Genomic DNA, 57,671 nt, shown 5'->3' with positions numbered 1-57,671 from the left:
GGTGAAGGATCTGGTAAAGGTGGAACCGCTACCAGAGGTCACAAAGGTGCCAAGTCACGTTCTGGTTATTCTAAAAAGATTGGTTTTGAAGGTGGGCAGATGCCTCTTCAAAGACGTGTTCCAAAATTTGGATTCACAAACAGAAACCGTACAGTATACCAGGGTATCAACCTTGATACTCTTCAGTCTCTAGTAGACGAAGGGAAGATCAAAGATACAGTGGATATGGACGTGTTAGTTGAAAACGGTCTTGCTGGAAGAAACGAGCTTGTTAAGATATTAGGTAGAGGTGAATTAAAGGCAAAGTTGAAAATATCTGTTCATAAATTTACGGCCTCAGCGAAAGAAGCTATCGAAGCTGCCGGAGGTGAAGTTGTTACTTTATAATAGATAATCAAATGAAATTCATCAATACGATCAAGAATATTTGGAAAATCGAGGAGCTAAAAAACAGAATTTTAGTAACCCTCGGTTTGCTTTTGGTATATCGATTCGGGGCACAAGTTGTGCTTCCCGGAATCGATGCAGCCCAACTTTCGAATCTGGCCAACCAGACCGACAGTGGGTTATTAGGACTTCTTAATGCTTTTACAGGGGGCGCTTTTTCTAACGCCTCTGTTTTTGCATTAGGTATTATGCCTTATATCTCCGCTTCGATCGTGGTACAGTTGATGGGAATCGCGATTCCTTATCTTCAGAAACTTCAGAAAGAAGGTGAAAGCGGGCGTAAGAAGATCAATCAGATCACTCGTTGGCTTACCATTGCGATTACCCTTGTACAGGGACCTGGTTATATCTATAACCTGTTTGCGACATTACCGGGAGAAGCATTCATGCTTGGAGACAACATCACATTCGTTGTTTCATCGGTGATCATCCTTACTACGGGTACAATTTTCGCAATGTGGCTAGGTGAGAAGATCACAGATAAAGGTATTGGTAACGGTATTTCATTATTGATTATGGTTGGTATTATCGCCACCCTGCCGCAAGCCTTTATTCAGGAATTCGCTTCAAGAGTATTTGAATCGAACGGTGGTTTGGTAATGATACTGATAGAATTAGTTATCTGGTTTGCCATTATCATGGCTTCAGTGATGCTAGTTATGGCGGTGCGTCAAATTCCGGTGCAATATGCCAGAAGATCTGCTTCAGGTGGATATGAAAAGAATGTTTTCGGATCAAGACAGTACATTCCGTTAAAACTGAATGCGTCTGGGGTAATGCCTATCATTTTTGCTCAGGCAATTATGTTCATTCCTGTAGCTTTAGCTGGTCTTTCAGACTCAGATACGGCACAGGGGGTAACCGCAGCATTTCAGAATATTTTCGGATTTTGGTATAATCTCGTGTTCGCATTATTGATCATTATATTTACATATTTCTATACTGCGATCACAGTTCCAACAAATAAAATGGCTGACGATCTTAAGAGAAGCGGTGGTTTTATTCCTGGGATTCGTCCGGGAACTGAAACCTCTGAATATCTGGATCGCATTATGTCTCAGATAACCCTTCCAGGATCTATATTCCTGGCGCTTATTGCAGTGTTCCCTGCAATAGTTGTTCAACTGTTGGGTGTACAACAGAACTGGGCGTTATTCTTCGGAGGTACCTCGCTTTTAATTATGGTTGGAGTTGCGATAGATACTATGCAACAGGTAAATTCTTACTTGCTGAATAGACACTATGACGGATTAATGAAAACAGGTAAAAACAGAAAAGCAGTAGCTTAATTATGGCAAAACAACCACCAATTGAACAGGACGGGACAATTATTGAAGCATTATCTAATGCGATGTTCCGTGTAGAATTGGAGAATGGTCACGTCGTGACTGCCCATATCTCCGGGAAAATGCGAATGCACTATATCAAGTTGCTTCCTGGTGATAAGGTAAAACTGGAAATGAGTCCTTACGATTTAACTAAGGCTCGAATAACTTACAGATACTAAAAAGTAATTTTCAGCCTTTTATAAATTTTTTATACTTTTGCAGTCTGAAAAATTTATGAGGGCTAAAATTTCATCGAATGAGGTAAGGCTCTGCCGGTGAATCAAAAAGAGATAAAGATGAAAGTTAGAGCATCAATAAAAAAGAGAAGTGCCGACTGCAAAATCGTACGCAGAAAAGGGCGCCTTTACGTGATTAACAAAAAGAATCCTAGATTTAAACAAAGACAAGGCTAATTATGGCAAGAATTGCAGGGGTAGATATACCTAAACAAAAGCGAGGAGTTATAGCATTGACCTATATCTTCGGAATTGGCAAAAGCAGGGCTCAGGAGATACTTGCACAGGCTAAAGTAGATGAGAGTAAGAAAGTCTCAGATTGGAATGATGATGAGATCGGTAAGATTCGTGAGGCCGTAGGTCAGTATACAATCGAAGGAGAATTACGTACTGAGGTTCAAATGAGTATTAAGCGTCTAATGGATATTGGATGCTACAGAGGTATCCGCCACAGAGCTGGATTGCCTTTAAGAGGTCAAAGAACCAAAAACAACTCCAGAACCAGAAAAGGAAGAAGAAAAACAGTTGCTAACAAGAAAAAAGCAACTAAATAGTAAGTAGTATGGCAAAGAAGACAAATCAAAAGGCCGGGAAAACTCAGAAGAAACGTAAAGTAATCGTTGAATCAAACGGTGAAGCTCACGTAACTGCTTCTTTCAACAACATCATTATTTCTCTTACCAACAAAAAGGGAGATGTTGTAGCATGGTCATCTGCAGGGAAGATGGGCTTTAGAGGATCTAAGAAAAATACTCCTTACGCTGCACAGCTTGCTGCTGAAGATGCTTCGAAAGTAGCTCACGAAGCTGGACTGCGTAAAGTTAAAGTATACGTAAAAGGTCCTGGAAACGGTAGAGAATCTGCGATCAGATCTATCCATAACAATGGGATAGAAGTGACCGAGATCATCGATGTAACCCCGCTTCCACACAACGGTTGTCGTCCACCAAAGAGACGTAGAGTTTAATTAATTTTAATAATAGGAGAGGATTTAGATTATCGAAGGACTTATGCCTTAATTCATAATCCCTTTCTAAAACAATAATAGTAATGGCAAGATATACTGGTCCAAAAACTAAAATAGCCCGTAAATTCGGTGAAGCTATTTTTGGAGACGACAAATCTTTCGAAAAAAGAAATTATCCTCCAGGACAGCACGGGAATAACCGTCGTCGTGGAAAAAAATCTGAATATGCTATCCAGTTAATGGAGAAGCAAAAAGCCAAGTATACCTATGGTATTCTTGAGCGTCAGTTCCGCAACATGTTCGAAAAAGCAACCCGCGCGCAGGGAATTACCGGTGAGGTGCTTCTTCAACTTTGTGAGTCCCGTTTAGATAACGTAGTGTACCGTATGGGAATTGCTCCATCTAGAAGAGCAGCCCGTCAGTTAGTTGGTCACCGTCACATCACTGTAAACGGAGAACTAGTAAACATACCTTCTTACCACCTGAAAGCCGGAGATGTTGTAGGAGTAAGAGAAAAATCTAAATCACTTGCTGTGATTCAGGAATCATTATCAAACAACAGCAGTGTTTACGAATGGATTTCATGGAACTCAGAGAAGAAAGAAGGAACTTTCGTATCTGTACCTGGAAGAGTTCAGATTCCTGAAAACATTAATGAGCAATTTATAGTCGAATTATATTCGAAATAATAATTCACACAGAAGTCGAAATATGGCAATACTAAATTTTCAGAAGCCCGATAAAGTTATAATGATTGATTCAACCGATTTCGAAGGGAAATTTGAATTTCGCCCTTTGGAACCTGGATATGGATTAACCGTTGGTAACGCTTTAAGACGAGTGCTTTTATCTTCTTTGGAAGGTTTCGCGATCACTTCAGTTAGAATTGAAGGTGTAGATCACGAATTCTCTACCATCGCAGGAGTAGTGGAAGACGTAACCGAGATAATCCTTAACCTGAAACAGATCAGATTTAAAAGGCAGATCGATGAGATCGATAACGAATCGGTTACCATTTCAGTTTCCGGAGAAGAGCAATTAACTGCCGGTCACTTCCAGAAATTCATCTCAGGATTCCAGATCCTTAATCCAGACCAGGTAATCTGTCATATGGATAAAAAGGTAAGCCTGAATATGGAAGTAACTATCGAAAAAGGTAGAGGTTACGTTCCGGCCGAAGAAAACAAAAAAGCCAATGCTCCACTTGGTACGATCTTCACAGATTCTATCTACACTCCTATAAAGAATGTAAAGTATAGCATCGAGAACTACCGTGTTGAGCAGAAGACTGACTATGAAAAACTGGTATTCGAAATTATTAGTGACGGTTCTATACATCCTAAGGATGCCTTGACCGAAGCAGCAAAGACCCTTATCCACCACTTTATGTTATTCTCTGATGAGAGAATCACTCTTGAGGCAGATGAGATCGCTCAAACAGAGACTTATGATGAAGAATCTCTTCACATGAGACAATTGCTTAAGACCAAACTGGTAGATCTTGATCTTTCAGTTAGAGCTCTTAACTGTTTGAAAGCTGCTGAAGTTGATACTTTAGGTGACCTTGTTTCTTACAATAAGAATGATTTGATGAAGTTCAGAAACTTCGGTAAAAAATCACTTACCGAGCTTGAAGAGCTTGTAAGCAACAAAGGTTTAAACTTCGGTATGGACCTGTCTAAATATAAACTAGATAAAGACTAAGCTCGCGGGGAATTAATTTTCCCTGCTTTTAGTTAAATTATATAATCCCGTCATAATTTGCTCCTCAAAGTGGGTCGTAGCAAGATGATGAAACAAAAAATGTCATGAGACACGGAAAAAAAGGAAATCATTTAGGTAGAAAGACTGCACACCGCAGGGCTATGCTTGCAAACATGGCTTGTTCCCTAATTGAGCATAAACGTATCAACACTACAGTTGCCAAGGCTAAAGCTCTTAAAGTATTTGTAGAGCCTCTAGTAACTAAGTCTAAAGAAGATACTACTCACAACAGAAGGATTGTGTTTAGTAAACTTAGAAGCAAAGAAGCTGTTAGTGAGCTTTTCAGAGATGTTGCTCCTAAAGTAGGAGATCGTCCAGGTGGTTATACCAGAGTTATTAAACTAGGTAGCCGTCTTGGAGATGCTGCTGAAATGGCGATGATCGAGCTTGTAGATTACAATGAAACTTATGGTGTAGATAAGCCTAAGAAGAAAAAATCTACGCGTCGTGCCGGTAAGAAGAAATCTGAAGATACTGCTTCTACTGCACCAGCTACAGAAACTAAAAAAGAAGCGCCAAAGGCTGAAGAGCCAAAGGCAGAAAAAAAGGATGATAAAAAAGAAGAATAGAAATGATTCTCTTTATAATCTAAATTTTAAAAGGATAAGCTTTAATAGTTTATCCTTTTTTTATACCCTATTGATAATTATTTTTACAGCCACAGTAAACACACAACACGACTATGAAATATCAGGCTAAAAGAAAAGCGATTATTTTACTGGAAGACGGAACTATCTTCTACGGCAAGGCGGTCGGCAATAAGGAAGGTAGTGCAACCGGCGAAGTATGTTTCAACACCGGGATGACCGGCTACCAGGAGATCTTTACAGACCCTTCCTACTTTGGACAGCTTATGGTCACCACCAATGCTCATATTGGTAATTACGGAACCAATGAAAATGAAAATGAGTCTGATAGCGCCAAGATCGCCGGGCTTATTTGTAAGAACTTCAGTTATACCTATTCCAGGCCTGCAGCCGATAAGTCCCTGGAAGACTTCCTGGAAGAAAATAAGATCTTCGCGATCTCAGATGTGGATACTCGTGCCCTGGTTACCTACATACGTGAAAATGGAGCCATGAACGCGATCATCTCTACAGATGTAGACAATATCGATGGTCTAAAGGAGGAACTGAAAAAGGTGCCAGATATGAACGGGTTAGAGTTAGCCTCTAAAGTTTCCACCAAAGAGCCATATTTCTATGGAAATGAAAATGCAACCTATAAGATCGCTGCTTTAGACGTGGGAATTAAAACTAATATTCTTAGAAATCTGGCTGAAAGGGACGCTTATATTAAGGTGTATCCTTACGATGCTACCTATGAGGATATGAAAGAATGGAATCCAGACGGATATTTCCTTTCAAATGGTCCTGGAGATCCACAGCCGCTGGATAGCGCCATTGAGGTAACCAAGACCATTATTGAGAACGATCATCCGTTGTTTGGTATTTGCCTTGGTCACCAGATCATAGCTATTGCTAACGGGATCAAAACCTATAAGATGCACCATGGTCACAGGGGGATCAACCATCCTGTAAAGAATATGATCACCGGGAAAGGCGAGATTACATCCCAGAACCACGGATTCTCTGTAGACAAGGAAGAAACCGAAGCTCACCCTGATGTAGAAGTAACCCACATTTGTTTGAATGATGGGACCGTTGGTGGACTTGCCATGAAGAACAAGAATACGTTCTCTGTGCAATACCACCCTGAAGCCAGCCCTGGGCCGCACGATGCCAGCTATCTTTTTGATAAGTTCATCGACAGGATCAAATCTGTAAAAGCATAAAACAAGTTATATAAGAATTAAAAGGTCGGGTGGTATTCCCGACCTTTTTTTATTCACGCTTGGCTGTAAAATAAATTTGAATACCATAGAATATCTATTTATGTTTACTGCTTTTTAACTTAACCTACCAGCTTTGAGGAAATTTTCAATTTTTATTGCCATACTGTTCTGCTCTTTTGCTCACGCCCAACTTGAATTTGAGAAAGGATATTTTATTAATAACTCCGGGGAAACAACTGAATGTCTGATCAAGAATATGGACTGGAATCTTAATCCAGATGAATTTGAGTATAAAATCTCTGGGAATAGCCAAGTTGAAACCGCAAAGGCTTCTGATGTCAGGGAATTTAAAGTAGGCGATTTCTATTATGTAGGCGATTATGCCAAAATCGAAATCTCCTCTACTAAGTCCGGTAATCTAGACCAGAAAAGAAGCCCTGATTTCGAAGAAAAAAATGTCTTTTTAAGATTGCTTGTGAATGGAGAAATAGATCTGTTAGAATATAAAACCAGTTCTAAATCGGTGTTCTTTTACCGGAAAGGCGATGATGAAATTGAACCGCTTATCTATAAAAAATATCTTGTTAACCGGAAAATTTTAGAAAATCAGAGGTTCCGTCAACAAATAAGCAACGAATTGACCTGTGAAAATTTAAATTTTCAGATTCAAAACATTTATTACACCAGGTCAGATTTAATGAGCTATTTCACCAAACTTAATAATTGCATTAATTCTACTACTCCATTCTATGTGGTTGAAACAGGGAAGCCTGAATTTTATTTCTCGCCTGTGGTTGGGCTTGGCTATGCAAGCCTTAATGTTGATAGAGGGCTGAATGCGGCGGGGACCGAATTAAACGGTCTTGAATATGGTTTAGGAGCCAATTTAGAATATAATTTCAGCTTTAATAATTATAAATGGTCTGCTGTGGGAGAATTGTTCTACAGATCATTTAGTGATGAGAAATTCGTAGATGCTAGAAATTATGATGCAGATCTAAGGGTGAATTATAATTCAGTAAATTTTTTCCTGGGAGTGAAGCACTATCTTTTTTTGAATACGAATATGAATTTATTCTTACAGGCTGGACCTGTAATAGATATGCCAGTTAATTCTGAAATATTATTCGCTAATACTAACCGGGCGATGGATCCTGTATTGGAAGATTTGGACATTACCTTAGGTTTCAGGTTTGGTGTGGGGCTTGATTTCTCTAAAAAATTCCATGTAGGTATGAATTACGAAAGCCGGGCAGTTAATGGTGAAAGGTTTGTTGAGGGTGGTTATGATTTGGATTGGAAAAGTTCTTACAACAGTCTGAATTTGAAGTTAGGTTATAAGATTTTTTAATTATTTCCTTTTTAATCTGTCGAGTAATATCTTATCATTTTAACTCCCTTAACGGTTAAATATAAAAAAAGGTTGCTCACCCTTATAGTTTTGTGTAGTTTATGAAGAAATTTAAATCCTAAATCTAAGATGAAGAAAGCTTTAATGTTATTCCTGTTCTTCGCAGGTTTTGCTGCTCAATCCCAAACTACCCGGAACCAGTTTTCCCTTAATTTCCTCATACCTTCTGCCGAGTACGAATGGGCGGTTTCAAATAATTCTACTATAGATGCCATGGCCGGGCTGGGTTTTGGATATCATGATGCTTATTACCTGGACGAACCTGAATATGGGGTATTTCCTCAATTCGAAGTGCAGTACCGTTATTATTATAATTTTGAAAAGCGGCTGGATAAAGGCAAGAAGGTATCTGAAAACTCTGCCAATTATATCGCAGCCGTGGGAGTTTTAGGGATTGGAGATCCTGTTTTTGGTGATATGGAATTAGAGGATGATTATACTGGTTTCCTTGGGCCTGCCTGGGGTTTACAAAGGGTTTACAACAGCAATTTTAAACTGAACCTGAACCTTGGAGCCGGTTTGGGATTTAATGATTCCGGAGACACTTATTTCTCCCCGCTAATAGATATTCAGCTTGGATTTAAATTGGGAAAGGAGTAAGTGAAGCGCCTCTCGCTAATATTAATTATCCTTTTCAGTGCTTTTCATGCCAACGCTCAATGGGCTCCTAAAGTGTATGCCGGGGCAAAGGCTTTCTATGATAAGGGTTTTGAAGGCAATACATTTGGCGGATTCGAGGCCGGGGCTGAGCTGCTGCGGTTTAAATTTCTTGCACCGGAGATCGGAATAAGTTACTTTTCCGGGCAACCTAATATAAGGGAATTTCCTGATCTGGGATCATTACCACCTGAGGGACGGGCAAAATTCGATGGCAGGTTCAATTCTTTCAATTTCTCCCTTGGCCCAAAATTTATTTTCGGTAACCAGGAAGCCGCACTGGTTTTTTTACCGGAATTTAATCTGGGAAGAATGAAAGTGTCTGAAAGGTATTTTCTGCGCGATAATACCAGATATGAACTGCGGGAGGAAGCAGGTACTTCAGATAATATTTCTTTTTGGAATTTTTCTGCTGGTGTCGAGGGTGATTTCTTCGGCCTGGACCGTATTAAATTCAGCCTTTTGCTTACCTATACAACACTGGATTCAAAGAAGGCCTTTGAAGATCTTCAATTCCCCGATTCCTCGGAAAAATACGCTGGGGGGAGTGAGGGTGGATTGGGAATTAACTTTCGGGCCTATTTTGACATTTTCAAAAATTAGGGAAATCTCCCATTTGATTTTTTCGAAAACGTTTGAGCTTGATTATTAGTTATAAATGCCTTAAAACTGTGATGTACACTCGTATTTTAAGAGCTGTATTTGTATCTTGCAGATTGTTCAACTAACTAATAAAATATAGAAAATGAGCGCAATTTTAGATATTCACGCAAGACAGATATTCGATTCAAGAGGAAATCCAACTGTAGAAGTTGATGTATATACCGAAAATGGAATTATGGGCCGTGCTGCCGTTCCTTCTGGAGCTTCTACCGGGGAGCATGAAGCAGTAGAACTTCGCGACGGTGGAGATGATTTTATGGGGAAAGGAGTAGCAAAAGCCGTGGAGAACGTTAACGGCGAAATCGCCCAGAAGCTTCTAGGATTTTCCGTTTTTGAACAAAACCTGATCGATCAGACTATGAGAGATCTTGACGGAACTCCGAATAAATCTAAACTTGGGGCTAATGCTATCCTGGGAGTTTCTCTTGCTGTGGCTAAAGCAGCGGCTAATGAACTGAATATGCCTCTTTACAGATATGTGGGTGGGGTGAGCGCAAATACGCTTCCGGTGCCTATGATGAATATCATCAACGGGGGTTCTCACAGTGATGCGCCAATTGCCTTTCAGGAATTCATGATCATGCCGGTAATGGCAGAGAGCTTTTCTCACGCTCTTAAAATGGGAACCGAGATCTTCCATAACCTAAAAAAGGTACTTCACGACAGGGGTCTTAGTACAGCCGTAGGAGATGAAGGTGGTTTTGCTCCAACTCTGGATGGAACCGAAGATGCTTTGGATACTATTCTTAAGGCGATCGAAAAAGCAGGTTATAAGCCTGGAAAAGATGTGATGATCGCTCTTGACTGCGCTGCAGCTGAATTCTTCGTGGACGGAAAATACGATTACACCAAATTTGAAGGTGATAAAGGAAAAGTAAGAACAAGCGAAGAGCAGGCTGAATACCTGGCGGAGCTTGCTTCAAAATATCCAATCATCTCCATAGAGGACGGAATGGACGAAAATGACTGGGAAGGCTGGAAAGCGGTAACCGATAAGATCGGTGATAAGGTACAGCTGGTTGGAGACGACCTTTTTGTAACCAACGTGGAGCGTCTTGGCAGAGGAATAAAGGAAAATATTGCAAATTCGATCCTGATCAAAGTAAACCAGATAGGAACTTTAACCGAGACTATCGCAGCCGTAAACATGGCTCATAACGCCGGTTATACTTCAGTGATGTCTCACCGTTCTGGAGAAACTGAAGATAATACCATTGCAGATCTTGCCGTAGCTCTTAATACCGGACAAATCAAGACCGGTTCTGCTTCCCGTAGTGATCGTATGGCTAAATACAACCAATTGCTAAGAATAGAGGAAGAATTAGGCGATGTAGCTTTTTATCCTCAGGATAAAGCATTCAAAATAAAATAAGATTTTAGAATATTATTTGAAAAGCCTCTTCGAAAGAAGGGGCTTTTTTATTTTAAGTTCCTTAATTTAACAATGATTTAAAAGTCCGGGCTGTGAGAACTATGGCCTAATTACTAATTTCAGGAAAACCAAAATAACCAATTGAAAAATAATTTTCTTTTCGTCGCCGCAGAGAATGATGGTATCCCCCGCTGCAAAGCTGGAGGAATGGGAGATGTCGTGAGAGATGTTCCCAGGCAGATCGCTTCAAGGGGTGACCGCGTCAGCATCATTACCCCCGCTTATTCAAGACTGCATACTTCTGGAGCTGAAAAAGTAAGCGATATAGATTTTATTTTTCGGGGTGTCCCGCATCGGGGCGAGATTTATGAGGTGACCGGTAAACAGGAGATCACCGGTATCAAACATTATGTGCTGCATCATCCAGACATTAAAGCAGGGGATATCGCCCATATTTATTTTAACGATCCAGACCAGCCTTTTTACACAGATGCGAATGTTTTTTCATTGTTCTGTACAGCTGTTGCCGCAGCGGTGAGAGAAGGCGTTTTTGGTAAGCTGAATATCATTCACCTGCATGACTGGCATACCAGTATGTTGTTATTCCTTCGGAAATTTAATCCGGGGTTTAAGGTGCTTAAGGATATCAGGATGGTTTATTCCATTCATAACCTGGCCATCCAGGGGATAAGGCCATTTGAAAATAACTATTCTTCAGTAAAGGCATTTTTTCCTGAAATAGAATTTGACCATGAACAGTTGTACGATCGCCGTTATCCAGATTGTATCAATCTCATGGCTGTGGGGATTAGGCTGGCCGATGCCGTGCATACCGTCTCTCCTTCATATAAGGAAGATATTCAGAAGCCAAGTAATCCACCGCATTTTATAGGAGGGGAGGGACTTGAAGAAGATCTGAAAAAAGCAAATAAGGAAAAACGGCTCTTCGGAATTTTAAACGGAGCCAACTATTCAAATATTAATACTGTAGAAAGCGGGATCTTATTCCGCCAGTGCGTGAGAAGATTATTCAGGTGGCTGCAGGAAGAAAAAAAGGATTATAAAGCACATTACCTGGCCCATACCGGGGAGAAGATCACCAGGTGGCAGGAACACAATCCAGATTTTATCTGCACCAGTGTAGCCAGGCTTACCGAACAAAAATTCTTTTTCTTTAAAGAAGATCCAGGCCTGCTTCCCGGCTTGATGAAAAAACTCACCGAGGTAAATGGCGTTTATATTCTTCTGGGGACAGGTGCACCAGAATATGAAGAGATCTTCCGTGAGGCCAGTTACCACCATAAGAATTTCATTTTCATCAATGCCCAGTCTGAAAGTATTATAGACATGCTTTACCAGGAATCTAATCTATACCTCATGCCAAGCCAGTTCGAGCCCTGCGGAATTAGCCAGATGCTGGCGATGAGAAATGGCCAGCCATGCCTTGTTCATCATACCGGCGGATTGATAGATACGGTGGACAATATGAAAACCGGTTTCAGCTTTGATGGTAAAAATGTAAAGGAAAAAACGGCAAATTTTGTCAAAATCTTTTCAGAAGCTGTAGACCTGTATTTTAAGGATAGAAAAGCCTGGGATGAGATTTGTGCAAACGCCAGGGCCAAGAGGTTTACCTGGGAAAAATCTGTGGAAACTTATTATGCGGAACTTTACCAGCTTGCAGTGAAGGCTAAGGAAAAAGTCTGATAAAAGCAGGTCACAATTTGCCAGATTAATGCCTATCCCAGCATAATTTCTTACTATTAAAGGCGATTATTTTTTTCATATTCAGGGCTATCTTATTAAAAGAAGACCAATATTTTGATGTGAGAAAGTTAAAATTTGCGAAAACTGAAGAAAATCGGGGTATTTCTGAAATTTCAATAGTCTGCTTAAAATTATTTTAACACTAAATTTCGTAATTTAGCAATCCTTAAAAATTAATCTAAAAGAACTAAAAATAATATGTCTAAAACAGCGACACTCGAATTTGACGGAAAGAAATATGAGTTTCCCGTTACCGTGGGAACCGAAGATGAAATAGGGATAGATATTAAAAAGCTTCGTGGAGAAGCCGGACTTATCACTTTAGACCCTGGATACAAGAATACTGGAAGCTGCGAGAGTGCCATCACGTTTTTGGACGGTGAGAAAGGTGTTTTAAGATATCGCGGATATGCTATCGAGGATCTTGCCGAAAAAGCAGATTTCCTGGAGGTAGCTTACCTTTTGATCTTTGGGGAACTGCCAAACAAGCAACAGCTGGAAAAATTCACCAACGATATTAAGGAGCAGTCTCACGTAGATGAGGAGATGAAGAAGATCCTGGACGGTTTTCCAAAATCTGCTCATCCAATGGGAGTGCTTTCTTCACTTACCAGTGCCCTAATCGCATTTAACCCATCTTCGGTAGATGTTCAGTCTGAAGAAGATATGTACAAGGCGATCGTAAAGATACTTGGGAAATTCCCGGTACTTGCAGCATGGACCTTAAGAAAGAAGAACAGCCTTCCGCTTAATTACGGAGATGAGGACCTTGGATATGTAGAGAACCTGCATAAGATGATGTTCGAGAAGCCAAACAAGACTTACAACGTAGACAAGGCTGTGATCGATGCTTTGGATAAACTATTAATCCTTCACGCAGATCATGAGCAGAACTGTTCTACCTCTACGGTTAGAATGGTAGGTTCTTCTCATGCCGGGCTTTTTGCTTCACTATCAGCAGGTATTTCTGCACTTTGGGGACCACTTCATGGTGGTGCTAATCAGGCAGTGATCGAAATGCTAGAAAGAATCAAAGAAGATGGTGGTGATACTCACAAGTTCATGCAGAAAGCCAAGGATAAGGAAGATCCTTTCCGTTTGATGGGTTTTGGACACCGTGTATACAAGAATTTCGACCCACGTGCTAAGATCATCAAGAAATCTGCAGATGAAGTATTAGGTCAGTTAGGAGTAGAAGATCCTGTACTTGATATCGCTAAAGGTCTCGAAAAAGAAGCCCTGGAGGATGATTACTTCGTAAAAAGAAAACTATATCCAAACGTAGATTTCTATTCTGGAATCATTTACCGTGCTTTAGGTATTCCTGTTGAAATGTTCACCGTAATGTTTGCTTTAGGAAGACTTCCGGGATGGATCGCTCAGTGGAGAGAAATGAGATTGAGAAAAGAACCAATCGGTCGTCCACGCCAGATATATATTGGAGAAAATCACAGAGAATTCAAGCCGCTAGGTAGTAGGTAATCTTTGTATTATAATAAATTAAAAAAGCCCTGTTTAATCACAGGGCTTTTTTTTGTTTTGAAAATTTAATGTACTGTTCAATTTAGTTCCTTTTTCAAAGGCGTATGCAAGCTCGTGAAACTTTGTTCCACATAATTTGAATCTTCCCGTATCACGCTAAGTAATAATTTATAATTCTGATAATCCCCGGGTATGGTAATTCTAATGAACGGGCCTTTTCCTAATTTTTTTAGTGCAAGGTCATTTCCGTACTCATCGGTTTTAATTAAGCTCCATTCAAATTGGATCCCATCGTAATCGACGTCTTTGCTGAAACTCCAGTTATTGTTATAGTAAATCAAGGCGTGAAAGGTTTCCTTGTTTCCTTCCAGAAGAGGTATTGCCGGTTTGAGGATCCTGAAGGCATTTTCATTTTTTATATCTTCATCATCGAACTTTTTAAAGACCTGTTTTTTTCTGCCTTCAAAATCCAGGAGTCCGTTAAAACTAAGGCCGTTACTATACCTTTCATCCTGCCAGTTTTCTAAGATGAAACTATTTTTCTCAATTCCCTGCTTACTATAATCTATTGGAGGAATAGAACTTACGAAGGTTTGAAGGTCATTTTCTTCAGCGAATTGCCTGATTTGTTTTAAAGTTGAAAGATCATGGTTCGTGATTTCCAGTCCATAATAGTCTGGAGATAAGGTTTTTTCAATTTCCCCGATCAGGCTGTTCGTATCTTTATTTAATTCTACATTCAGGATCAACGGGGTATTTTCATTTATCCTTCGTATTTCTGTAAAAACTTCGGTGAACCAGGCCAGAAGTTTTTTGCATTTCTGAAAAAGCAGAGGTTTTAAAAAATCAGATTCAGTTAAGAAACTGAATGAAAATCCAGTAATATTGGGTTGTTCATTTAACTCTGATATCTTTTCAAGGATCTCCTGCTTAGTTTCTTCCATTTTTGCTGAATCCTCAAGTTGATCAGCCAGGTAAAACCTGCTGAAATCGTAGATCAAGCCGATATCCTCTTGTTCAGAATATTTCAGGATATTATGGTCATATACATTCCCTCCAGGATATAGTATAGTGTTGATTCCGTTTTCCTGCATTAATCGGAAATCCCTGAGCAGGTTTTTTCGGCTTAAAACATGATAGTTGTCTTTCCATCTGATACCTTTCCGGTAGCGGACTCCCTTAATAGGTTTTTTGAAACTAATGGCAGGTGAGCTTCTGAAGCTGCTAAGACTATCTTTTTCCTTAATAGGTTCTATGGCCGATTTCTCTGGCTGGAATAAAGAGATAGAATCTGTGGTCCAGTCGATATATTTATCCAGGTAGATCTTTCCGGCGGGGATATTGTTGTCATAAGCACTGTTGAAAAATACTACGGCTGAAATTTCAGAAAAACCTTTCCGTAATGTGTACGATGCCTCCTTTAACCATTCAGACTGGTCCACTTCAGGGTATTTGATGGATCCAAATTCAGCTAACATGACCGGTTTGCTGGTAAACCAGTATAACTTATCATGAAAAGGTTGATAAAGTTGCCTGAAGGGAATATTCTTTCCTCTCTGGTTCAATATTCCGTAGTTTAAAAGGGTTATACCTACCCAGTCCACGTAATCATCTCCTGGGTAAAACTTATGCATGTCTTCAGATTTCCAAGGATTCCAGACAAATATTGTTTTATGAGCACCCTGTTGCTTTATTAAATTAAATATATGTTTCCAGGCTGCCTTGAATTCTTCGTTAAGTTTGCCTTTTGTTCGTGACCATGGATATTGCGGGTTATCAAATTCGTGCGCGAACCTTAGGAAAACAGGTTTGTCGTACCTGGCTAATTCCTGCCCAAAATACCTGATATAATCATCGAATTTCCCGGAAGAAATTTGCTTGAGAATACTTCTGGTTTCCTTTTTATCGGCTATTGTGGAATCGATCTTGATCCAGGGTTCCCAGGTGATCATGGGAACTGCCTTTTCATTCTGAATAGCCTCAAGCTGTTCAACCGGAAAATGATTTTTGTTCGATATGTCCCATCCAATATAAAAAGAGATAATGTCGAAATTAACCTCTTGTCGTTGTTCAATATCTCGAATTTCCTGAATGGCTACCGTTCCGGTATCACGGTCTGGATGGTAGATGCCCAGATAGAATTCGTTGCTGAATTCAGGAGGTCTGGAAGAGATATCATCCCATTTAGCCTGATCGTTTTTCTGTTTAAGTCCTAATGAGACTGACACCATGATAAGCAGAAGGGGAAGGGCTAAAAACCTGCTAAGGCCAAAAATGGAGTTTCCAGCTCTTAGAAAGCTGAATCTAATTTTATTAAGTTCTGTGAGTACCTTTTTGTTCAGATTTTCCTTTAGAATATTGTTTTCGTTTGTGACCTTGACCGTAAGATAGATCCCCAGAATCATGATGATAGCATTGAAAAGGGCAAACCCGGACATTACGATCATAAAAGGAGTGAAATCTCTCGATAAGCCTATGACGATCGCCAGCAGGGATAATAATGCTATAACGAAATTAGGTATGATTATTTTTAGATTCGTGGCGAATTCATTTTCTTTTGGAGTAGGCAGGTAAGGGATGTTTTTGTCTATCAGGGTATAGAAAAATCCAAGCAGGTAGATCCACCAGGTATTTATTTCAAGAAGACCTCCCATGATGTGAAATCCTCTTTCTTTCCGTTCGATCACCCATTTCTGAATGTATGTCCTTATTAAAATTGAACTCATGATCACAGGCAGGATAACCAAGGCAAAGTCTATCACATTGCCCTTCCATGGTGTAATGGAAAAAAGGAGTGAGATAATTGGTATTATGAAATTGATCAAACAAATAAGTCCACTTAGATAATGCAATGGCAAAACTCCAAAATGGATTTTTTGGCGAGTAGTGAATTTGTTGAATAGTTTAGGGTACACTTTAAATAAGAGGTCAAAAGTTCCCCGGGCCCATTTTAGCTGTTGTTTGAAATAACTCGTCAAATTAGATGGGGCTAATCCCTGAGCCAGGATCTTTGGAACATAAACCCCTTTCCAACCCTTTGCGTAAAGTTTCATGGCCGTATGCATGTCCTCGCATAACCCGGGGGCATGCCCTCCAATACTGTCCAGGGCCTCTCTTCTAAAAACACAGTTAGCACCAATTGCATTTACCGCACCATATGAATTGAGGGTCATCATCATGGGGCCGTAAAACTGAAAGGTTTGTTCCGCAGCTCCTCGGGCAACCAGTGTTTCTTTCGTATTATAATATCCCTGAACGGTCTGCACAAAACCGATCTTCGGATCTGAAAAATAAGGAATGGTCCTGTCCAGGAAATCCGGATCGGGAATATGGTCTGGATCAAGGATTACCGTTATTTCCCCTCTGGCAATTTTATTTAAGGCATTATTAATATTCCCTGCCTTTGCATCGATACGATTATCCCTGGTAATATGGTGAATGCCGTGTTTCTGGCAAAACTCCTTCAGGTAGGGATCATCGGCCTCATCACACAAAAAAGTTTCATGAGGATAACTTATATTAAGTATGGCCTCCAGTGTGGTGATGGTCATTTGGTAAGGTTCCCCCGGGAAGTAAGTTGTAAGTACGTCTACACTAAATTCCCTCGTTTTTATGGGTTCTTGGGGGACAGAAATATTCGAATAATTGTACCATAAGTATAATTTTTTAATCATTCCGTAGAAAAGGCTGATCGCCAAAAGGACGAATAAGAAAGTATTGCCATGGAATTCAGGTCTTAGAAAGAAAAAAAGAAAATTCAGGATACTGAAAATACCAAGGAGGATCAAAAATTTGATCACCATGTTTTCATTTTTAGTAGGTTCCTGGATCTTATTCCTCATCCTGCGGGTTTAAGACGTAGAAAGGAATATTGGCAGTGGCATAATATTCTGTTCCATTTGTTAGATAAACAAAAAGGCGATAAGGGCCATCCTCTTTTGGAGTCCTGAATTTTGCAACTTGATCTTTGGTAAAAAAATCTATTCCTGTTTCTATTTCACTTATCCCGGTATCATACCATGACTCTTTTCGTATTTCCCACTCATAAGTAAGCGCTTGGTCTCTTTCTTCTGGTAAAATCACTTTTGCTTCTGCTAGTGAATTGGGAGATAGAACTATGTTTTTGCCTACGCCTGCATCATTAAGAGTAATATATTCAAGAACTGGCCCGGGAAAGGTTTCGTTAGTATTTTTCCAGATCTGAGATAATTCAAAAACCGCCTGAGTTTTTTGATGTCCCTTCCCAAATAGGCTATACCAGGTAGGTGTATATTCATTTTTGGCGCCCCAGTAAAAAATAAAACTACCTATGGAACCTTCTCCTTTCATTGGTTCCATATAATTATAATAACGTTCCCTGATTTGTTCTGCTTTTTTAGTACTGGTTTCTTCAATGGGAGCCTTCCATTCCGTTACTCTTGCCTCCCAGGGACCGTTTACACCCCATTCTGCGATCACATGAGGACCCTTCCAGATAGGAGAGATAGGTCGTAATTTATCTGAAAAACTGCTTAGAACCCCAAATGAATTAAATGATATAAAATCAAGTTGCGGACTCCTGGAAAGAATAGAAAGAACCCTGGATTTATTGGCCCCAATCGTGGTGGTGCTAACGGGGTGATTAGGATCAATTGAATGAACAAGGTCGATTAATTCATTGAATTTATCATGAAATTTAGAGACCTCATACAGGTAGGGATAGTACAACTCGTTACCCAGGTTCCAGTACAACAGAGCCGGATGGTCATGGAATTTACGAACTAAAGGCTCAACCCCTGCTTTTATCAATCTGAAGAGTTCTTCGTTTTCGTAATATTCTTCAGCGATATAAACTTTAGGCAGAGGGATGTCTACAACTACGGCCAGACCTAAAGATTGCGCATGGTCTAAGGTGCGGCGAAGATAGAGAGTGTCATAAATACGTGCGGTATTACCACCGGCTTCGCTAAGCTCGGTTAGATATTCAGGACTGGCTGCACCACCTTTTATATAATAGGGCTCGCCATTACGAATTAGCCTAAACCCGTCCCTGGTTTCTTCAATATGGACAGTAGCCGAATGGTTCTTGCATTCGTACTCACTACATGCGAAATTTAAGGCAAGTAAAATCCCCAATATTACTTTGATGCCAAGCTCTTTCAGAAAATAAATTTTTGCAGTATCGGTCCCAAAGTTAGTTAATATATTAAAGTATTTTTATAATCTTGAGAGAAACTAGTTCTAAGCCTGAATATGAAAACGGCATTAGCTTAGGTTAAAAGCAGCTATAATCTTCTCTGGATTATGATTTTTAGGCAGGGGCTTTTATTATATTTGCAAAAATTTGCGATATGAATTTGCATATTACCAATGAAACATCAAGACTTAGGGCGGTAGTGCTGGGTACTGCCGAAAGTATAGGGCCAATTCCAACTCTGGAGGAAGCTTACGATCCCAAGTCTAAAGAACATATAAAAGCAGGAACCTATCCGAAGGAAGAGGATATGGTGAAGGAGATGGAAGCTGTTGCTTCAGTGCTCAAGAAATATGATGTGCAGGTCTATAGGCCGAAACTCATCGAGGATTATAACCAGATCTTTACCAGGGATATCGCTTTCGTGATAGAGGATAAGTTCATAAAATCCAATATACTGCCAGATCGCGACCAGGAGATAGATGCCATTGAGCATGTGATCAATCAAATAGACCCGGCCAAGGTGATAAATCTGCCTGAAGATGCTCATATAGAAGGAGGAGATGTGATGCCTATGGGAGATCACATTTTTGTTGGAACGTATAAAGGTGCAGATTATAAGGATTTTATTACGGCCAGGACCAATCTAAAAGCGGTAGAAGCCCTTCAAAAAATATTTCCTGAAAAGAAAGTGGTTTCTTTTAGCCTTAAAAAATCCAATACCGTAGCTAAGGATAATGCTTTGCACCTTGATTGTTGCTTTCAGCCGGTTGGTAAGGATAAAGCTATTCTTTACAAGGAGGGATTTTTGATAGAGGAGGAATATCAATGGCTTGTGGACTTCTTCGGAAGCGCGAACATTTATAATATTACTCGTGACGAAATGTACCAGATGAATTCTAATATCTTCTCGATATCTGAAGATGTGGTAATTTCAGAAAAAGGATTTACCAGGCTCAATACCTGGTTGAGAAGTCAGGGCATCACGGTAGAAGAAGTACCCTATGCCGAGATCTCCAAGCAAGAAGGCTTGTTGCGTTGTTCAACCTTACCTTTAATTAGGGATTAAGAAAAAAATGATGAGACAGATTACAGATACGATATTGATGGTGAGACCGGTCGGTTTCAGAATGAATGAGCAAACAGCGGTTAATAATTACTTCCAGACCAAGCTGGAAGGTGATGATATCAACGAGATCGCAACCCAGGAGTTCGATCTGTTCGTAGATAAATTACGCGAGGTAGGGGTAAATGTGATCGTGGTGGATGACATTCCTGAAGATGATACTCCAGATTCGATTTTCCCAAACAACTGGGTTTCATTTCATGATGATGGACAGGTTGCTCTTTACCCGATGTTTGCCGAAAACAGGAGGAAAGAGCGCAGGATGCAGTATTTCGCTGAGCTGGAAAATGCAGGGTTCAAGATTACCGATATTGTGGATTACACGGGAGCCGAGGAAGATGATGTTTTTCTTGAGGGTACCGGTAGTCTAATCCTGGATAGGCAGAACCAAAAGGCCTATTGTGCTATTTCTCCACGGGCAGATGAGGATCTTTTGATAGAATTCTGTGAAGATTTTGAATTCACTCCTGTAATTTTCAATGCTTATCAAAGTGTTGGGGACAAAAGGCTCCCAATTTATCATACCAATGTGATGATGTGTGTGGGCGAGGAGTTTGCGGTGATCTGCCTGGATACCATAGACGATAAGAAAGAGAGAAAGAATGTGGTAAAGCATCTGAAAATGGATGGTAAGGAGATCATTTCGATTACCGAGGAGCAGATGCACGAATTTGCAGGTAATATGCTGCAAGTTCAGGGCAAGGATAAAAAATATCTTGTGATGAGCGCCAGGGCACATAGGTGTCTTACCGATGAGCAGAAGGCTCAAATAGAAAAGCATTGTGAAATTCTTAGTTCTGAGATAAAAACGATCGAAACCTGTGGAGGGGGAAGCGCCCGATGTATGATGGCCGAGGTTTTTCTTCCTAAAGCGGAATAATTAAAACAGACAATAAATTAAAAAAGGCGATTCGTTTGAATCGCCTTTTTTAATAATTCATTCCAACTATCTATTTCATTGCTACTTCCTGGCTTTTGGTAACATCTACCTGATGAGCTCCAATATCGTTAGAAAAGCCTGAAAGCACGTTTCCGTAAAAATCCCTGCTGCCTGGCTCGGTGATTTCAATTCCAGTGTTAATCGCTGGTGAAGAAGACTGAATTAAATAGGCATCGAGGTTCGAGACTTTATTTCCATAGCCTATAATTCCTCCTTTCCCAGGATTTTTCAGTAGCGGGTTGGCTTCAGTGCCGGAACTAGCGCCATTGTAGATCTCGTTCCCCGTGTTTCTGAAACTTTCCAAAGAATTATAAATATTGCCTTTATAATTAATGCTGAAATCTGAATCTGAATAATAAAGGTTTCCGGCAAAGTAACCGTCATATCCTTCAGGTATGCTTATAAGATCAGCTCCGTTAGCCGCATAAAGTATGTTATTGAAAAAATTGATATTCTCTCTTACAGGCTTCCAGTAAATATACCTTATGTTCGCTGAAGCCCTGTTGCTGGTCTGTTCGCTTAGGTAGAGCGTGTTATTATAAACATAAATATCGCTCATGGAATTATTGTTTCCATTAAATAGGTAAACGCTCCCACCATTTGTCGCCGCATCGTTCTGACTAATATTATACCTAATGGTAATATTCTTCATAGGCCTGGCACCTCCAAACTGACCTGCCATAAAACCAGCACCATCATTATCGTGCGAGTAATTGTACTGCATAACACCATTGGTCACGCCTCCGTCAAAATCAAATCCGCCCCCGTCACAACCCGATCCTGAGCTCATATTGTAAACTTCAGAATACTGGATGGTTACCTGGTCTGCATCCCAGTACCAGATACCAACGGGGCCACCGCAGTTCGTGTTTCCACTTCCGCAATCGTAAACCGTTGAATGTTCAATAACAGAATTCTGGACATCGGCTAATACTATTCCATTGCCGGAGTGCTTGTTTCTGTCGTATCCTTTAATGTTGAAAACCTCGCAGTTTCGAACTATTATATTTGAATGTGCATAACCTGTTTTACTTGACGAAAAATGTCCGTAGGAAGCAATACCGGTATCCAGGCAGTCATGAACACGGTTGTTTTCAATGAGTACATTAGAGTAACCGGAATTCCGGTTATAGGCTCCAATCACAATACCATAATCCTTGAAACCATAAACCTCTGTATTGGTAATCTCGATTAGGTCTAGCTTAATATCTCCGTCAAGGTCGTTATAGAACATGATGCCAGAATTGGTGTTGAGGTTCATGCCGCTTCCTTTTATTATGAGCTTGTCTATTTTAACACCTGATGTATTGTAGGCATAGATTCCGAAATCATCGCCTGCGTTAATGGTAGCAGTGCCTGAACCATAAGAGGAGATTAGCACAGGATTTGCACTATTGTTCGCATCATTGGAATCAAGATAAAGGTTCCCAGAAAACTCTTCTCCTCCTTTAAAAAGAATCTGATCTCCGGGTTGAAGGTCTATCTCATTTAAATTGGCAATGCTATTCCAGGCATCTTCGGGAGATAAACCGGTATTATTGTCGTTTCCAGTGTTACTTATAAAATAGGTGTTATCTGGGCATGTAGAATCACTTTTGAACTCTCCCGCAATCTTGCCAAAATCCTGATAATTTAATGTGAAGTTTCCAGCAAGAGTAGCACAGGTGTTCCCACTCTCGGCACTGGTATACCGATGCACTCCAGACCATTCAAGATCTTCGTTGGTGCCATTTAAACCACTACCATATACACAGAAGGTATAATTTGAGTTGGATGTACATGATCTCTGGGAGATCAATTCTGTTTCTTGCAAGCTTAAAACCAGCGCCTGTATATCGATACTGGTCGTGCCATCCATGGTAGTAAGAAGCATGTTAAAAGTTCTTTCCTGGTTGTTCAGTTCGATACCATTTAATGGAGAATCCTGGTCCTGGCAATTCGTACACTTATAAGTGCCTGTTACCGGAGTCACTGTATTGTTGGCGGTTTGTTCTGAAGCGATAATAGAACCCTCCTGCTTCTTGAAAACTACATCTGAAAGTAAAGGGTTATTATTTTCATCTACGGTAAACTTAAAGCTGAAATCCTCGGAGTCAAATTGAACCATTACATCTGAAGTTTTTTCGGCCTGCCTCACTTCGGCAACTTCAGCAATGAAGCTTTCACCACTGGTAATGCTCAATTTTCCTATTGATTCTTGATTGATGTTTTTTAGATTCTTAACTCCTCCAGGTATCTTTAATAAGAATTCACCTCTTGTGGAAGCGCTTTTTGTAGCAAAAATACCCTTATAAGTTGTTGTGGAGAGTTTATCTTCCTGCGTTAAATCGTTTTCTTCTATAGTCTCCTCTTCCAGTTCCAGACTTATTTCCTCTGCCGAACATGCAGTTAAAACCAGTGAGAAAAATATAGCTATAAGATTAAGGGCAAGTCTTCCCGAAGGAATAGCTTTGAGGTAGTAGGTAAAGTTCATGTAGGTTTAGGGATTTTAGAACGACACCTGGGCCGGTTAATATTATTAGTTTAGATTCGGGTATTTCGGATAGGACAAATAAATCCATTTAATCGATTAAATACAAAAATATTCGATGAAATGCATTAAATTTAACATATTGTATGTGAGTAAGTTAGGAAATAAATTTAAAGCTAGTTAAATAATTCCCAAAACGCGGAAATTTTTGAAAAATCAGATTATTAATGGGTTTTAGAAAATGGTAATACCTGTAATACAAAGTGTTATGACTTATTTTGATCTTTAAAAAAATCTTGAAAAGTAGGTTTAAGCCTCGTTTATTACTCCGGAGTAGCTATTTAATTAATTAACTATTTTTATGCTTTGTGTAACAATTACCGGTTGGTTGTATCTTTAATAGTGGATATCAATCAAAAACCATCATTATGTTACATCACAAACAAAGTTTTCTTTATTTATTTTTCGCTTTAATTGCTTTACCTGTTTTTGCCCAGCAAACAGATGCTTATAAATTATCCTATTCTTCCGCAAAAAAAGATGTTATTTCGGTAGAGGCAACCATTTATTTGCAGGATTCCATCCTTTATATGGGCGGTTATGGAGAGAAAGCAAAGCAACTTCCAAAATACGTAAAATCAATCCAGGCCTTCAATCCCGAAGGTAGAGAGCTTCCCTTAAAGTTTAAGGATTCTATGAAATGGATAGTCCAGAACTTTGAACCTGAGGCTCTCATACACCTTAATTATGAACTCCATGTGAATCATGAGCAGGAAGAATGGTCGGGTGGAATAGATGGAATTGCTTACTCCAGGGATTATGGTATCATGACTTCTGGTAGGTCTCTATTTATAATGAACGGAGAAAAAAAGAAAGATATTTTGGTTGAGGTAAAGCTGCCACAGGAGCAAATTATTAGCACTCCCTGGAAAAAAGCTGGAACCATTGAAAACAGCTTCCTGGTTCCAGATCAGGAAAGTTTACAGGAGTCTTTTCTGTTTGCCGGAACTCATGAAGAGATCATTATGAATAGGGAATCCTTCAAGCTGAAATTCGTCCTGGGAGGCGAGGCTTTGATCAGGGAAAAGGACAGAATTATTAAGATGGCCAATCAGCTACTGGATTATTATATTGAACTTATGGGTGGAATTCCTGTCTCACCTTCGGGGGAAAACCTGGACCAGTGTATGGTGATCATAACCGAAAATGAGAATATAGACGGAGAGGTGATAGGTAATCACATAAGTATGTTCATGGATCCCGATGGTGAGCCTCAATCTCAAATGATCGGCTGGTTTATTTTTGCCCATGAATTTTTTCATCTCTGGAACGGGAAAAGCATTCAGTTTGAAGGCACCAAATCTGACTGGTTCAAGGAAGGATTCTCAAATTATTATACTTTAAAGGGACTTAAACAGGTTGGTTTTATTAATGATGAGGCTTATTTCGCCATTCTCAATAATCTATTTTATAAGCGATATATCAATGATCCCGGCCTGGGAGAAATGTCGCCGGTGAATTCAGCCGATGAATTTTCCAAAGATAAGCACTGGGGCCTTATCTATGGCGGTGGTTTATTCGCGGGGATCGCCTCAGATATGGAGATCAGGTATAATTCAGATAATGAAAAAAGCCTTGACGACCTTATGAGGTACTTATATCTTGAATATGCCGGGAAAAATGAAAATGTGGACAATCCCATCCTTATTGCTAAAATTTCGGAATATGGATTTAAGGATTTTAAAGAATTTTTCAATAGTTACCTCGATGGTGCCGGGGTGATCAAACTTGAACCGTATTTAAAACATGCCGGCGCGAAGGTGGAAGAAAATGAGGAGGCACTTCATATTGAACCCTTACCGGAAAAGACTGAATTGCAAAAAGAGATCTGGGCTGGAATGATGGGGGATAAAAGGTAATTAATCTTTGTTTGGTAGCGAAAGATCATCCCATCTTTGAGTTTCCTGAATCTTTAAAAAGCTGAACCAGGAAAAAGAACATCATAAAAAGGGTTAGCAAAGCGAACGGGAGCGAACTTATGATGAGGAATTTCTGCATGGCGGTAAGGACATTACTGTTTGGTTTTACACTTCCCAGGACTACGATCGCTTCGCAAAAAAGCAGGAGTAGTCCCGCCCAGAGAAGTCGGTATCTTTTTCCTGGCTCTTCTTTTCCTTTGTCTGTGAACATACTCAGTACGAAAATGGCTGAATCTACCGAGGTCACCAGGAAACTTATTAAAAGCAGGATGGTCACTATGTTTAAAATATTGGAGAACGGAAGATTTTCGAAGAACAGGAATATGGAGGTGAACACATTGTCGAAAGAATTTTGACTCGAAGCAGAGGCATTAAGCATTTCGAAAGCGGCAGATCCAAACACACTGAACCAGAAAAAACTTCCTATGGAAGGAATAAGCAAAACACCCAGGATCATTTCTCTGATAGATCTGCCACGGGAGATTCTGGCGATAAAGACCCCGGTAAAGGGAGCCCAGGCCAACCAGAACGCCCAGTAATAATAGGTCCAGTTGGTGAGAAAATCGGTTCCTGGATCATAATTGCCAAGAGCCAGGCTTAAGGGAATAAAATCGATCAGGTATTCGTAAAAAGATCCGGCAAATCTGCTTAGCATTTTAATGCTGTTTCCTTGAAAAAGAACAAAAATGAGGACAATGAGAGTAATGTAGATATTCCAGTTAGAAATTCGTTTTATCCCCTTGTCCACTCCTGCCCAGGCAGAAATAAAGGCGAGCAGGCAAATTATAAAAGTGAGTACGAGAATGGTGGGTAAACTTCCTGCAGGTTGGGAAGTTAGATGGCTCAGACCTCCTTCGATCTGAGTAGTGCCCAGTCCTATGGCAGCAACCAGCCCGGCCACCGTGGTGAGGATGGTAAGTATGTTAACCGCCGGTGGCAGGTATTTTATTCTTTTGAACTGTTTTAAACTTGAGCCCAGGCTTACTTTTTCTTTATGTACGAAAATGGCATAGGCAATGATCAGAGCGAACATACCGTAGAAAGCCCAGGCGGTAAATCCCCATTGATAAAAAGTGTACTCCAGGGCGATGATAGCCTCCGGGGAGCCTGTTTCAATAGGAGGATTCAGGTACATGAATACCGGCTCCTGCACTGCTCTCAATAAAATTCCGGCGCCCATGCCTGCGGAGTAGAGCATGGCTATCCAGGATAAGCCGTCGAATTCCGGGGGAGAATTCCCCAGTCTTATTTTTCCGAATCTGGAAAAAGCGATTCCCAGAAGAAACAAAACGCAGCCTAGCCCCAGCCAAAGGTAGAAGCTTCCGAAGTGTGATCTTACCCATAAGGAAGAACTTTCGATGCTATCATAGAATTCATCTGTGAAGAAGAAGATCAAAAGAGAGCCCAGGATAAGTATGCTGGCAGAGATCGAAAGGACTTTGTTCTGAAATAAGCTCCTGTTCAAAAGTTTTAAATTGGCTGGTTCCTGACCTTAAAGCTAATCCTTTTTGTTGCCGCGCGCAATGCGGTTGATCATTCCTTCAAAAATAAAATAGTGGAAAGGATACATAGAATACCAGTAAAGCCGGCCCCAAAGACCCTTGGGTCGAAAAGTTGCGTTTTGATGCAGGACGTCATTTTCATCTATCTTAAATTCCAGCCATGCTTCACCGGGAACCTTCATTTCAGCAAATAAAAGTAACCTTCTTTCTTCTTTATCTGCCAGTAAAACCCTCCAGAAGTCTAGTGAATCCCCGGCATTGATTTTGCTGGGATGGGTCCTGCCTCGACGAAGGCCCACTCCGCCAGCCAGCTTGTCCAGGTAACCTCTAACTTTCCAGAGCCAGGTCCCGTAATACCATCCTTTAAGCCCACCGATCGTCCAGATACGCTCCAGCACTTCATCAGGATCCTCGATCTTGACCGATTTTTTGTCCTGTAAACAGCCATATTTGGGGATCTGTATATACTTGTTGAGTTCCTTTCTAAAACGGCCACTGCTCAGGGAATCCTTCCAGCTGGAAACTACTTCGTTCTGTTCTATTTTGTAAAAGGCCAGCCTTATTGCCTCCTTATAGGGGATTAGTTCAATATTCAAAATTTCCTGCAGCCGCGTGTCCCTAGTAATTACTTCAACAGACATGCTGTCTACAAGGTTCTGGGCCAGCCGGTAAGAAGTAGAGGTGACGAAATAAAGCCAGTAGGAGCTCAACTTCGGCGACATGAAAGGCACACCTATGATCCAGATCTTCAGGCCTCGCACCTCGGCATATTGCTCCATCATTTCCTGGTAAGTGAGTATGTCTGGCCCTCCCACATCGAAGGATTCGTTAAAGCATTCCTCGCGGCCAATAACCCCGGTGAGATACTGAATGATATTCCTTATGGCAATGGGCTGAGACCTTGTTTTTACCCATTTTGGGGTGACCATTACCGGAAGCTTTTCGCAAAGGTCCCGTATTATTTCGAAGGAAGAACTTCCAGATCCAACAATGATCGCTGCCCGCAGTACCGTAAGTTTAAAATCTCCCTTGTACAGGATCTCTTCTACGGCCTTTCGGGATTGCAAATGTTTTGAAAGCTTATCCTCGTTAATGATCCCGCTGAGGTAGATTACCTGGTTTACCGAGGTTTCGGCCATCATCTGGTTGAAATTTCTCGCAGCCTGGGCTTCCTTTTCGTCGAAATCTTTGGTGGAAGCCGTCATAGAATGGATAAGGTAATAGGCGATATCTATATTCTTGATAAGCTCGGGTGCGGCGGAATCCTTCAGGAAGTCCAGTTCTACCACTTCAACTTTTTCCTTGAGTTCTTCATTAGAGGTAAATCGGTTCTTGTTCCTAACCGCGCAAACCACTTCATGACCCTGTTCGAGTAATTGGGGAAGCAGCCTCATTCCTATATAACCGTTGGCACCGGTAAGTAATACGCGCATTTGAAGGATTTGAGACTCAAATTAGAGATTAAATTATTAATTTCACCCCCGATTAATAAAACTTTATTAAATGAATAACGTGCTGAAATTCGTCCTGCTTATCATTGGGGTAGGTCTTATTGGCTATGGCCTGTATACGCTTATTACTCCTGAGTTTAGTATCGATGCCGGTCCTCTGCAGGTGGAAGCACAGGGTGATAATACCCAGTCTTACGCGATGATCGCCTTTGGTTTCCTTTCTCTTATAGGTGGCCTTGCTTTCGGAAAACGATAATTAATTGAACAGGCTGTTCAGGATATTTACTACTGAAGAGCTGATATATTCCACTCCAATCGCGATCACGATAAATCCTATGATCCTGGATATGGCATTTATGCCCGATGCACCCAATAATTTTACAATATAGGGTGAACATCTTAAAACAAGCAGGGTAGCAATGCATACGCTGAAGATAGCTCCCACCGCGATCAATTTATCGTTCCAGGATTCATATTCCTGGTAAAGCCCGATCAAAAAAGAGATCGAACCCGGTCCTGCGAGCATGGGAATGGCCAGGGGAGTAAGAGACACCCCGTCTCTTTGAAAAGCATCTTCCTTCACTTTTGGTTTGTCCATTCCCTTGTGTTTAGAAAATGAACCGGTAAGCAGGGCAAATCCCGATGAGGTGATGATTAGTCCGCCGGCGATCCTAAGCGAGTCGAGGCTTATTCCGAAGAAATTCAAAATGTATCTTCCGGTAAAGAAACTGATAAGCAAGATCACGAAAATGTTCACCGCGGTTAGGATAGAGGTTCTGGACCTTTCTGCGCTGGAGTCGTCTTTGGTAAGGCCCACAAAAATAGGCACGGTGCCCAGGGGGTTGATCACAGAAAATAGCGCTGCGAAAACATAAATGAATAATTCCATCGATTTTTTCCGCAAAGTTGCGTCAGGAATATATTCTGTGAATTAAGGCCAAATGAACCTTGAGTTAAAGAATTGTATTTAAAAATCGAACATCTTAACCAAAAGGTTAAAGGTCCTCTATTTGGGTAGGGGCATTATCGTTCTTATAATCGATGATCTTCTGAAAGAATTTATGAATGCCAGGGGTGTCGGCCTTTACCTTTATAAAATGATGATCCTTGTAAATGCTGTATTCTTCAGCCTTTCCCTTGTACAGGTTCAGTTTATAATAGGGGATTACCAGGGCATAGGTTTCCAGGATAGAGCGGAACATCACGATAATTCCTTTATTCCTCATCTCCACGTTGCAAACATTGGCATTGTTATCCAGGATCAAAAGGTTGTAGATGTCGATGCTGCTGGAGGTGATATGCAATTTGGGTGAGCCGGATCCCTTTAGTTTTACCCTTTCAAAGAGCGTGAAGGGCTTACCTACTTCGTTATTAATTTTGTCTGAAATCGCCGGGCGATTATAGGAAATATTCAGTAGCATTTCTTTTTTCCTAAATATAAGGATTTGAGGGCAAAGCCTGGTTCCCGAAACTTCAATTCTTTTTATCTTTGCGCACTTAATTAATCGAAATTCCCTAAAAAGCATAGGAAAATGAATATTGAACAAATTCTGGCATCAAAGGTAAAAGAGGCCGTCAAGAAACATTATGAGGTAGAACCTGAAAACATCGAATTTCAACCTACGCGTAAGGATTTTGAAGGCGATATCACTTTGGTGGTTTTCCCAATGCTGAAACAGGTAAGGACCAATCCGGCGCAACTGGCCGAGAATATTGGAAAATACCTGGAGGAAGAAGTAGAGGAAGTTGCTGCTTATAATGTAATCCAGGGATTTCTGAATATCGTGATAAGCAATAAATATTATATCAATTTCTTTAATGAAGTAAGGGACAGAGAAGATTTTGGAATTCTGCTTCCGCAATCTGATGCCAGCGGTATCATGGTGGAATATTCTTCGCCAAATACCAATAAACCGCTTCACCTGGGCCATATTAGGAACAACCTTTTAGGATATTCGGTTTCTGAAATTTTGAAAGCCGCGGGAAACCAGGTGTATAAGGTTCAGGTGATCAACGACCGGGGGATCCATATCTGTAAATCTATGGTGGCCTGGCAGAAATTCGGGAATGGTGAAACTCCTGAATCCACTGGATTGAAGGGAGATAAGCTGGTTGGGAATTACTATGTGAAATTCGACCAGGAATATAAAAAGGAGATCGCTCAGCTGAAGGAAGAAGGGAAGACTGAAGATGAAGCGAAAGCTCAGGCTCCAATTTTCGTAGAGGCGCAGGAAATGCTTAGAAAGTGGGAAGCGAACGATCCAGAAGTGGTAAAGCTTTGGTCTACCATGAATCAATGGGTTTATGACGGTTTCGACAAGACGTATGATGCACTGGGAGTAGATTTTGATAAGAATTATTACGAAAGTGAGACCTATTTGCTAGGTAAGGATAATGTTCAGAAAGGGTTGGAAGACGGGGTCTTCTTCAAGAAAGAAGACGGCAGCGTTTGGATAGACCTGAGCGACGAAGGCCTGGATGAAAAGATTGTGCTAAGAAGTGACGGTACCGCGGTTTATATGACCCAGGATATTGGGACGGCAATCCAGAGATTTGCTGATTTCGATATCAACCAGATGGTCTATACCGTGGGGAACGAGCAGGAGTATCACTTTAAGGTGCTTTTCCTTATCCTTAAGAAGCTTGGATACGACTGGGCAGATGCTCTTTACCATCTTAGCTACGGAATGGTTGACCTGCCTAGCGGGAAAATGAAAAGCCGCGAAGGAACCGTGGTAGATGCCGATGATCTTATCAGGGAAATGGCAGATACCGCCAGAAGTATTTCTGAAGAACTTGGAAAGCTGGACGGATATACCGATGCTGAAAAAGAAGAACTTTACAGGATTATTGGTCTTGGAGCCCTGAAATATTATATCCTGAAAGTGGATCCTAGAAAACGAATCCTTTTTAACCCTGAAGAATCTGTAGATTTTCAGGGGAATACAGGTCCATTTATTCAGTATACTTATGCCAGGATTCAGTCTATTCTTAGAAAGGCCGATTTTGATACTTCGGCAGACCTTTCAAAAGGTTTCAGTTTCCACGAAAAAGAAAAGGAACTTATCAAGCAGGTACAGCTGTTTCCTGAAACCGTTGGCCTGGCCGCAGAGAACCATTCCCCGGCTCTGATCGCTAATTATACTTACGAACTGGTGAAATCTTTCAACTCTTTCTACCAAAACGTTCAGATCCTGGGTATCGATGATGAAGAAGAAAAGGTTTTCAGGGTACAATTATCAAAATTGGTAGCCAATGTTATTAAATCTGCATTTGGCTTACTAGGAATCGAAGTTCCGGAGAGAATGTAAAAGGAAAAATGAATTCAGAATTAAGAAGTAAGAATTTCGTCATGCTGAACTTAATTCAGCATCTGAACTAAAGAGAAATTGAATTTTAAATTTTGAACTTTCTCTTTCAGCTTCAAATCATTAAATTTGCAATTCGCTGCCATGCAGTAATAGAATAAAATCACAGGAAAATTATGTTTGATAATTTAAGCGATAAGTTAGATAATGCCTTTCACGTCCTCAAGGGTCATGGACAAATTACAGAGATTAATGTTGCTGAAAGCCTTAAAGAGGTTAGACGTGCATTGGTAGATGCCGATGTTAACTACAAGATAGCCAAAGATTTTACCAACACGGTGAAGGAGAAGGCACTTGGACAGGACGTTCTTAAAACGCTTAAGCCAGGACAATTAATGGTGAAGCTGGTCAAGGATGAGCTTACGCAATTGATGGGTGGTGAAGCTGAAGGCATCAATCTTTCGGGAAATCCTTCTGTGATCTTAATGTCGGGACTACAGGGTAGTGGTAAGACCACTTTCTCCGGAAAACTGGCAAACTTCCTTAAGAACAAAAAAACCAAGAAACCTCTGCTTGTAGCCTGTGATGTATATCGTCCGGCGGCGATCAACCAGCTTCATGTAGTTGGAGAACAGGTTGGTGTTGAGGTTTATTCAGATGAAGGGAACCAGGACCCGGTGGCGATTTCTAAAGACGCGATCGCTTACGCCAAGGAAAACGGACATAATGTTGTGATCATCGATACCGCGGGTCGTCTTGCCGTTGATGAGGCGATGATGACCGAGATTTCGAATATTCACGAAGCAATCGAGCCACACGAAACACTTTTCGTGGTAGATTCCATGACAGGTCAGGATGCGGTAAATACTGCCAAAACCTTTAACGAGAGGCTGAATTTCGACGGGGTGATCCTTACCAAACTGGATGGTGATACTCGTGGTGGTGCTGCGATCTCTATTAAATCTGTGGTGAACAAGCCTATCAAGTTCATCGGTACCGGTGAAAAGATGGATGCCATGGATATTTTCTATCCATCTCGTATGGCCGACAGGATCCTGGGGATGGGAGATGTTGTCTCTCTTGTGGAAAGAGCCCAGGAGCAGTATGATGAAGAGGAAGCAAGAAAGCTTCAGAAAAAGATCGCCAAGAACAAATTTGGATTCGATGACTTCCTGAATCAGCTTCAGCAGATCAAGAAAATGGGATCTATGAAAGATCTTTTAGGAATGATCCCCGGAGCCGGGAAAATGCTGAAAGATGTAGATATCGATGATGATGCTTTCAAAGGGATTGAAGCGATCATTCATTCCATGACTCCGGAAGAGAGAAGCGAACCAAAGATCATTAACGCCAGCAGAAAGAAGAGAATTGCGAAAGGTTCAGGAACTTCGGTTCAGGAGGTGAACCAGCTATTGAAGCAATTCAACCAGATGGGTAAAATGATGAAGATGATGCAGGGCGGCGGTGGCCGAAAAATGATGCAAATGATGAAGGGGATGCAGTAAGTTTGCAGTCTCAATTTGCAGATAACCCTTCAATTTTCTATACACAACAACAAACACACAACAATTAATGACAATTCTCGACGGTAAGAAGGTTAGCAACGACATCAAGGATGAAATTGCTGCTGAGGTTACCAAAATCAAAGAACGTGGTGAGAAAGTACCGCATCTGGCTGCTATTATAGTGGGAAAGGACGGCGCGAGTATGACCTACGTTAATTCCAAGGTAAAGGCCTGTGAGCGGGTAGGTTTTGAATCTTCACTTTACAGGTTGCCTAACACCATCAGTGAGCTTGAGCTGCTTGACAAGATAGAGGAGCTTAACCAGAATGATGATATCGATGGTTTTATTGTTCAGCTTCCTCTTCCTCCGCAGATCGATACCCAAAAGGTTCTAAATGCTGTAGATCCAGATAAGGATGTGGATGGGTTCCATCCAACCAACTTTGGAAAAATGGCCCTGGATATGACCACCTTTATCCCAGCGACTCCTTTCGGGATCCTGGAGCTTTTAGAGCGCTATGATATTCCTACCAAGGGAAAACATACCGTGGTAATTGGCAGAAGTTATATCGTGGGAAGGCCAATGAGTATTCTGATGGGAAGAAGTGGTTTCCCGGGGAATTCAACGGTTACCCTGACTCATGAATTTACCAAGAACATCACCCAGGTGACTTCCCAGGCAGATATTATCATTATAGCTGTGGGAATTCCAGATTTCCTTAAGGGAGAAATGATTAAGGATGATGCCGTGATCATTGATGTTGGTATCACCAGGGTGCCAGATGACAATGCGGAAAGAGGTTACGTGATCAAAGGAGATGTAGATTTCGACAATGTAAGCAAGAGAGCTTCCTATATAACCCCGGTTCCGGGAGGAGTAGGGCCAATGACGGTTTCCATGTTATTGAAGAATACCTTGCTGGCCAGGGAAAGACATAAAAAAAGAGCCATCGAGGCTCAAAGATAGAATTTAAAAGAGGGATCGTTGATCCCTCTTTTTTTTATACGATATCTGTAGTATCGCCATGTTCAAGTTTCCAGTCCAGGTAATTGTGAATGTCAGATTCAATGAACCTTAGACCAAAGGTCAAAACGGCCAGGTCATCTATATAACCTATCCCGGGAACGAAATCTGGAACTATATCCAGTGGATTCAGGATATAAAGCATGGCAAAGGCGATTGTGGCAATAGTGAACCAGGGAACTTTGGTATAAACGCCCCTGCGGTAATCCTTGAGCATTCCGAACATGATCTTACCGAGTTCGGCGTATTTTTTCAGCATGTTGGAGTTCACGATCTTGTCTGAGATCTCTTCCTGGTTTCTCATGGTGATCTTCACATCGTCATCGTCGATCTTGGTGATTTCGGTCTTAACGAAATCTTCATCTATTTCTTTTTTCTTTTTTCCGAACATATCTAAGTTAGTTAAGTTGTTTATAATTTTTCCTCGGCATTTCCATATTCCTTCTTGTAAATCTTCAGAATAAGCAGGAATAGCGAGATAAGTAAAGGTCCAAATATCAGGCCAATAAACCCAAATAAAGGTACCCCGACAATTACCCCGAAGAGAGTAATGAGCGGATGTACACTGGCCAGTCTTTCCAGGACATAAAGTCTAATGATATTGTCTGTAGACCCCACCACCACGAAACCATAAATAAGAATGGCGACGCCCTGCCAGTCACTTCCCTGGGCGAATAACAATATGGAAGCTGGGATAATTCCAATGGCGGTCCCTATAAAAGGGATCATGGAACCTATGGCGGTGATCACGAACCAGAAAAATGGATCTGGTACTCCAAAGATCAGGAAGCCTATAAGGGCGATAATTCCCTGTACAAAGGCTACCAGAGGAATTCCCAGCGCGTTGGATTTAACAAGCTGATTGCTTTCGTCACCAATGATCCTCAGGTTTTCCTGTCCCAGCGGAATATAGGTCATCATGGATTCCCTTAAGGATTGGCGGTTGGTAAGCATATAATAAAGCATGAAATACATGATCCCGATGGCGATAATGGCATTAAATGTACCGCCGGCAAGATTCTGAAGGTTTGAGGAGACCCAGTTCGTAACCGAAGAGGTATCTATATTAGAACTGATGTTGTATCCTATGCTGGTTTCAAGATTGTTCAGTTGCTCTTTTAAAGCCTGTAATACCCTTTCAGAATTTGCAACTGCCTTACCGATCTTTGAAGTAAGCATAGCAGCGATCAGCACAACGGGTATAAGTATTCCTACAAAAGATCCGGCCATTAGTGTAGCTGCAGCCAGGGGTGGTTTCCAGCCGCGTTGGGCAAGCTTTTTCATCCATGGTTTCAGGATAACATATAGAGTGACCGCTCCAAGTACTCCCGAGAGGTATGGAAGGGTTTCCCTGATAATTAAAACCGTTAAGAAAAGTAGCAGCAACAGTACGAATAACTGTCGGACTAAGGACGGTTTAAGTCTATCCATATTTTGGCTGGTTGGTTTACGGCTTCGTTTTTATTTGGCGAAAAGCTGGTCCATATTCTTGAAGGCTTTGAACTCAAGCGCATTCCCACATGGATCTTTAAAGAACATGGTGGCCTGTTCTCCTGGTTTGCCTTCAAACCTTATGTAGGGCTCGATCACAAAATCGATGCCTTTACCTTTTAACAATTTAGCGAATTCCTGAAAAACATCCCATTGGAGCACCACGCCAAAATGTGGTACTGGTACATCTTTTCCGTCTACAGGATTGGAGGTTGATGCTTTGGTTTCCTGTGGGTCCTGGTAATGTATCACTAGCTGGTGACCAAAAAAGTTGAAATCTACCCAGTGATCACTACTGCGACCTTCGCCACAACCCAGGGTCTCTTTATAGAATTTGCGACATTTTTCAAGGTCTGAAACGGGGATGGCCAAGTGGAATGGTTGTACTTTCATTCTAAAATTTTAATTCAGGTTCGTTTAAAGATAAGCATTTACGCTTATTTTCAAGAACCTAAAATTAACAAGAAGAACCAACAATCATTAAAGCCACCGCGCTAATTCTCTGTTAAGATTTAGGCTTCCGGGGTCTTTTGCCTCTCTTAGGGCTTGGCTGGTTGGGAGTTTTTAGAACCGAACCTTCTTCGGTTTTGGTAGAGTCTCCCAATAACTGGTTTATGGTATCAAGCTCCTCCCGAGTAAGATCACGCCATTCGCCTACAGGTATGTCGAGAGATACGTTCATGATACGCACTCTTTTTAATGAGGTAACCTCGTAGCCTAAAAATTCACACATACGGCGTATCTGCCTGTTCAGTCCCTGGGTAAGAACGATCCGGAAGGTGTGTTTTCCCAGTTTTTCAACCTCACATTCACGGGTTATCGTATCAAGAATAGGCACACCAGCAGACATTTTACTTATAAATTCGTTGGTGATAGGCTTGTTAACAGACACTACGTATTCCTTTTCGTGGTTGTTACGGGCTCGCAGGATCTTGTTCACGATATCACCATCGTTGGTTAAAAAGATAAGTCCTTCACTTGGTTTGTCCAGCCTGCCAATTGGGAAGATCCTTTTTGGGTAATTGATATAATCAATGATATTGTCTTTTTCTACCCTGGTATCTGTAGTACAAACGATGCCGACGGGCTTATTAAAGGCTAGATAAACATTAGGTTCCTTGAGTTCTTCCTTGGAAACAGGCTTGCCATCTACCTTAACGATGTCACCCGGGGTCACCTTGGTGCCCATTTCCGGAACCTTATCATTAATGGTAATTCGCCCCTGGTCGATAAGTTTATCGGCTTCCCTTCTGGAGCAATATCCTAACTGACTCAAATACTTGTTTATTCTAATCTCGTCTGCCATAAAAATAGTTCTTCCGCAAAGATACAAGTTAGATCCGGCAGCAGAAACCTGGAAAAAATTAAAAATTTTAAAACCTCAGGCAACCTTTCGTAACTTTCCTACGTCTATGTAAATAGAAGGCCTTATGAATATGGTGAAAGTTATACAGCTTTTTAAAAATGAATCCTCTTTGATAAAAAGGGCGTCCAGGGGGAACCGGGAAGCTCAGCAAAAGATCTATGAGCTGCATTCACCTAAAATGTTAAGCGTTTGCCGGCAATACATACGGGATGTGCATCATGCCGAAGAAGCTATGCTGAACGGATTTTTCAAGGTCTTTACACATCTGAAGGATTTTAAGGAAGAAGGAAGTTTTGAAGGCTGGATCAGGCGGATCATGATTAGAGAATCCATTTCATTTTTAAGGCAGCATAAAAAACTCGAATTCCATGAGGATCTCGGACAGGAAACCCCGGAGGTTTTTAATAATATAAAATCTGAAATGGACGTAGCAGACATACAGGCTCTGATAGACGCCCTGCCGGAAGGTTATAAAATGGTATTCGTCCTGTATGCGGTAGAAGGTTACAAGCATTCTGAAATTGCGAAAATGCTTGACATTAGTGAAGGGACCTCAAAATCTCAGCTGTTCAAAGCACGAAAAATGCTTCAGGAAAAGGTAAGAACGATTAATTCATCAGCCTATGGCACCAATTAAATTTGAAGAACATGTAAAGGAAAAGCTGGATGGCAGGGAGATAAAGCCATCGGCTGAGAGCTGGGAGAAATTGAATTCCAGGCTGGATAATGCTGAAAAGAAACCGGTGCAAAGGTGGTGGGTCCCGGCCGTAGCTGCCGTGGGTGTTTTGCTTATCGCCAGTATTTTCTTTTTAAAACAGCAGGGGCAGGATTCGCTTCCCGTGGTAGAATCTCCCGTTGAGAAGGAGACCAGAAAAAATAACGATCAAACAGGTTTTGAGCCTCCGGTGCACGTGGCTTCAGAAGAAGAAAATAATAAGGATAGAAGCAAAAATTCCGGAAACATTAAATCTGCTAAGCCCGTTGTGAGGGAGCAGGTGGTTGCTTCAGATACAAAAGAATCGGGATATGCTGCTAAGAATTCATCTGATATTAAACAGACCAGAAAGAAGTTGCAACCTGTGGCGGTGGTGAATATCCAGCATAAAGATAAACAGGAAATGCTTTTTTCAGAAAAAATGAGGGATTTGATCGCGGAAGTTTCTGAAAAGCAAAAACTTTCCGGGAAGAAGGTAACCGAGGCTGAAGTGGATGCATTACTGGCCCAGGCAGCCAGGGAGATTAGCGAAATGAGGGGCGTGAATAATGTTTCTGGAGTAGCTCCCGAGCAGCTGCTGGCCGAAGCCGAGGAAGAAATATACGAATCTTTTAAAAGTAAAATCTTCAATGTTCTTAAGGACGGATACCAGAAAGCGGTCATTGCGGTCTCTAATCGTACCGGGCCACCCCAGGAATACAAATAATTATCACTAATAACCAGGTCATTTATCAATCAGCTTTTAGTTAGAACTAAAGGCCAAAACAAACACATCTCTATGAAAACTATTACATTTTATTTAGCCCTTCTTCTATGCAACATCAGCCTCTGTAATGCCCAGGTGGTAAGGGTGGAAAACAAGAGCAAACTGGAAATTCTTGAACAACAGAAAAAGGATATCGTCACTGAAGAAAAGGAGAAACTAAAGGAGGAGGTAGAAGCCATCAATCAAAAACTGGACGAGAAAAGTATCAGTTTTGAAGAGGCCGACCGCCTAAAAGAAGAGGCAGCGAAAAAACACGCGCTCAATATTGAGAACAGGCTGGCGATCGTAGATAATAAGATCGCACTTCTAAACAGGAATGAGGATGTAGATGTTGAGGATGATAAAACTTTTATCGTTTCCATAAAAAGCGGAAAGGAAGAGGAGGAAAAAAAGAAAAGGGATTATTATCTCGATAAAAGAACGACCTCTACGATTGTGGTCGCAGCAGGTTTTAATAACGCTCTGGCTGATGGTCAATCTTTAGACGATTCAGATTTCAAGATAGGCGGAAGTAGATTTTTCGAGATCGGCTGGTCCTGGAAGACCCGTGTTTTTAATAATTCTAACTGGTTGAGGTTCAAATATGGGGTGTCATTTCAGTTCAATGGATTAAAACCTACAGATAACCGCTACTTTGTGGAAGATGGCAATCTAACCAGGCTGGAGGAATTCGATCTTGATTTTGATAAGTCAAAGTTCAGAATGGATAACCTGGTATTTCCGGTGCATTTTGAAATGGGACCTTCCAGAAGGTTCGAAAGGGAAAGCGGCACCACCTTCTCTACCTATAAAAAATTCAAGATTGGCCTGGGTGGTTACGCCGGATTCAATATAGGGGAACGCCAGAAACTAAAATACAAGATGGATGGGGACAGGGTAAAAGAAAAGCTGAAAAGCGATTATAATACCAACGATTTCATTTATGGTTTGAGTGGGTATGTTGGCTGGGGTGGTACCTCGTTATATGTGAAATATGACCTTAATCCCATCTTTGACGATCCAAATCCAGACCTGAACAATATCTCCCTGGGACTGCGTTTCGATCTTGATTGATTAGCCAATATAGTTTAGATTTAACTGGGCTTCAGAAATTATAATTCATATTTTTGAAGCCCTTGTTTTTTTGTTTAATTTCCGTGAAACTAAAAGAAATCTATTTCTCTTGATCTCAAAAACCACCGTAGATAATGTTTTCGAAACCGCCCGTGTAGAGGAGGTTATCGGCGATTTTGTGCAACTGAAGAAATCGGGTTCCAACCTTAAAGGCTTAAGCCCTTTTACCGATGAGCGAACCCCCAGTTTCATGGTTTCCCCGGTAAAACAGATCTGGAAAGATTTTAGTAGTGGAAAAGGAGGGAATGTGATCGCTTTTCTAATGGAGCATGAACATTTCACTTATCCTGAAGCAATTAAATACCTGGCCAAGAAGTATGGTATAGAAATAGAAGAAACCGAGCAGAGCGATGCCCAGAAGGAACAGGCGAACGAGCGGGAAAGCATGTATCTGGTTTCAGAATTCGCCAATGAGTTCTTTCAGGAGAAGATGCATAAGACCGATGAAGGCCAGGCGATCGGGCTTAGTTATTTTAAGGAGCGAGGTTTTACTCCAGAGACCATCAAGAAATTCGACCTTGGTTATTCTCCAGACGACTGGGAGGTTTTTACCAAAGCCGCTCTCGATGCCGGGTACAAACTGGAATACCTGGAGAAGACCGGGTTAACCATAGTAAAGGAAGATAAGAAATTCGACAGGTTCAAGGGACGGGTGATGTTTCCTATTCACTCCATGTCTGGCCGGGTACTGGGCTTTGGAGGAAGGATACTTTCAAATACCAAGAAAGCTGCGAAATACCTGAACTCTCCCGAGAGTGATATCTACCATAAATCCAAGGTTCTTTACGGAATCTATCATGCCAAGCAGGCGATCGCGAAAGAAGATAACTGCTACCTGGTTGAGGGTTATACAGATGTGATCCAATTCCATCAGAGCGGTATTGAAAATACGGTTTCTTCTTCGGGAACTGCGCTCACTCCAGAGCAGATAAGGCTAATCAACAGGCTTACTAAAAATATTACGGTGCTTTTTGATGGGGACGCAGCCGGGACCAGGGCTTCCTTAAGAGGTATAGATCTTATCTTGGAACAGGGGATGAACGTTAAGGTTTGTCCGTTCCCTGAGGGTGAAGATCCGGATAGCTTCGCGAAGAATAATTCAGAAGAGGAGCTGAAGGATTTTCTTGAAAATAACTCCTACGACTTTATCACCTATAAAGCCTCCCTGTTAATGGATGAGGCGAAGAACGATCCGGTTAAAAAGGCCGGGCTCATTCGTGATATGGTGAACAGTATCGCCAAGATCCCAGATAATATTCAGCGTGAGGTTTACCTCCAGGAATGTTCCAGGATCATGGATATTAGCGACGATGTGCTTTATGCAACCCTGGCTCAGCTAACAAATAAAGATGCCCAGCCTTCCGGAAAGCCGAGGAAGCAGAAAATGGAAGTGGTCAAGGAGGAGACTGCTCCCAAAGAGAAAGTAGATCATCTTTATATCCTGGAGAGGAATATCATCAAGATCTTATTGATGTACGGTAACCGTAAAGAGGAGTTTGAAGATTTGTTGCTTAAACAACACGAGGAGACCGGTGAATTAATGCTGGAACCGGAAACTCAGAATTCCAAGGTCTTCGAAAAGATCTACCTGGACCTGCAGGAAGACGAGATTGCCTTTTCTAATGAGGCCTTTCAGAATCTTTATGCTGTCCTGATTAATAAGCTTAACAGCGAGGAAGATTTCGCGGTAGAGACCATCATCAATGAGCTTGAAGAAGAGCAGGCTCGCGAGATCACAGATATTCTTATGGCTGAGGAGCAATATGAACTGCATAGCTGGGACCGGCATGATATTCCTGTAAAAGAAAAGGAGAGTACGGTAGACCAGTTCGTAAGCCAGACGATCCTAAATTTACGGCGTCACCTTATAGATATGAAGCTTAAAGAACTGCTGGAAAATATCAGGGTGGCTGAAACCGAAGAAGAACGGACAGATATTAAAAATGAAGTAATGGGCTTCAATAAATTAAGAACCCTGCTGTCTGAAAGACTGGGAAGGGTTATGTAGTATTTAATTGTAGCAGCCTGGACTGGGTGATAAGATCGGCTACATTATCTACTTTTAATTTCTTAAGCAGCCTGGTCTTATAGGTGCTTACGGTTTTCTCGTTTATGTTCAAAGCCTCTGCGATGTCCTTATTTCGCTTACCGGAGGAAAGCAGATTAAGAACTTCGGTTTCCCGGGTTGACAGTTTTTTGAACTTTGTAATTAAACTCTTACCTCGTGAAACCCCTGAATTCAGCTTCTCAGTGATCTTACGATTTAAATAGATTCCGCCCCTTGCTACCTGGTAAATGGCTTTCTCCAGAGTTTCGGTATCTGTATGTTTTGAAATATATCCAGCCGCGCCGGCTTTAATAGCGCTTAGAGCATACATTTCTTCCGGATGTGAACTAAAGATTAGCGTTTTTACTTCCGGATATTCCTGTTTTATCCTTCTTATGGCATTTATCCCGTTTATCTGGGGAAGATCTAATTCTATTATCAAGACGTCTGGAGCGTCTTTCTCAAGCTGATTAAATAGCTGAGACCCGCTGGCTACTCTTCCTGTTACCTGAAGCGCCGGATTGTTCTGAAGAACGCATTTTACACCCTCTAAAATGATCGGGTGATGATCTGCAATTAATACTCGATACATGATTCTAAGTTATAAACAAGTCCGGGGGCTAACTTGTTGATTGTGGATTCGTTAACCTAAAATAACGCTTTGAGTTTTGAAAATGTAAAACTGCTATATATATTCGATAAAATGTCTATTTCTTCAGATGAACGGGAATCTCGCAAACCGGTATCGGTTTCATTTTGTGCTGGTTAGCCCTATTTAGTCTTGAGTAGATGTCAAAAACTTCTTTCTGCCTGCCATCGAAATCTAAAGAGGTTTTTCCTTCTTCGATACTTTTCATGGCCCACTCCAGTTCATCGTAAGAAGCACCTAGCTGATCTTCATCGCTGCGGCTGTCGCCAAACAATCCATCGGTAGGCGGCGCCACCATAATGTCTTCAATGATGTTCAAATATTTTCCAAGTTCATAGACTTCGCTTTTTACAAGGTCGGCGATCGGGCTCAGGTCTACGCCGCCATCACCATATTTAGTGTAAAAGCCTACTCCAAAATCTTCCACTTTATTCCCAGTTCCTGCCACCAGGTATTTGTGCAGGCCGGCAAAGTAGTAAAGAGTGGTCATTCTTAACCTGGCCCGGGAATTGGCAAGGCTCAGGTCCAGCGTACTGGTTTCCCTTGACTGTGGCATCGCATCCTTGAACTGTTCGAAGACAGGGGTGAGGTTGATCTCCAGGTCGCTGACGTTGGCAAAATTATGCTTCAACTCCTTGATGTGTTTCCGGGCGCGGGTCACCTGGTTCTTTCCCTGGTGAATCGGCATTTCCAGGCAGAGCGTTGGCATACCTGTTTTTGCACACAGGGTAGAGGTTACCGCAGAATCGATCCCGCCGCTAACTCCAACCACAAAACCATTCATATTTGCCCTGGTAGCATAGTCTTTTAGCCAGTTTATGATGTGGTCTGCCACTTTTTCGATCTGCATAATATTGGGTGATTAAGTTTGTAAGTAATACCTTTGCCACACAAATCTAATACTTAAAGCCAATTTTTAAAAGGGACAGGCGTTAAAGCCTTCAGAAAAGAGAGCTATGCTGAAGAAATTCTGGTTTTTAATACTACTTGTAAGTCTATTCTCCTGCGATAATCAATCTGAAACCGAAGCCAAGATAGAAAAGATCGATGTCCAATTTGAGGTTATCAGGTTCGATCGGGAATTTGCTGAAGCTACCCCCGAAAGCCTGCCAGCCCTGAAGTCTGAATACCCTTTTCTCTTTCCAAAGCAGTATCCGGATAGTGTCTGGGTTCAGAAACTTAATGACAGCATACAGCAGGAGATCGAAACCGAAGTTGCCAGGGTGTTTCCGGAATTTTCAGAAGAGGAAGGGGAGCTGCATAGTCTTTTCCAGCATGTGAAATATTACTTCCCCGATTTCAATGTTCCAGACGTGATCACCATCACTTCTGAAGTGGATTATAAGAACAAAACACTTTATACCGGGGATTACCTTTTCGTTTCCCTTGATACTTACCTGGGCGAGGAACATAAGTTCTATATAGGGATCCAGGATTTCCTGAAAAAGAATTTCAGAAAAGAACAGATAGCGGTAGATGCCGCAGCCGAGATCGCCGGTAATTATGTGCCCAAGGCAGATTCAAGGACCTTTTTATCTCATATGCTTTACTATGGGAAAGTGTTGTATTTAAAGGATAAGTTCATCCCATTTAAAAGCGATGCTGAAAAAATGGGCTATACAGAGAAGGAGTTTGAATGGGCCCAGGCGAACGAAGACCAGATCTGGAGGTATTTTATCGAAAATGAGCTCCTCTACGATACAGATTCCCAGTTGTACTCCAGGTTCCTGTATCCTGCACCTTTCTCGAAATTCTATTTACAACTGGACGCAGAATCCCCATCAAGACTGGGGCAGTTCATTGGCTGGAACATCATAAGAGCTTATATGGATAAGAATGATGTTTCTATTAAGAAAATGCTGAATACTCCGGCAGAAGAAATTTTTAATAAAGCGAACTATAAACCTAAGAAATAATGGCTGAATTCAAGAAGTCTGAAATTAATATCGAGGTAGTAACCGACGAGAACCATGTACCCGAAAATATTACCTGGAGTGCCCAGGACGGTAATGTGTATAAGGAAGATGCCAAAGCCTTGATGCTTTCGGTTTGGGATAGTAAGGACCAGGAAACCCTGAGAATAGATCTGTGGACCAAGGAAATGCCGGTAGACGAGATGAAAAAATTCTTTCACCAGACCCTGGTTTCTATGAGCGACACCTATTTTCGTGCTACCCAGGACGATAAAATGCGTGATACCATGAAAGATTTCTGTGATTATTTCGCAGAGAAGACCGAGATCAAAAAGAGCTAGTTGAACAAACTTATATTTGTATATAATGCCGATTCTGGCAAACTGAATGCCCTGATGGATTCACTGCATAAAGTAGTGAATCCATCTTCGTATTCCTGTAAATTGTGTGAGCTAACCTATGCTCCTTTAGGCGAGAAAAAGGCCTGGCGCGATTTCTACCAAAGCCTCGATATTGAAACCGACTTTCTGCATAAAGATGAATTTTTGAAGGCTTATGCTTCTAAATTTGGGTATAAGTTCGAGTTTCCTGTAATCCTTGCACAAACAGGAAAAGGCCTGGAAGTTTTTATGTCTAAAGATGAGTTCGAGCAGATCAACAATCTTGAGGTTTTGATAGATAAGATCAAAAGCAGGATGCAGCTGTATTAAGAGGCGTTCAGTTGTTCATTCACCTGGTCTATATAATCCAGAACTTCATCTTTCCCGATTCCTGCAGAAGCCGAAGTGACAAAATACTCTGGCATCTCTTCCCAGACCTCCAGCATTTCAGCCTTATAATTTTCTAGATTCTTTTTTAGTGCTTTTTCCTTAAGCTTATCGGCCTTGGTAAAAATGATGCAGAAAGGGATCCCGTTTTCTCCCAGGTATTGCATGAATTCCATGTCTATAGGCTGTGGCTTATGTCTTGAATCTATAAGCACAAAAGCACAGACCATCTGCTTTCTCTTTTCAAAATAGGCGGTGATGAACTTCTGGAAAACCTTTTTGGTAGATTTTGAAACCTGAGCATAACCGTATCCCGGAAGATCTACCAGGTGCCAGTTCTTATTGATCAAAAAGTGGTTGATCAATTGAGTTTTTCCGGGTTTCGCGGAGGTTTTCGCAAGAGATTTCCTGCCGGTAAGCATGTTTATAAGGGAAGACTTTCCCACATTACTTCTGCCAATAAAGGCATATTCGGGCAGGTTGCTGTTGGGGCACAGGTCAACCTTGGAGTTGCTTACCACAAATTCTGCCGTCTTGATTTTCATAAAAGCTTTTTTAGATCTCTCGTTCCTTCAGCCAGGCATGAAGTAACTGGTTGAAATGTTCGGGGTGTTCCATCATGGCTGCATGCCCGCACTTATCTATCCAGTAAAGATCTGAATCGGGCAGGAGACGTTGAAAATCCTCTGCTACCTCTGGTGGGGTCACTGTATCGTTCTTCCCCCAGATGATACAGGTGGGAGTCTGCATTTTTGGAAGATCCTTGGCCATGTTGTGCCTAATGGCACTCTTTGCGATCGCCAGGGTCTTTACCAGTTTGTTCCTGTCGCTAACCGTATTGTAAACTTCGTCCACGATCTCCTTGGTAGCTACTTCCGGATCGTAAAAAACGGCTTCGGCCTTTTTCTTGATGAACTCATAGTCTCCACGCCTTGGGTAGCTTTCGCCCATCGCGTTCTCGTAAAGACCGGAGCTTCCTGTGATCACAAGGGCTTCAACCGATTCGGGGAACATTTTGGTCGCTAAAAGCGCGATATGCCCGCCAAGGGAATTTCCTAAAAGCACCACTTTTTCATAGCCTTTAAAATCTATGAATTCCTTCAGATATTTGGCAAAAGTGCCTACACTGGTTTTTAAAAGTGACATGGAATAAAGCGGAAGTTCCGGGATAAGCACCTTGTACCCATTTTCCGGAAAGTAATTAGTTACACCGTCAAAATTACTGAGGCCTCCCATAAGTCCGTGAAGAATAACAATCGGTGTTCCTTCCCCTTTCTCAAGATATGTGAATTTTCCCTCTTGCCTTAAGTGATCTTTCATTGATAGCCTTTGCGGTTAGCAATCGCAAATATAGCGATTTCGTTACAAGTATAATCATTTTTCAAGAACTGCAAAGGCTTTTCTGGGAAGTGGAAATTTTATAAACTACTGGTTTTCTCAGACCTGGATTACACTATTTCCCACCCTATTTCAATTTCCTGAATCCTAAGTGGATAGGGCTATTTCAAAGGTTTTCAATTACATACAGTGGTAAAACTTATTAACATTGTGGTAAAAAGTGGTAAATTGTGGTAATATTTTCAATATATTTGGCTCTATAATACTTAACCGTGATAAATCTAATTGGGACATACGAATGCAAAGTCGATGCGAAAGGCCGGTTAATGGTGCCTTCAGCGTTGAAGAAGCAACTCGCTCCCATGATGCAGGACGGTTTCGTGATCAAGCGTGCGGTTTTCCAGAATTGCCTTGAGCTTTATCCCATGGAGCAGTGGAATGTTCTCATGAAGAGGATCAACAAGCTTAACAGGTTTAGGAAAAAGAACGTTGATTTTATTAGAAAATTTACTGCCGGAGTAAAGACCGTTGAGGTCGATGCTAACGGCAGACTTTTAATTCCCAAGGACCTGGTTGGTTTTGCCGGTATCGAGAAAGAGATCGTTCTTTCCTCGGCGATCAACATTGTGGAGATCTGGGATAAAGATAAGTATGAACAAGCCCTTGACGACTCTTCAGACGATTTTGCAGATCTGGCAGAGGAAGTGATGGGAAACGATGATTTTGATGAAATATCATAAGCCTGTTCTGCTAAAAGAATCTGTCGATGGTCTCGACGTCAAGCCAGAAGGGGTTTACGTAGATGTGACCTTTGGTGGTGGCGGGCATTCCAGGGAGATCCTGGAAAGGCTTGGGCCCGAAGGGAAACTTTTTGCTTTCGACCAGGACAAGGATGCTCTTGAAAATAAGATAGACGATAAGCGTTTTACGCTCATCAATGAAAACTTCAGGTTCCTGAAAAGGTTTTTGAGGTTTTACGGTGTGAAGCAGGTGGATGGGATCCTAGGCGATTTCGGGGTTTCTTCTCATCAGTTCAACGAGGCTGAAAGAGGTTTCTCTACCAGGTTCGATGCGAGGCTGGACATGAGGATGAACCAGGGAGATAAGCTTAGTGCTTACGAGGTGATCAACGAGTATGACGAGGAGCACCTGAAAAAGATCTTTTATGCCTATGCAGATCTAAAGAATGCTCCTAAACTGGCCAGGACCATTGTTTCTGATAGAAAGAACAATCCCATCGAGACCAGTGAGCAATTGAATGAGTTATTGAAGCCCTTGCTGTTCAAAGGGAAAGAAAATAAGATCCTGGCGCAGATCTATCAGGCTATTAGGATAGAAGTGAACCAGGAGATAGAAGTTCTTAAAGAATTTTTGTTGCAAACCGAAGAGGTGCTGAAGCCTGGCGGAAGATTAAGCCTTATCTCTTACCACTCCCTGGAAGACAGGCTGGTGAAAAGATATATAAGGAGTGGTCTTTTTGAGGGGGAACCGGAAAAGGATATGTTCGGTAATATTTCTGTTCCTTTTAAGAAAGTGGGCGGGCTCATCGTTCCTTCGAAAGAGGAGATACAGGAAAACAACCGGGCCAGGAGTGCGAAGCTTCGTGTGGCAAGAAAGTTATAGTAAGCAATGAAAGGTGGTTTTTATAACATACTGAAAGCGAATTTCCTTATCAGCGAAGATGCTGTTAAGAACTGGAGGTTCATTGTGTTTTGTACCATCCTGGCTATCGTAATGATCGCCAGTTCGCATAATGCTGAAAAGAAAGTGCACCAGATCGCTAAACTGAACAAGGAGGTGCTGGAATTAAGAAGTGAATTCCTGGAAAGGCGGTCAAAATTAATGAGAGTAAAAATGGAATCTACCATTACCGAAAAAATGGTAGAAAAAGGGATCGGGCCTTCAGAGACTCCTCCCAATAAGATAAGAGTGATAATAAAAGACTAACCTTAAAATGGCTACAACCGAAAAAAGCATCCTGAATCGTATGTATTTCGTGGCTGGCTGTCTCTTCCTTTTTGCGATAGCAGTAGGGGTTAAGTTGCTTAATATCCAGTTTGTTCATGGTGAACATTATAAAGAACTGGCAGAAGAGCGCACTCTAAAGAACTTCAAGATCCCGGCAAATCGCGGGAACCTTTACGATGTGAACGGAAACCTTTTAGCCACCTCGGTGCCTAAATACGATGTAAGGTTCGATGCCGTCACCGTTTCAGACAAGAACTTCGAAGAAAATATAGGTCCGCTTTCAGAAAAGCTTTCCGGCATGTTGGGTCGTCCTGCTTCCTATTATTCCCAGAAACTAAGAGCGGCCAGGGCGAATAAGCAAAGATATGTGTTAATCGCCAGGAATCTTGGGTATTCAGAATACATGAAGATGAGGGAGTTTCCCATGTTCAACCTTGGAGCGTACAAAGGAGGAATGATCACCGAGCAAAGTACGGTTCGCGAACATCCGCTGGGTAAGATGGGTGAAAGGACCGTTGGTTACGAAAGAAGGGATGAGAATGGATATTTTACCCGTGTAGGCCTGGAAGGGGCCTTTAGTAATTACCTGAGGGGAACCGATGGCAGAAGACTAAAGCAAAAGATCGCCAAGGGACAGTGGAAACCTATTAGCGATAATAATGAACTGGAGCCAAGGGATGGCTATGATGTGGTTTCTACCATAGATGTGAATATCCAGGATATCGCGCATCATTCCTTATTAAGGCAACTGGAATATTTCGAGGCAGAACATGGAACCGTGGTGGTGATGGAGACTGCTACCGGAGAGATCAAGGCCATGTCTAACCTTGGCAGGACCAAGGACGGGACCTATTTCGAGAAAAGGAACTACGCCGTTTATGAGGCTCACGAGCCTGGTTCTACCTTTAAGTTGATGGCTATGGTGGCTGCTCTTGAAGATAAGGTGGTAGATACCAGCCAGGTAATAGATACAGAAAAAGGAGTGGTAAGATATTATGGCCGGCCGGTAAGGGATTCCCATCACGGCGGCTACGGAAAGATCTCGGCGGCGAAAGCTTTCGAGGTTTCTTCTAATACAGCATTTACAAAAATGATCACCGAAGGATATAAGAATGATCCAGCAAAATTCGTTGATCGACTTTATTCAATGGGACTTAACCAGAAGATTGGTCTTGAAATAAAAGGTGAGGGATCCCCCCGAATCCCTCATCCTCAAGACAAGAACTGGAACGGTTTAAGCCTGCCGTGGATGGCTTTTGGTTATGGTGTGTCGATCACTCCGCTACAAACCCTCACCTTTTATAATGCCATCGCCAATGATGGTGAAATGATCAAGCCTCGCTTTATCAAGGAGGTTAAAGACCGTGATAAACCTGTTATCACCATGGAAAAACAGGTGATGAATCCATCGATCTGCTCTGTGGAAACAGCCAAGAAAGTAAGGGCTATGATGAAGAAGACGGTGGAGCGTGGTACGGCGGCGAACATTTATACCGAGAACTTCTCCATGGCCGGGAAGACGGGAACCTGCCAGACCGAATATTGGATAGAACCAGGTAGGTATATAGCATCTTTTGCGGGTTATTTCCCAGCTGAAAATCCAAAATATTCGTGTATAGTGGTGATACATAAACCAAACAGAAGAAAAGGCTACTATGGGAATATAGTGGCTGCTCCTGTTTTTAAGGATATCGCCAGGAAGATCTATACAGACACCCCGGTAATGGACGAACTGGAGTCGCTGGAAGTGATAGATGAAGAAGTGAATCAGGATTTCGAACAATATTATACCAAGATCCAGAATGAGAAGTTATTGATGCCAGATGTAACCGGAATGCCGGCCATGGATGCTATCTCGATTTTGGAAAACCTTGGACTGGAAGTACGACTAAACGGAAGAGGAGTGGTGAAAAGACAATCTGTATCTGCAGGACAGAAACTAAAGAATAAGCAAACAGTAAAACTGGAGTTAAGTTAATGAGTGTTTTAAAGGATATACTTTACAAGGTGAATATGAAGGCGGTGACCGGGGATACCGGCGTGACCGTGAACGATATTCATTTTGATTCCAGGAAAGTAAAGCTGAACGATGTTTTTGTGGCCATTAGGGGAAGTATTTCTGATGGACATGATTTTATTAAAAACGCCGAAAACCAGGGTGCACTGGCTATCGTTTGTGAGGAGATCCCGAAAGAAACGATAAATGGCGTTACCTATATCGAAGTTGAGGATACCAAAAAGGCGCTCGCATATATTTCAGCGAATTACTACGATAATCCCTCTGAAAAGCTGAAACTGGTTGGTGTTACCGGAACCAATGGTAAAACCACCATAGCGACCTTGTTATATGACCTTTTCACCAAGGCTGGTTATAAATGCGGATTGCTGTCCACGGTAAAAGTGATGGTTGGTAGCGAAGAGCATACCGCCATAAGGACCACTCCAGATTCTATCACCATCAATTCTTATTTGAAGGATATGAACGATGCCGGGGTGGAATTCTGTTTTATGGAAGTGAGTTCCCATGGGATAGATCAGCACAGGACCACCGCCCTGAAATTCAAGGGTGGGATCTTTACCAACCTTTCTCACGACCACCTGGATTATCACAAGGATTTCGCGGAATATCGTGATGTTAAGAAACGCTTTTTCGACGAGTTGCCGTCTTCTGCCTTTGCCCTGACCAATGCTGATGATAAGAACGGTGCGGTGATGCTTCAGAATACAAAAGCTAAAAAATATACTTACGCCTTAAAATCCTATGCCGATTATAAGGCCCAGATCCTTGAAAATAATTTCACCGGTCTTTTACTGAAGATCGATGAGCAGGAGCTTTGGACGAGGTTGATCGGGAACTTCAATGCCTATAATATCCTGGCCATTTACGCTGCTGCCGATCTTTTAGGTCTGCAGACGCTGGAGATCCTTCGCATCATCAGCGAATTGAATTCTGTGAGCGGAAGGTTTCAGTACGTGATCTCCAAAAAAGAGAAGATCACCGCGATCGTAGATTATGCTCATACGCCAGATGCGCTTAAGAATGTGCTTGAAACCATTAATAGCATAAGAACCAAGAACGAGGAGCTTATTACTGTAGTAGGTTGCGGCGGAGACCGAGATGCCACCAAAAGACCAAAAATGGGGCATATAGCTTCGGCTTTGAGCAGCAAGGTGATTTTTACCAGTGATAATCCGCGAACCGAAGATCCTGAAAAGATCATTGCAGATGTAGAAGCAGGCGTAGAGCCTCAGAACTTTAAAAAAACCATGAGTGTGACCAACAGGAAACAGGCGATCAAGACCGCCTGCCAGATGGCTGGTCCTAACGATATTATCCTTATTGCCGGGAAGGGGCATGAGACCTACCAGGAAGTTAATGGAGAAAGAATAGACTTTGACGATCTTAAGATCGTGAACGAATTTTTAAAACAACTGGATAAATAATGCTGTATTACCTATTTAAATTTCTGGAAGAACAGTATCAGTTGCCCGGAGCGCAGTTATTTGAGTTCCTGTCGTTCAGGTCTGCCATGGCGATCATTCTGTCGCTGGGGATTTCAACGATTTATGGTAAAAGAATCATCAATTATTTAAGAGCCAAACAAATTGGAGAAAGCGTTCGTGATCTTGGTTTAAAGGGTCAGAACGAGAAAGCCGGGACTCCAACCATGGGAGGGGTTATCATTATAATTGCAACCCTTATTCCGGTGCTGCTTTTCGCGAAGCTGGAAAATATTTATGTCATCTTACTGATCGTAACTACTTTATGGATGGGTGCGATCGGATTCCTGGATGATTATATAAAAACATTCAAAAAAGATAAAGAAGGCCTTAAAGGTATCTTTAAGGTGATAGGGCAGATCGGCCTTGGTTTGATCGTGGGTTGTACCATGTACTTTCATCCACAGATAACTACCAAAGAGGTGGTGACCGAGACCAATCCTACAGAAAATGTGATCGCCCGTGCAGAAGTAGTGGATATGGGTCCTGAAGTAAAGGATACGAGCACTACCATCCCTTTTGTAAAGAACAATGAATTTGAATATTCCAGCCTTATAAGCTGGATAAACCCTGAGCTGGTAAATTACGCGTGGCTGATCTTTATTCCTATTGTCATTTTTATCGTAACCGCAGTTTCTAATGGTGCGAACCTTACAGATGGAATCGATGGCCTTGCCGCGGGATCTTCGGCAATTATTGTACTGACCCTGGGTATTTTTGCCTGGGTTTCGGGTAACATCATATTCTCAGATTACCTGAATATCATGTATATCCCAAGATCGGGGGAGATGACCATTTTCATCACCGCTTTCGCGGGGGCCCTGGTAGGATTTCTATGGTATAACACTTTTCCTGCCCAGGTTTTTATGGGAGATACCGGGAGTTTGACAATAGGTGGAATAATCGCAGTACTAGCCATTGCTACCAGGAAGGAATTGCTGATACCGCTTCTATGCGGGATCTTTTTGGTGGAAAACCTGTCAGTAGTACTGCAGGTGGGTTGGTTCAAATTCACCAAGAAAAAATACGGTGCAGGGAGAAGGATATTTTTAATGTCCCCCTTACATCACCATTATCAGAAAAAAGGAAAACACGAGAGCAAGATAGTAGTGAGGTTCTGGATCATTGGGATTTTCCTGGCGATCCTTACCATAGTGACCTTGAAAGTTCGTTAAGCCAAAAGCTGTGAGTAAAAAGATTGCCATACTGGGAGGTGGAGAAAGTGGGATCGGGACCGCGATCCTGGCAAAGAAAAATGGATACGAGATCTTTCTTTCCGATAAGGGGAAGATCAAAAATAAATACAAGGAAGTTCTTGAACATATTGAGATCGATTGGGAGGAAGAAAAACATTCTGAAGCCAGGATCTTTGATGCAGACGTGGTGATGAAAAGCCCGGGTATCCCGGATTCGGCACCCCTTATAAAGCAACTTAGAGAAAGAGAGATCCCCTTGATATCTGAGATCGAGTTTGCCAGCTGGTTCACCGAAACTCCGGTGATAGGGATAACGGGGAGTAATGGCAAGACCACGGTAACCAGCCTTGTGCAGCATGTTTTGAAAGAAGCCAATATCGATTCCGGGATGGGAGGAAACATTGGAAACTCTTTCGCGAAAATGGTGGCTGAAGAAGATCATGACTGGTTCGTGCTGGAGATAAGTAGTTTTCAGTTGGACGGGATAGAGAAGTTCAGGCCGCATATTGCGATCCTGACCAATATCACCCCAGATCACCTGGACCGCTATGAGTATAAGCTGGAGAATTATATCGCCTCCAAGTTCAGGATCGCTGAAAATCAAACCGAAGATGATTATTTCATCTATGATGCAGATGACAGCAATATCACAGAATGGTTAAAAAAGAACCCTGTAAGGTCTCAAAAACTGCCTTTTTCACTGGAGAGGAAAATTGAAAACGGCGCGTATATAGAAAATGAAAATATGGTAGTAAATATTAATAACACACAGTTCACTATGCCAACATCAGAACTTGCCCTACAAGGGAAACATAATGCTAAGAATGCCATGGCTGCGGCTACGGTTTCGCAATTGCTCCGTATTAGAAAGCAAACGATCAGGGAAAGTATGTCTAATTTCCAGGGGGTAGAGCACCGTTTGGAAAAAGTACTTAAGATCAATAACGTGCAGTATATCAATGACTCCAAGGCTACGAATGTAAACGCTACTTTTTACGCACTGGAAAGCATGGACTCAGAGACCGTTTGGATCGTGGGAGGAGTAGACAAAGGGAACGTTTACGACGATCTTTTACCCCTGGTAAATGAAAAAGTAAAAGCCATAGTTTGTCTTGGAGTGGATAACGAAAAGATCAAGGCATCTTTTGGAAATATCGTAGAGAACATGGTCGAAACTACTTCTATGGTAGATGCTGTGGAGGCAGCTTACAAACTCGCTGAAAAAGGGGATAACGTTTTGCTTTCCCCGGCTTGCGCAAGCTTCGACCTGTTCGAGAATTACGAAGATAGAGGAAGACAATTTAAAGAAGCGGTAAGAAATTTATAACACGTCATCCTGAACTCGGTTCAGGATCTCATTTTGATAAAAGCTGAAACAAGTTCAGCTTGACGATCAAGAAGGAAAAAATAAATGAGCAACATTTTTGCAAATCTTAAAGGAGACAAGGTGATCTGGGCGGTAGCCGGCTTGTTGGCAATATTTTCTTTTTTGCCGGTATATAGCGCCAGTAGTAACCTTGCATATCTCCATGGTGATGGAAGTACTTCCGGGTTCCTGGTGGTACATTTCTTCCATTTGCTTCTGGGATTCTGCATTCTATTTGCTGTACATAAAGTACCTTATCACTATTTCCGGGGCATCTCCATTCTGCTCCTGCCCGTAGTGATCATATTATTGGTGGTGACCATTTTCCAGGGAACCACCATTGAAGGCGCCTATGCCAGCCGGTGGATACAGATCCCAGTGCTCAACGTGTCGTTCCAGTCTTCGACCCTGGCGGCAGTGGTATTGATGGTATATGTGGCCAGGTATCTTTCCAAGGTTACCGAAAGAACGCTCACTTTTAAAGAAACTATTTTGCCGCTCTGGCTGCCTGTCTTTGCAGTACTGGTATTGATCTTACCGGCCAATTTTTCTACTACCGCTATCATATTCTGCATGACATTGATGCTAATGTTCCTTGGTGGATACCCGATCAAATATCTTGGTGCCATTTTGGGAGTTGGGATCGTAATGCTTAGCATATTCATACTTACTGCCAAGGCTTTTCCGGGGCTTCTACCTAATAGGGTGGATACCTGGTCCAGCAGAATAGAAACCTTTTTCGATGATGAAGAAGGGGCAGAACAATACCAGGTAGAAAAGGCCAAGATCGCAATTGCCCAAGGAGGTATCACCGGGACGGGAATTGGAAAAAGTGTACAAAGAAATTTTTTACCCCAGTCTTCTTCAGATTTTATCTATGCGATCATCGTAGAAGAAATGGGCTTGATAGGAGCTTTTGGAGTCATGTTAGCTTATTTGCTCCTGCTTTTCAGGATCGTGATCGTGGCGACCAAAGCCAACACGGTATTCGGAAAACTGGTAGTGATGGGCGTTGGCCTGCCGGTGGTTTTCCAGGCATTAATAAATATGGGGGTGGCAGTAGAGCTTTTCCCGGTAACAGGGCAAACCCTTCCGCTGGTTAGTAGCGGGGGAACTTCCATCTGGATGACCTGCATTGCGCTGGGAATCATCCTGAGCGTAAGTGCCAAAAGAGAAGAAATAAAAGAAACGGAAAATAAAGAGATCGATGCCGATGAGGAAAATCCTCTGGACATCTTAAGCGAAGCGATATGAAAAAAGGATTACGCGTCATATTATCTGGTGGAGGTACAGGAGGACATATCTATCCTGCCATTGCCATTGCCGATGAGATAAAAAGAAGGCATCCCGATGCTGATATCCTTTTCGTTGGCGCGAAAGACCGTATGGAGATGGAAAAGGTTCCGCAGGCTGGCTACGATATCGAGGGGCTTTGGATAAGCGGTGTAGACCGGTCCTTTAGCCTTAAGAATTTCATTTTCCCCTTTAAATTGATGAGCAGTCTTTCTAAATCGAGGAAGATCATTAAGAGATTCAAGCCCGATATCGTGATAGGTACGGGAGGTTTTGCCAGTGGTCCTCTTTTAAGAGTGGCCATTTCTAAAGGCTTACCTACGCTTATACAGGAACAGAATTCCCTGCCTGGCATCACCAACAGAATACTGGCTAAGTACGCCGATACCATTTGTGCGGCTTACGAAAAGGTTAAGAATGTATTTCCTCCTGAAAGGACCATCATTACTGGTAACCCGGTAAGACAGGATCTGCTGGAGGTAAACCAATTGAGAGAAGAGGCTTTAGAGCATTTCAATCTTTCTAAAGATAAAAAAACAGTGCTGGTGCTTGGCGGAAGCCTTGGTGCCAGGAGAGTTAACAGGCTTATTGAAAACGAACTGAAGCGATTCAGGGACGAGGATGTGCAAATCATCTGGCAGATAGGGAAACTGTATTTCGATGAGTATAAAAAATACGATTCGGTAACTGTGAGGGCGAAGGAATTCATCAACAGGATGGATTTTGCCTATGCGGCGGCAGATGTGATCATTTCACGAGCCGGCGCGGGAAGTGTTTCTGAATTATGTATAGTGGGAAAACCGGTTTTATTTATCCCATCACCAAACGTTGCTGAAAATCACCAGGCAAAAAATGCCTTGGCCGTGACCGAACATGACGCTGCTTTGATGATCACCGAAGATGAGCTCACCGAAAGGTTTGAGCCATGTTTTTTTAGTCTGCTGAAAGATGAAAAAAGGCTGAAGCGATTTGGAGAGAATATCAAGAAGCTGGCCTTGCCTAATGCAACTTCAGACATTGTGGATGAAGTTGAGAAACTTATAAAGAAGAACAACAAATAAATGAAGGATCTAAACCACATAAAGCATTTTTATTTCATCGGTATCGGTGGGATTGGGATGAGCGCCCTGGCCAGGTATTTCAAGGCCAAGGGATGCTTTGTGGCTGGTTATGATCGTACTTCTACCAGTCTTACCAGGACCCTGGAAAAAGAAGGAATAGAAGTGAATTATGAAGATGATCTTGGGTTGATCCCACAGACCATACTTGAAAATACAGATGATAGCCTTATTGTCTATACTCCTGCGGTACCTAAGGATCTTAAGCAATTCCTGCATTTAAAGGAAAATTTCGAGATCGTAAAAAGGGCCCGGTTACTGGGAATGGTCACTCATAAAAAATACTGTCTTGCCGTGGCGGGAACTCATGGCAAAACCACTACCACTGCGATCCTTGGACATTTGCTGAAGGAAACCGGAGCAAAAGTTACCGCTTTTCTTGGCGGAATAAGTGAAGACATTCAGTCTAACCTTATCATGCAGGGGGATGATGTAGTAGTGGTAGAGGCCGATGAATTTGATCGTTCTTTCCTGAATCTTTCTCCAAACCTGGCGGCCATAACATCTATGGATGCAGACCACCTGGATATTTACGGTGATAAGGTAGAGCTCGAAAAATCCTTCAGGGAATTCGCTGCCAAGGTTCCGGAAGATGGGCGACTTTTTGTTAAAAACGGATTGTCCCTCGAAGGATCCAAGATTGGCATAAATGATGAGAGTGATTATGTAGCACAAAATATCAGGATCGGAGAAGGGC

Annotated in this window: 55 protein-coding genes (2 of these 55 running past the window's edge); 40 read left to right on the top strand and 15 right to left on the bottom strand. The window is 41.8% G+C overall.

The window, feature by feature from the left end; genetic code table 11:
* From rplO to FLP08_RS03575, 16 genes are all read left to right on the top strand, one after another.
* Positions 1 to 387, top strand: partial view of a 50S ribosomal protein L15 gene (gene rplO / locus FLP08_RS03650; protein WP_156274133.1) — the 3' portion only. 66 nt of this gene lie to the left of the window's left edge; only the last 387 of its 453 coding nucleotides appear in the window; its start codon lies beyond the left edge, outside the window; the stop codon is at positions 385 to 387.
* An 11-nt stretch (positions 388 to 398) separates the two neighbouring features.
* The gene (gene secY / locus FLP08_RS03645) at positions 399 to 1,736 is read left to right on the top strand and encodes a preprotein translocase subunit SecY (protein ID WP_156274131.1); all 1,338 of its coding nucleotides are present in this window, start codon (positions 399 to 401) and stop codon (positions 1,734 to 1,736) included.
* 2 nt (positions 1,737 to 1,738) lie between these two features.
* A complete protein-coding gene (infA, locus tag FLP08_RS03640) occupies positions 1,739 to 1,954 on the top strand; it encodes a translation initiation factor IF-1 (RefSeq protein WP_072553873.1) in 216 nt (71 codons plus the stop codon).
* 117 nt (positions 1,955 to 2,071) lie between these two features.
* Positions 2,072 to 2,188 carry a type B 50S ribosomal protein L36 gene (gene ykgO / locus FLP08_RS03635; RefSeq protein ID WP_010519235.1) on the top strand — a complete coding sequence of 39 codons (117 nt, stop codon included), beginning with the start codon at positions 2,072 to 2,074 and terminating at the stop codon, positions 2,186 to 2,188.
* Positions 2,189 to 2,190: 2 nt separating this feature from the next.
* Complete coding sequence (gene rpsM, locus FLP08_RS03630; RefSeq protein ID WP_156274129.1) at positions 2,191 to 2,565, top strand: 30S ribosomal protein S13; 375 nt, start codon at positions 2,191 to 2,193, stop codon at positions 2,563 to 2,565.
* An 8-nt stretch (positions 2,566 to 2,573) separates the two neighbouring features.
* Entirely contained in the window at positions 2,574 to 2,978 is a 405-nt protein-coding gene (gene rpsK, locus FLP08_RS03625; protein ID WP_156274127.1) for a 30S ribosomal protein S11, read from the top strand.
* 83 nt (positions 2,979 to 3,061) lie between these two features.
* A complete protein-coding gene (gene rpsD, locus FLP08_RS03620) occupies positions 3,062 to 3,667 on the top strand; it encodes a 30S ribosomal protein S4 (RefSeq protein WP_156274125.1) in 606 nt (201 codons plus the stop codon).
* Positions 3,668 to 3,689: 22 nt separating this feature from the next.
* A complete protein-coding gene (locus FLP08_RS03615; protein ID WP_156274123.1) occupies positions 3,690 to 4,682 on the top strand; it encodes a DNA-directed RNA polymerase subunit alpha in 993 nt (330 codons plus the stop codon).
* Positions 4,683 to 4,786: 104 nt separating this feature from the next.
* Entirely contained in the window at positions 4,787 to 5,311 is a 525-nt protein-coding gene (gene rplQ / locus FLP08_RS03610) for a 50S ribosomal protein L17 (RefSeq protein WP_156274121.1), read from the top strand.
* Between the two features lie 113 nt (positions 5,312 to 5,424).
* Positions 5,425 to 6,537 carry a glutamine-hydrolyzing carbamoyl-phosphate synthase small subunit gene (gene carA, locus FLP08_RS03605; protein ID WP_156274119.1) on the top strand — a complete coding sequence of 371 codons (1,113 nt, stop codon included), beginning with the start codon at positions 5,425 to 5,427 and terminating at the stop codon, positions 6,535 to 6,537.
* Between the two features lie 133 nt (positions 6,538 to 6,670).
* Positions 6,671 to 7,888, top strand: coding sequence for a hypothetical protein (locus tag FLP08_RS03600; RefSeq protein WP_156274117.1), 1,218 nt, complete (start codon positions 6,671 to 6,673; stop codon positions 7,886 to 7,888).
* 129 nt (positions 7,889 to 8,017) lie between these two features.
* On the top strand, positions 8,018 to 8,548 hold the full coding sequence (locus tag FLP08_RS03595; protein WP_156274115.1) for a hypothetical protein: 531 nt from the start codon (positions 8,018 to 8,020) through the stop codon (positions 8,546 to 8,548).
* The gene (locus tag FLP08_RS03590) at positions 8,549 to 9,208 is read left to right on the top strand and encodes a hypothetical protein (protein ID WP_156274113.1); all 660 of its coding nucleotides are present in this window, start codon (positions 8,549 to 8,551) and stop codon (positions 9,206 to 9,208) included.
* A gap of 142 nt (positions 9,209 to 9,350) precedes the next feature.
* A complete protein-coding gene (gene eno / locus FLP08_RS03585) occupies positions 9,351 to 10,640 on the top strand; it encodes a phosphopyruvate hydratase (protein WP_156274111.1) in 1,290 nt (429 codons plus the stop codon).
* Between the two features lie 141 nt (positions 10,641 to 10,781).
* Positions 10,782 to 12,347 carry a glycogen synthase gene (locus FLP08_RS03580; protein ID WP_156274109.1) on the top strand — a complete coding sequence of 522 codons (1,566 nt, stop codon included), beginning with the start codon at positions 10,782 to 10,784 and terminating at the stop codon, positions 12,345 to 12,347.
* A 258-nt stretch (positions 12,348 to 12,605) separates the two neighbouring features.
* Entirely contained in the window at positions 12,606 to 13,889 is a 1,284-nt protein-coding gene (locus FLP08_RS03575) for a citrate synthase (RefSeq protein ID WP_156274107.1), read from the top strand.
* A gap of 77 nt (positions 13,890 to 13,966) precedes the next feature.
* On the opposite strand, the gene FLP08_RS03570 is transcribed toward FLP08_RS03575, so the two are convergent.
* Both FLP08_RS03570 and FLP08_RS03565 read right to left on the bottom strand, forming a co-directional pair.
* The gene (locus tag FLP08_RS03570; RefSeq protein WP_156274105.1) at positions 13,967 to 17,731 is read right to left on the bottom strand and encodes a glycosyltransferase; all 3,765 of its coding nucleotides are present in this window, start codon (positions 17,729 to 17,731) and stop codon (positions 13,967 to 13,969) included.
* On the bottom strand, positions 17,721 to 19,004 hold the full coding sequence (locus FLP08_RS03565; RefSeq protein WP_156274102.1) for a glycoside hydrolase family 2 protein: 1,284 nt from the start codon (positions 19,002 to 19,004) through the stop codon (positions 17,721 to 17,723). The genes FLP08_RS03570 and FLP08_RS03565 overlap by 11 nt, the downstream gene beginning before the upstream one ends.
* A gap of 215 nt (positions 19,005 to 19,219) precedes the next feature.
* Between FLP08_RS03565 and FLP08_RS03560 the strand changes: the two genes are divergently transcribed.
* Together FLP08_RS03560 and ctlX are read left to right on the top strand one after the other, a co-directional pair.
* Positions 19,220 to 20,131, top strand: a complete 912-nt coding sequence (locus FLP08_RS03560; protein WP_156274100.1) for a dimethylarginine dimethylaminohydrolase family protein — start codon at positions 19,220 to 19,222, stop codon at positions 20,129 to 20,131.
* Between the two features lie 10 nt (positions 20,132 to 20,141).
* The gene (ctlX, locus tag FLP08_RS03555) at positions 20,142 to 21,068 is read left to right on the top strand and encodes a citrulline utilization hydrolase CtlX (RefSeq protein WP_156274318.1); all 927 of its coding nucleotides are present in this window, start codon (positions 20,142 to 20,144) and stop codon (positions 21,066 to 21,068) included.
* A 70-nt stretch (positions 21,069 to 21,138) separates the two neighbouring features.
* Here ctlX and FLP08_RS03550 read toward each other — a convergent pair whose 3' ends face one another.
* A complete protein-coding gene (locus tag FLP08_RS03550) occupies positions 21,139 to 23,601 on the bottom strand; it encodes a right-handed parallel beta-helix repeat-containing protein (protein WP_156274098.1) in 2,463 nt (820 codons plus the stop codon).
* Positions 23,602 to 24,026: 425 nt separating this feature from the next.
* On the opposite strand from FLP08_RS03550, the gene FLP08_RS03545 reads away from it, so the two are divergent.
* Complete coding sequence (locus tag FLP08_RS03545; RefSeq protein ID WP_156274096.1) at positions 24,027 to 25,517, top strand: M61 family metallopeptidase; 1,491 nt, start codon at positions 24,027 to 24,029, stop codon at positions 25,515 to 25,517.
* A 25-nt stretch (positions 25,518 to 25,542) separates the two neighbouring features.
* Here FLP08_RS03545 and FLP08_RS03540 read toward each other — a convergent pair whose 3' ends face one another.
* Both FLP08_RS03540 and FLP08_RS03535 read right to left on the bottom strand, forming a co-directional pair.
* Positions 25,543 to 27,042 (bottom strand): BCCT family transporter, encoded by a 1,500-nt coding sequence (locus tag FLP08_RS03540; RefSeq protein WP_156274094.1) that lies wholly within the window; start codon positions 27,040 to 27,042, stop codon positions 25,543 to 25,545.
* A 33-nt stretch (positions 27,043 to 27,075) separates the two neighbouring features.
* Positions 27,076 to 28,512: an SDR family oxidoreductase gene (locus FLP08_RS03535; protein WP_156274092.1), complete on the bottom strand. Its 1,437-nt coding sequence runs from the start codon at positions 28,510 to 28,512 to the stop codon at positions 27,076 to 27,078.
* 70 nt (positions 28,513 to 28,582) lie between these two features.
* On the opposite strand from FLP08_RS03535, the gene FLP08_RS03530 reads away from it, so the two are divergent.
* A complete protein-coding gene (locus FLP08_RS03530) occupies positions 28,583 to 28,786 on the top strand; it encodes a hypothetical protein (protein ID WP_156274090.1) in 204 nt (67 codons plus the stop codon).
* Here the strand turns inward: FLP08_RS03530 and FLP08_RS03525 are convergent, their stop codons facing one another.
* Both FLP08_RS03525 and FLP08_RS03520 read right to left on the bottom strand, forming a co-directional pair.
* Positions 28,787 to 29,419, bottom strand: coding sequence for a MarC family protein (locus FLP08_RS03525; protein ID WP_156274088.1), 633 nt, complete (start codon positions 29,417 to 29,419; stop codon positions 28,787 to 28,789).
* Positions 29,420 to 29,525: 106 nt separating this feature from the next.
* On the bottom strand, positions 29,526 to 29,951 hold the full coding sequence (locus tag FLP08_RS03520; protein WP_156274086.1) for a hypothetical protein: 426 nt from the start codon (positions 29,949 to 29,951) through the stop codon (positions 29,526 to 29,528).
* Positions 29,952 to 30,062: 111 nt separating this feature from the next.
* Here FLP08_RS03520 and argS point away from each other — a divergent pair, with 111 nt between their 5' ends.
* The 3 genes from argS to FLP08_RS03505 all read left to right on the top strand — a co-directional run bounded on the left by argS (position 30,063) and on the right by FLP08_RS03505 (position 34,310).
* Positions 30,063 to 31,841 carry an arginine--tRNA ligase gene (argS, locus tag FLP08_RS03515; RefSeq protein ID WP_156274084.1) on the top strand — a complete coding sequence of 593 codons (1,779 nt, stop codon included), beginning with the start codon at positions 30,063 to 30,065 and terminating at the stop codon, positions 31,839 to 31,841.
* A 173-nt stretch (positions 31,842 to 32,014) separates the two neighbouring features.
* Positions 32,015 to 33,343: a signal recognition particle protein gene (gene ffh, locus FLP08_RS03510; protein ID WP_156274082.1), complete on the top strand. Its 1,329-nt coding sequence runs from the start codon at positions 32,015 to 32,017 to the stop codon at positions 33,341 to 33,343.
* A gap of 67 nt (positions 33,344 to 33,410) precedes the next feature.
* Positions 33,411 to 34,310 carry a bifunctional 5,10-methylenetetrahydrofolate dehydrogenase/5,10-methenyltetrahydrofolate cyclohydrolase gene (locus FLP08_RS03505; protein ID WP_156274080.1) on the top strand — a complete coding sequence of 300 codons (900 nt, stop codon included), beginning with the start codon at positions 33,411 to 33,413 and terminating at the stop codon, positions 34,308 to 34,310.
* Between the two features lie 34 nt (positions 34,311 to 34,344).
* Here the strand turns inward: FLP08_RS03505 and FLP08_RS03500 are convergent, their stop codons facing one another.
* From FLP08_RS03500 to rluF, 4 genes are all read right to left on the bottom strand, one after another.
* Positions 34,345 to 34,758, bottom strand: coding sequence for a YkvA family protein (locus tag FLP08_RS03500; protein WP_156274078.1), 414 nt, complete (start codon positions 34,756 to 34,758; stop codon positions 34,345 to 34,347).
* 20 nt (positions 34,759 to 34,778) lie between these two features.
* On the bottom strand, positions 34,779 to 35,798 hold the full coding sequence (locus tag FLP08_RS03495; RefSeq protein ID WP_156274076.1) for an AI-2E family transporter: 1,020 nt from the start codon (positions 35,796 to 35,798) through the stop codon (positions 34,779 to 34,781).
* 30 nt (positions 35,799 to 35,828) lie between these two features.
* Positions 35,829 to 36,251, bottom strand: a complete 423-nt coding sequence (locus FLP08_RS03490) for a VOC family protein (RefSeq protein WP_156274074.1) — start codon at positions 36,249 to 36,251, stop codon at positions 35,829 to 35,831.
* A 112-nt stretch (positions 36,252 to 36,363) separates the two neighbouring features.
* Positions 36,364 to 37,164: a 23S rRNA pseudouridine(2604) synthase RluF gene (rluF, locus tag FLP08_RS03485; protein WP_156274072.1), complete on the bottom strand. Its 801-nt coding sequence runs from the start codon at positions 37,162 to 37,164 to the stop codon at positions 36,364 to 36,366.
* A 133-nt stretch (positions 37,165 to 37,297) separates the two neighbouring features.
* Here rluF and FLP08_RS03480 point away from each other — a divergent pair, with 133 nt between their 5' ends.
* The 4 genes from FLP08_RS03480 (at position 37,298) to dnaG (ending at position 41,826) form a co-directional block, all read left to right on the top strand.
* Positions 37,298 to 37,861: an RNA polymerase sigma factor gene (locus FLP08_RS03480; RefSeq protein ID WP_341484969.1), complete on the top strand. Its 564-nt coding sequence runs from the start codon at positions 37,298 to 37,300 to the stop codon at positions 37,859 to 37,861.
* The gene (locus FLP08_RS03475) at positions 37,848 to 38,645 is read left to right on the top strand and encodes a hypothetical protein (protein WP_156274070.1); all 798 of its coding nucleotides are present in this window, start codon (positions 37,848 to 37,850) and stop codon (positions 38,643 to 38,645) included. Before FLP08_RS03480 ends, FLP08_RS03475 begins: the two co-directional genes overlap by 14 nt.
* Positions 38,646 to 38,717: 72 nt before the next feature.
* Positions 38,718 to 39,758 (top strand): porin family protein, encoded by a 1,041-nt coding sequence (locus tag FLP08_RS03470; RefSeq protein WP_156274068.1) that lies wholly within the window; start codon positions 38,718 to 38,720, stop codon positions 39,756 to 39,758.
* A gap of 109 nt (positions 39,759 to 39,867) precedes the next feature.
* Complete coding sequence (gene dnaG / locus FLP08_RS03465) at positions 39,868 to 41,826, top strand: DNA primase (protein WP_156274066.1); 1,959 nt, start codon at positions 39,868 to 39,870, stop codon at positions 41,824 to 41,826.
* On the opposite strand, the gene FLP08_RS03460 is transcribed toward dnaG, so the two are convergent.
* Complete coding sequence (locus tag FLP08_RS03460) at positions 41,819 to 42,457, bottom strand: response regulator (RefSeq protein WP_156274064.1); 639 nt, start codon at positions 42,455 to 42,457, stop codon at positions 41,819 to 41,821. The two genes, dnaG and FLP08_RS03460, sit on opposite strands and share 8 nt — an antisense overlap.
* A 115-nt stretch (positions 42,458 to 42,572) precedes the next feature.
* Complete coding sequence (nadE, locus tag FLP08_RS03455) at positions 42,573 to 43,364, bottom strand: NAD(+) synthase (RefSeq protein WP_156274062.1); 792 nt, start codon at positions 43,362 to 43,364, stop codon at positions 42,573 to 42,575.
* A 106-nt stretch (positions 43,365 to 43,470) separates the two neighbouring features.
* Here nadE and gldB point away from each other — a divergent pair, with 106 nt between their 5' ends.
* The 3 genes from gldB to FLP08_RS03440 are packed head-to-tail and all read left to right on the top strand — an operon-like array spanning position 43,471 to position 45,137.
* Positions 43,471 to 44,430: a gliding motility lipoprotein GldB gene (gene gldB / locus FLP08_RS03450; protein WP_156274060.1), complete on the top strand. Its 960-nt coding sequence runs from the start codon at positions 43,471 to 43,473 to the stop codon at positions 44,428 to 44,430.
* On the top strand, positions 44,430 to 44,768 hold the full coding sequence (gene gldC, locus FLP08_RS03445; RefSeq protein ID WP_156274058.1) for a gliding motility protein GldC: 339 nt from the start codon (positions 44,430 to 44,432) through the stop codon (positions 44,766 to 44,768). The genes gldB and gldC overlap by 1 nt, the downstream gene beginning before the upstream one ends.
* On the top strand, positions 44,769 to 45,137 hold the full coding sequence (locus tag FLP08_RS03440) for a GTPase (protein ID WP_156274056.1): 369 nt from the start codon (positions 44,769 to 44,771) through the stop codon (positions 45,135 to 45,137).
* Here the strand turns inward: FLP08_RS03440 and yihA are convergent.
* Together yihA and FLP08_RS03430 are read right to left on the bottom strand one after the other, a co-directional pair.
* The gene (gene yihA, locus FLP08_RS03435) at positions 45,134 to 45,739 is read right to left on the bottom strand and encodes a ribosome biogenesis GTP-binding protein YihA/YsxC (RefSeq protein WP_156274054.1); all 606 of its coding nucleotides are present in this window, start codon (positions 45,737 to 45,739) and stop codon (positions 45,134 to 45,136) included. The genes FLP08_RS03440 and yihA overlap by 4 nt on opposite strands.
* Positions 45,740 to 45,749: 10 nt before the next feature.
* Positions 45,750 to 46,514, bottom strand: coding sequence for an alpha/beta fold hydrolase (locus FLP08_RS03430; RefSeq protein ID WP_156274052.1), 765 nt, complete (start codon positions 46,512 to 46,514; stop codon positions 45,750 to 45,752).
* Between the two features lie 290 nt (positions 46,515 to 46,804).
* Here FLP08_RS03430 and mraZ point away from each other — a divergent pair, with 290 nt between their 5' ends.
* The 10 genes from mraZ to murC all read left to right on the top strand — a co-directional run.
* Positions 46,805 to 47,272 (top strand): division/cell wall cluster transcriptional repressor MraZ, encoded by a 468-nt coding sequence (gene mraZ / locus FLP08_RS03425; RefSeq protein WP_162430894.1) that lies wholly within the window; start codon positions 46,805 to 46,807, stop codon positions 47,270 to 47,272.
* A complete protein-coding gene (gene rsmH, locus FLP08_RS03420; protein WP_156274048.1) occupies positions 47,259 to 48,155 on the top strand; it encodes a 16S rRNA (cytosine(1402)-N(4))-methyltransferase RsmH in 897 nt (298 codons plus the stop codon). The genes mraZ and rsmH overlap by 14 nt, the downstream gene beginning before the upstream one ends.
* A gap of 6 nt (positions 48,156 to 48,161) precedes the next feature.
* Complete coding sequence (locus tag FLP08_RS03415; RefSeq protein ID WP_156274046.1) at positions 48,162 to 48,479, top strand: FtsL-like putative cell division protein; 318 nt, start codon at positions 48,162 to 48,164, stop codon at positions 48,477 to 48,479.
* A gap of 7 nt (positions 48,480 to 48,486) precedes the next feature.
* Positions 48,487 to 50,478, top strand: a complete 1,992-nt coding sequence (locus FLP08_RS03410) for a PASTA domain-containing penicillin-binding protein (protein ID WP_156274044.1) — start codon at positions 48,487 to 48,489, stop codon at positions 50,476 to 50,478.
* Entirely contained in the window at positions 50,478 to 51,944 is a 1,467-nt protein-coding gene (locus tag FLP08_RS03405) for a UDP-N-acetylmuramoyl-L-alanyl-D-glutamate--2,6-diaminopimelate ligase (protein ID WP_156274042.1), read from the top strand. Before FLP08_RS03410 ends, FLP08_RS03405 begins: the two co-directional genes overlap by 1 nt.
* A complete protein-coding gene (mraY, locus tag FLP08_RS03400) occupies positions 51,944 to 53,176 on the top strand; it encodes a phospho-N-acetylmuramoyl-pentapeptide-transferase (protein WP_156274040.1) in 1,233 nt (410 codons plus the stop codon). The genes FLP08_RS03405 and mraY overlap by 1 nt, the downstream gene beginning before the upstream one ends.
* Before the next feature lie 10 nt (positions 53,177 to 53,186).
* Complete coding sequence (gene murD / locus FLP08_RS03395; RefSeq protein WP_162430892.1) at positions 53,187 to 54,524, top strand: UDP-N-acetylmuramoyl-L-alanine--D-glutamate ligase; 1,338 nt, start codon at positions 53,187 to 53,189, stop codon at positions 54,522 to 54,524.
* A gap of 84 nt (positions 54,525 to 54,608) precedes the next feature.
* The gene (locus FLP08_RS03390) at positions 54,609 to 55,817 is read left to right on the top strand and encodes an FtsW/RodA/SpoVE family cell cycle protein (protein ID WP_156274038.1); all 1,209 of its coding nucleotides are present in this window, start codon (positions 54,609 to 54,611) and stop codon (positions 55,815 to 55,817) included.
* The gene (gene murG, locus FLP08_RS03385; protein WP_156274036.1) at positions 55,814 to 56,917 is read left to right on the top strand and encodes an undecaprenyldiphospho-muramoylpentapeptide beta-N-acetylglucosaminyltransferase; all 1,104 of its coding nucleotides are present in this window, start codon (positions 55,814 to 55,816) and stop codon (positions 56,915 to 56,917) included. The genes FLP08_RS03390 and murG overlap by 4 nt, the downstream gene beginning before the upstream one ends.
* Positions 56,918 to 57,671, top strand: partial view of a UDP-N-acetylmuramate--L-alanine ligase gene (murC, locus tag FLP08_RS03380; protein WP_156274034.1) — the 5' portion only. The gene runs 602 nt beyond the window's last position; the window shows 754 of its 1,356 coding nt (coding positions 1–754); its start codon is at positions 56,918 to 56,920; its stop codon lies off the right edge, out of view.

It is taken from the genome of Christiangramia aestuarii, assembly GCF_009735585.1.
Lineage (GTDB): Bacteria > Bacteroidota > Bacteroidia > Flavobacteriales > Flavobacteriaceae > Christiangramia > Christiangramia aestuarii.
This window is presented reverse-complemented; position numbering and strand designations above follow the sequence as displayed.

Bases quoted from the DNA above. Each gene is read 5' to 3' on its own strand.
- FLP08_RS03460 (WP_156274064.1), bottom strand. From the start codon at position 42,457: ATGTATCGAGTATTAATTGCAGATCATCACCCGATCATTTTAGAGGGT.
- FLP08_RS03595 (WP_156274115.1), top strand. From the start codon at position 8,018: ATGAAGAAAGCTTTAATGTTATTCCTGTTCTTCGCAGGTTTTGCTGCT.
- carA (WP_156274119.1), top strand. From the start codon at position 5,425: ATGAAATATCAGGCTAAAAGAAAAGCGATTATTTTACTGGAAGACGGA.
- FLP08_RS03495 (WP_156274076.1), bottom strand. From the start codon at position 35,798: ATGGATAGACTTAAACCGTCCTTAGTCCGACAGTTATTCGTACTGTTG.
- rpsD (WP_156274125.1), top strand. From the start codon at position 3,062: ATGGCAAGATATACTGGTCCAAAAACTAAAATAGCCCGTAAATTCGGT.
- FLP08_RS03575 (WP_156274107.1), top strand. From the start codon at position 12,606: ATGTCTAAAACAGCGACACTCGAATTTGACGGAAAGAAATATGAGTTT.
- nadE (WP_156274062.1), bottom strand. From the start codon at position 43,364: ATGCAGATCGAAAAAGTGGCAGACCACATCATAAACTGGCTAAAAGAC.
- FLP08_RS03475 (WP_156274070.1), top strand. From the start codon at position 37,848: ATGGCACCAATTAAATTTGAAGAACATGTAAAGGAAAAGCTGGATGGC.
- FLP08_RS03615 (WP_156274123.1), top strand. From the start codon at position 3,690: ATGGCAATACTAAATTTTCAGAAGCCCGATAAAGTTATAATGATTGAT.
- FLP08_RS03525 (WP_156274088.1), bottom strand. From the start codon at position 29,419: ATGGAATTATTCATTTATGTTTTCGCAGCGCTATTTTCTGTGATCAAC.
- FLP08_RS03545 (WP_156274096.1), top strand. From the start codon at position 24,027: ATGTTACATCACAAACAAAGTTTTCTTTATTTATTTTTCGCTTTAATT.
- rsmH (WP_156274048.1), top strand. From the start codon at position 47,259: ATGAAATATCATAAGCCTGTTCTGCTAAAAGAATCTGTCGATGGTCTC.
- FLP08_RS03410 (WP_156274044.1), top strand. From the start codon at position 48,487: ATGGCTACAACCGAAAAAAGCATCCTGAATCGTATGTATTTCGTGGCT.
- FLP08_RS03505 (WP_156274080.1), top strand. From the start codon at position 33,411: ATGACAATTCTCGACGGTAAGAAGGTTAGCAACGACATCAAGGATGAA.
- FLP08_RS03415 (WP_156274046.1), top strand. From the start codon at position 48,162: ATGAAAGGTGGTTTTTATAACATACTGAAAGCGAATTTCCTTATCAGC.
- rpsK (WP_156274127.1), top strand. From the start codon at position 2,574: ATGGCAAAGAAGACAAATCAAAAGGCCGGGAAAACTCAGAAGAAACGT.
- murG (WP_156274036.1), top strand. From the start codon at position 55,814: ATGAAAAAAGGATTACGCGTCATATTATCTGGTGGAGGTACAGGAGGA.
- infA (WP_072553873.1), top strand. From the start codon at position 1,739: ATGGCAAAACAACCACCAATTGAACAGGACGGGACAATTATTGAAGCA.
- argS (WP_156274084.1), top strand. From the start codon at position 30,063: ATGAATATTGAACAAATTCTGGCATCAAAGGTAAAAGAGGCCGTCAAG.
- secY (WP_156274131.1), top strand. From the start codon at position 399: ATGAAATTCATCAATACGATCAAGAATATTTGGAAAATCGAGGAGCTA.
- FLP08_RS03535 (WP_156274092.1), bottom strand. From the start codon at position 28,512: ATGCGCGTATTACTTACCGGTGCCAACGGTTATATAGGAATGAGGCTG.
- ffh (WP_156274082.1), top strand. From the start codon at position 32,015: ATGTTTGATAATTTAAGCGATAAGTTAGATAATGCCTTTCACGTCCTC.
- gldB (WP_156274060.1), top strand. From the start codon at position 43,471: ATGCTGAAGAAATTCTGGTTTTTAATACTACTTGTAAGTCTATTCTCC.
- rpsM (WP_156274129.1), top strand. From the start codon at position 2,191: ATGGCAAGAATTGCAGGGGTAGATATACCTAAACAAAAGCGAGGAGTT.
- FLP08_RS03500 (WP_156274078.1), bottom strand. From the start codon at position 34,758: ATGTTCGGAAAAAAGAAAAAAGAAATAGATGAAGATTTCGTTAAGACC.
- FLP08_RS03520 (WP_156274086.1), bottom strand. From the start codon at position 29,951: ATGCTACTGAATATTTCCTATAATCGCCCGGCGATTTCAGACAAAATT.
- ctlX (WP_156274318.1), top strand. From the start codon at position 20,142: ATGAGACAGATTACAGATACGATATTGATGGTGAGACCGGTCGGTTTC.
- rluF (WP_156274072.1), bottom strand. From the start codon at position 37,164: ATGGCAGACGAGATTAGAATAAACAAGTATTTGAGTCAGTTAGGATAT.
- FLP08_RS03560 (WP_156274100.1), top strand. From the start codon at position 19,220: ATGAATTTGCATATTACCAATGAAACATCAAGACTTAGGGCGGTAGTG.
- FLP08_RS03570 (WP_156274105.1), bottom strand. From the start codon at position 17,731: ATGAGGAATAAGATCCAGGAACCTACTAAAAATGAAAACATGGTGATC.
- FLP08_RS03405 (WP_156274042.1), top strand. From the start codon at position 50,478: ATGAGTGTTTTAAAGGATATACTTTACAAGGTGAATATGAAGGCGGTG.
- ykgO (WP_010519235.1), top strand. From the start codon at position 2,072: ATGAAAGTTAGAGCATCAATAAAAAAGAGAAGTGCCGACTGCAAAATC.
- FLP08_RS03470 (WP_156274068.1), top strand. From the start codon at position 38,718: ATGAAAACTATTACATTTTATTTAGCCCTTCTTCTATGCAACATCAGC.
- gldC (WP_156274058.1), top strand. From the start codon at position 44,430: ATGGCTGAATTCAAGAAGTCTGAAATTAATATCGAGGTAGTAACCGAC.
- rplQ (WP_156274121.1), top strand. From the start codon at position 4,787: ATGAGACACGGAAAAAAAGGAAATCATTTAGGTAGAAAGACTGCACAC.
- FLP08_RS03430 (WP_156274052.1), bottom strand. From the start codon at position 46,514: ATGAAAGATCACTTAAGGCAAGAGGGAAAATTCACATATCTTGAGAAA.
- FLP08_RS03550 (WP_156274098.1), bottom strand. From the start codon at position 23,601: ATGAACTTTACCTACTACCTCAAAGCTATTCCTTCGGGAAGACTTGCC.
- eno (WP_156274111.1), top strand. From the start codon at position 9,351: ATGAGCGCAATTTTAGATATTCACGCAAGACAGATATTCGATTCAAGA.
- FLP08_RS03530 (WP_156274090.1), top strand. From the start codon at position 28,583: ATGAATAACGTGCTGAAATTCGTCCTGCTTATCATTGGGGTAGGTCTT.
- FLP08_RS03390 (WP_156274038.1), top strand. From the start codon at position 54,609: ATGAGCAACATTTTTGCAAATCTTAAAGGAGACAAGGTGATCTGGGCG.
- mraY (WP_156274040.1), top strand. From the start codon at position 51,944: ATGCTGTATTACCTATTTAAATTTCTGGAAGAACAGTATCAGTTGCCC.
- FLP08_RS03490 (WP_156274074.1), bottom strand. From the start codon at position 36,251: ATGAAAGTACAACCATTCCACTTGGCCATCCCCGTTTCAGACCTTGAA.
- yihA (WP_156274054.1), bottom strand. From the start codon at position 45,739: ATGAAAATCAAGACGGCAGAATTTGTGGTAAGCAACTCCAAGGTTGAC.